Source organism: Peribacillus cavernae, assembly GCF_003989135.1.
GTDB classification, from domain to species: Bacteria; Bacillota; Bacilli; order Bacillales; family DSM-1321; genus Peribacillus; species Peribacillus cavernae.
This window is the reverse complement of the sequence record NZ_RYZZ01000016.1, coordinates 1-57,293: the sequence shown is the minus strand read 5'-3', so window position 1 is coordinate 57,293 and position 57,293 is coordinate 1. Positions and strand designations below refer to the sequence as shown.

Here is a 57,293-nt window from a genome sequence, read left to right as displayed (position 1 = left end):
TTCCTCTTGATGCGATTACATACACGAGATACCAGGGAACGAAACCGAAGGATATGCTTAAGACAGCTGAGAAATTGGCAGAGCTGATTGATAAAAAGCCCGATAAGATTGCCGAACGCGATCGGAAGGATTTTTGGATTTTAAAAAACCCTAAGCGGGCCGAAGCGAAAATTACCAAAAAAGATAAAAAACTGGTTGAAGAAGAAAAGAAGCCTGAGAAATATTTATACGAGGTCCAGCTAAAGCGGATAACTGATGAAGAAATCAATGAATTTACAAAGGACGAGCTTGAAGTACTGGCAATTTTCCGTGAGTTCAACAGCGGCATGGAGCTGGTTCCGCAAATCATCAAAAACAAAGATGTGACAAAAGAGGAATTTGCACGGGTAAGCGAAAATCTTGCTTCCCTTCCCGGTGTCGATGTTACGACAGACTGGGATCGTTTCTATACGTATAATAGTACCTTGAAATCAGTTCTTGGCAAAGTTTCATCTTCTGAAGAAGGGCTGCCGAAAGAAAGTCTTGATTATTTTCTGGCCAGGGATTACAGCAGGAATGACCGGGTGGGGAAAAGCTATATTGAAGCTGAATACGAAGATATCCTACATGGTCAAAAGGCAAAAGCGAAGACGTACAAAGATAAAGCAGGCAATATCACAAAAACCGTCGAAGTTGCTAAAGGCGAGCGGGGCAAAGACCTTGTCCTGACCATCGATATGGAGCTACAGCTCGCGGCCGAAAAGATCATTGAAAAGGAACTTGAGAAAACAAAGGCAAGAGGCAATACGGGACTGCTTGACCGCGCCTTCATTGTCATGATGAACCCCAAGACCGGAGAGATTCTGGCAATGGCCGGCAAACAGCTTAAGTGGGATGAGAAAACGGGTCAGCGGACGACTGAAGACTTCGCACTTGGCAATATTACGACTTCCTATACGATGGGGTCATCGGTTAAGGGAGCGACTGTGCTGACAGGATACGAAACAGGGGTCATTTCTCCCGGAACCGTGCTTAATGATCAAACGTTACGAATTAAAGGTACACCGGACTTTAACTCTGTCCGGGATTATGGATTGCTCAATGATATCAATGCGCTGAAGAAATCATCAAACGTATACATGGGCAGGATTGCGATTAAGATCGGGGGGGGCAATTATATAGCTAACAAACCACTGGATATTGATCCGAAAGCCTTCAACACGATGCGTGATAGTTATGCTCAATTCGGGCTTGGGGTCCGTACCGGCATAGATCTTCCGAATGAAATGGCAGGATTTAAAGGTTCAGAAACATCTCCTGGTAAACTTCTTTACCTTTCAATCGGGCAATATGATACGTATACACCGATGCAGCTGGTACAATATGTATCGACCATCGCCAATGGCGGTAACCGCATGGAGCCGCATATTGTCAAGGAAATCCGCCAGCCGCTTGATAATAACGAAACAATTGGCCCTGTCATGCAGCAAATTGAGCCTACCGTATTAAATAGACTGCCTATGTCGGAAAATGAAATTGGCCAGGTACAGGAAGGTTTTAGACGCGTTATGCAGGAGAATGGCGGTACAGCTTTTAGCTCCTTTGGAGGCAAGAGTTATAAACCGGCCGGAAAGACAGGTACCGCGGAGGCATTTTATGATGGCCCGAACCGTAAGAAATACAGTGAACCGGAACCTACAATCAACCAATCACTTGTCGGATATGCACCGTACAATGACCCGGAAGTTGCTTTTGCGACCGTTGTTCCATGGGCTTACCAAGGGCAGCCAGCACATTCAATGAATAAAGAAATTGCCGAACAGGTTATGGATACCTATTTTGAGTTGAAAAAAGAACGGGCAAAGAAAAAGCCTTCCGAGCAAGCTGCCTCTGAACAAATCGATAACAGCTAGGAAGTACAGAAGGAACAATCTGAAGTAAGAGAAAGCCAGAATGGCTAAATAATAAGTATCCGATATGGTAATATTAAAAACGCCTCTATATTTTAGAGGCGTTTTATTAATATTACCAGGAGTTAATCCCTTTCCTATTTTAAAAAAGAACATTAGCGCTTCCGCTTTTCCAGTTTACATTTTCTAAACGTTATTTACGTAATATTTACAAACCGTTAAAACCCGGTTAATAGTAAAGCTTTATTCTTGGTATGTAGGACAAAACAACTAAATCTCGTAGGAGGAATTCGGGAATGAAAAGTTTTAAGTTTATGGCATTGACAGCTATGATGAGCGGGGTAATTGCTGTAACTGCTGCTTGCGGTTCAGGTGATGCAGGCAATGGCGATGGCAATGGATCTGCAGCATCGGACAAGCAACTTAAAGGTGATGTTTTAATCGACGGATCTTCTACAGTATATCCAATTATGGAAGCAGTTGCTGAAGAATATATGGCTGAGCAGCCGGAAGTGAAAGTTTCAGTTGGTTTCGCAGGAACTGGCGGCGGCTTTGAGAAACTAATTGCCGGTGAAACTGATATGAGTAATGCTTCACGTCCTATCAAAGATGAAGAAAAAGCTAAGCTAGAGGAAAAAGGAATTGACTATACAGAATTCAAAGTGGCATTCGATGGTTTAACAGTTGTAGTCAATAAAGATAATGAATTCATTGATTCCTTGACTGTTGAAGATTTGAGAAAATTATGGGTCGATACAGGCAAAGCAAAAAAATGGTCAGATATCCGTCCTGAATGGCCAAAAGAAGAAATTAAATTTTACTCTCCTGGAACTGATTCAGGAACATATGATTACTTTAACGAAGTAATCCTTGAAGAAAAGCCGCTTGTATCTAACGCGACTCTTTCTGAAGATGATAACGTGCTGGTACAAGGTGTGAGTGGTGACAAAAACGCCATCGGTTTCTTTGGATATGCTTATTATGAAGAAAACAAAGATAAATTAAAGGTTGTAAAAATCGACAATGGAAACGGGCCGGTGGAACCAACCAAAGAGACGATCGAAAGCGGAGAATATGCGCCTTTATCCCGTCCACTGTTTACGTATGTAGCTAATAAAGCAATTGAAGAAAAAGAGCAGGTTGCCGATTACACTGAATTCGTACTGGAGAATGCAGCGGAATTATCCGAAGAAGTCGGTTATGTAAAGCTTCCTGAAGAAGAATACAAAAAAGGTCAGGATCAACTGGCTGAATTAACAAAATAGGGGTTCGCTCAGAAAATATGGCTGAAAGAGAAGCGGATTCGCTTCTCTTTCAGCCATGCCTTGGATGGAAAGGGGTTTTCGTTTTGGCACTTGGCAACACAGAAAAGTATTCTGTTCAACAAATGATAATGGATAAGAAAAGCAAAAAGAGCAATCGACTGAATGTTGAGAAAATCATTCCTGGACTGCTGCTATTGACCGCGATAATCTCGGTTTTAACTACACTTGGAATTGTATTTACATTAATTTTCGAGACGTTTACTTTTTTTGACAGAGTTTCACTAAAAGAATTTTTTACAGCACAAAAATGGTATCCGTTCTCTGAAACTTCTGCTTCATACGGCATTATGCCGTTAATATCCGGTACGCTTAAAGTGACAGGAATTGCCGCGCTGGTCGCCGTTCCTATCGGACTTGCAACTGCCATTTATTTGAGTGAATATGCATCAGAAAAAACCAGAAGGATCATCAAACCGATTTTAGAAGTATTGGCTGGAATCCCGACAATTGTTTATGGTTTCTTTGCATTGACATTTGTTACGCCTATCTTAAGAAGTTTCATTCCTTCGCTTGAAATCTTTAATGCGCTGAGTCCTGGAATCGTAGTTGGAATTATGATTACGCCAATGATTGCTTCTTTATCAGAGGATGCCATGTCCTCTGTACCGAATTCGATTAAGGAGGGTGCTTTTGCACTGGGGGCAACCAAATTGGAAACGGCTATAAAAGTCATCCTGCCTGCTGCAATTTCTGGGATTATGGCATCGATTGTGCTGGCATTATCCAGGGCGATTGGTGAAACAATGATTGTATCCGTTGCCGGTGGTTCTACACCAAATCTCAGCACGGACGTAACTTCATCGATCCAAACAATGACAGCCTATATCGTACAGGTCAGCACGGGTGACGCCGGATATGGCACTACGATTTATTACAGTATCTATGCTGTTGGAATGATGCTGTTCCTATTTACCCTGGCAATGAATCTATTTGCACAATTTATCTCTCGTAAGTTTAGGGAGGAATACTGATGAAACTGATAAATAAAGAATCCGTTGGAAGAAGGATGCCTGTACGCATATTAATCAATACCATCTTTAAAGGACTATTCTTCCTGGCAACTCTGTTCGGATTGTTTGTGCTGGCCATATTGCTTTATCGGATATTCACTCAAGGAATTGGTTATTTGAATATTGACTTTTTACAAAACTTCGCATCAAGAAGGCCGGAAGAAGCCGGTGTGAAAGCTGCCCTGATTGGATCAATCTGGCTGATGGCTACAGTCGCACCGATTTCATTATTATTGGGGGTTGGCACTGCGATCTACATGGAAGAGTACGCAGTTAAAAACCGTTTTACAAACTTCATCCAGGTCAATATTTCAAACCTGGCAGGGGTACCTTCCATTGTATTTGGATTGCTTGGATTAACGATTTTTGTCAGGGCCCTTGCTCTGGGAAGCTCTGTTCTGGCAGCAGGCCTGACGATGAGTTTACTCGTCCTGCCGGTAATCATTGTCGCGTCCCAGGAAGCGGTTCGCGCGGTACCAAAGGAATTGCGCGAGGCTTCATATGGAATGGGGGCGACAAAGTGGCAGACGATTATTAAAGTGGTTCTTCCGGCTGCCATTCCTGGAATCCTGACAGGGGGAATACTGGCATTATCACGTGCCATTGGTGAAACAGCGCCGCTTATTGTAGTAGGGATCCCGGTGTTTATCGCTTTTCTGCCGAGAACGGTATTCGATACGTTTTCCGTTCTGCCGATGCAGATTTATAACTGGACTTCCAGGCCGCAGGAAGAATTTCAAAGTGTAGCGGCGGCAGGGATTATTGTGCTGCTTGTGCTGCTGATTTTTATGAATTCTATCGCGGTGTTAATTCGAAATAAATTTCAAAAAAGATATTGAGTTTGAACAGGGGTTAAATGATGGGGCCGGCCAACAATGCGGACTTTTTAAAAGAAGAGCAAGTATAACTTTTGAACTTAGAAACGTGCCTAGCACCGATGTAAAGGATGCCGCAGGTTTTAGTAGACGTTCCTTTTTACAAGGCGCTTTCGCTTTTCTAAGAGGATGAAGGAGGAATTTCAAGATGACTGCCATACAATCAATCACTGAGAAAATTAAAAAGGATAGTAAGCTGATGAATAAACCAATTGCTGAACAAAAAGAACATGTATATGAGACTTCCGATCTGAACTTGTGGTATGGAGAGAATCATGCTTTAATAAATATTAATTTGGATATCACCGAAAATGAAGTGACTGCGATTATCGGGCCATCCGGATGCGGAAAATCAACCTATATTAAAACATTGAACAGGATGATCGAACTTGTCCCAGGTGTAAAAACCTCCGGAGAAATCAGATATCGCGGGCGCAACATTCTCGATAAATCTTATAAAGCAGAAGATTTACGGACGCGCGTGGGGATGGTTTTCCAAAAGCCAAATCCCTTTCCAAAGTCGATTTTTGAAAATGTAGCATATGGACCGAAAATTCATGGGATAAAAAACAAAAAACTCCTTGATGAAATCGTGGAGAAAAGCCTTCGCGGCGCAGCTATTTGGGATGAAGTGAAGGACCGCCTAAACCAGAATGCTTACGGGCTCTCAGGCGGACAGCAGCAGCGTTTGTGCATTGCCAGATGTCTTGCAATAGAACCGGATGTCATCCTGATGGATGAACCAACTTCTGCACTTGACCCTATTTCAACGTTAAAGGTCGAGGAGCTTGTCCAAGAGCTGAAGAAGGAATTCAGCATTATCATCGTTACCCATAATATGCAGCAGGCGGCCCGGATTTCTGACAAAACTGCATTCTTCCTGAACGGGGAAGTCATTGAGTACAAAGATACAAATACGATCTTTTCAAATCCGACGGATAAAAGGACTGAGGACTACATTACTGGACGATTTGGATAATAAAAGACAGGGGTTGAATCGACGAATGGCAGTTCGTGAAAAGTTTGAACAGGAGTTGGCGCACTTAAAGGTGAAAATTATTGAACTTGCAAATCTCGCTTCCGAGTCGATTTCCAAGTCATTTACTGCACTTGAGAACCAGGATCTCGATATGGCCCTGGAAATAATTGAAGACGATACAAAAGCTGACTTGCTTGAAGAAGAAATTAATGACTATGCCATCTTGCTTATCGCCAAACAACAGCCAGTGGCGATTGATCTGCGGAGAATCATTGCTGCGATCAAAATTGCCTCGGATATTGAGCGAATGGCTGACTTTGGCGTCAATATTGCTAAGTCCACGATCAGGATCGGCCAACAGCCATTTATTAACTCGCTCTCTCATTTAAGGGATATGAAGGATGTTACAATCGAAATGATCCAGCTCTCGATACAGGCATTTGAAGATGAGGATATAGCGATGGCAAGAAAAATAGCGGACATGGATGATGAGGTTGACCGCTTATACGGGGAAAACCTCAAAAGCCTGCTCACGCAATCCCATGAAAACTTGCAGCAGGTCACACAACTGACCTTTATTGCCAGATTTCTTGAACGGACCGCTGACCATACGACCAATATCGCGGAAAGTATCTATTATCTCGTCAAAGGACGACATTTTGATTTGAACGACTAATAAGTAGAAAGCCATGGCCAAAACAGCCATGGCTGTTTCTATTTCGTGATAGTTTTTGCAGCCTGTTGGATTGTCATATTGTCTGTGAGGACGTATTCACCGATTTGAATACGCTTGCTCAGTTCATTTTGTTCCAGATAATGCTCAAAAGCGGAAGCGTCCTTTAAAATTCCTTCATTAGCCAGTAGTACGGCAATATCACCGGTTGTCATTCCTGATCGAATCGACAGCGTATAGGCGGCTGTTGCTTCACTTTTCTTAGTTTGTGAAGCGTGATTACCTTCCTTTTCTCCGATATCCTGCTTTGGAATAGGTTTGCGACTCTTTTCAGCCAGCTGTTTTTCCGTTGATTCTGGCTCTTTACTCTTAGCTGTTTCTCGAGTCTCTTCTTCTTTTAAAGAGGGAGTAACCTCATATCCCTCTTGCTTCAGCAGCCTTTTTGCTTCCTGCAGGCTAATGGCTTGATCATCGTTTGGTTGGAACCAGTGTCCATATCCTGCAATCACCCCTGTCGAGAGAATGATTCCTGCAGCAAATGCCTGGATTGTTCCTTTATTCATTGTGCAGTCCTATCGATCTACTTTTCTCAATGATGTTTCGTACGGTTTCCACTGCTAATGTAGATTGCTTCGCGATCTGTTCTAAGGAAAGGCCTTGCTGATATAATGATAATACTTGAACTTTAAGTATTTCATTTATTTGTGGCTGATTTTTAACGACTGACCTTACAGACTGGGGAGGTACTAGGGTTTGTCCGGAACTTTCCCCGATTAATAACTCTTCTTCAAGAACTTTGACTTTTCTTTTTAATTGGTAGATGTCTTGCATATGGCTAAGCGTGAGTTCTTCTAATTCTTCCTCAAGCTTTTTTACATTGTCTTTCTTAAAGAAAGAAAAAATAAGCAGCAAAATTGCCACTGTTAATAAAGATATGAAGACTATATCCATGTTTCCACCTCTGAAGCTTAAATTCTCAAGCACAAAATCAATGATACACAATTTTGAAGTTTCTGTGGCTATTTTCCATCGGATAATTTTAAAAGTAGAGAATTTTTTGTCAGATAAATAGCTGCAAGTTTGTCGAAACAGGTTCGCTTTATTTGATTTATGGCTTATATAAAAAATTTTTTACTGGTTTTGTTCCTGTAAAATAAAGGGGGGTAAAACTCGACAAAATGCGTTCATTGTACCTCTACTGGTTCAGTGCTACGATAAAGGTATAGAATTTTTTGAAAACATTGAAAATTTTTCTATATGTAGGCGCTATATTGAATTAGTAAAAACAAATGCAACGGGAATGAAAATCCACAGTTAACTGCTAAGGTTTCTCTTACTACATTATTCTGAAGGGGGAAAAGCAAGCATGATCAGTCTGTCAGCATATCAACCGAAATTGAAACAAGAAACTTCCCGGAAAAGCCTAAAGGCGGGAATCTGGCTGGATGGGACCTTTGACTGGGTAACGGATGAATCGGCAAGTTATGCAAACGGTGAAGTCAGAACCTTGATTCAGTCCTTTACAAAGAGGCAGGTTACCTTTTTTAAGTTCACAATAAAAAATTCTTCAAAAGAAAAGCTGATCCCGAAAATTATGTTTCATTACGAAAATTTATTAGAACGCCAGACTGTGGCATTTTACAGTCCGGGTGAGAAAGCAATTATGCATATTGGACAAACCTCGGTTGCGTTAATCGGCGGCCTCATGAATGGGAAAGGTATTTCTCAATATTGTATCCAGGGAAAAAAGCATCTTTACCAAAATGGCTGTTTTAAATCCCTTAAAGAAGGCATTCTCGCCTTTTCCCCGCTTGCAAAGGGTGAGGTAAGCAGTATGTTTTCCTTTGAAACCGCTATTCTGCCGCAGGATTCCGCCGAAGCCATCGCCTGGGTGATATCTTCGGCGACGCAGGAAGAAGCAAAATTCATTAATGACAGCTTGCTTGCTGCAGGCCCAAACTTGAACATATGACAACATGCGCAAAATTCGTTGTTTTCCCCAAAAAACAGGCTAGCATTTCATAGTGAATAATGCTATTATAGAAAAGTCCTATGTGAACAAGTCATTAATGTTTGGAGGGAAATACACATGCGCGTGAATATTACGTTGGCTTGCACGGAATGTGGAGACCGTAACTATATTTCTAAAAAAAATAAACGTAACAATCCAGATCGTCTTGAGCTTAAAAAGTTCTGCCCAAGAGAAAACCGCAGTACAGCTCACCGTGAAACAAAGTAAGCAACAGGAATCCTTTCCTGTTGTTTTTTTATATTCAGGGCTGCTGACTATTATACATATTACAACATTTATCAGGGAGGCTTTAATGCAATGACGGAAGCAAAAAAAAACCTTCGCAAGCAGCTGAAAGCGGCCTTGCAGAAGCTTACTGAATCGGATTACCGCAGCCTTTCCGAGAAAATCGCACTTCGGCTGTATTCACTTGAAGAGTGGGAGAAAGCAAGGGTGATTGGGATCACGATCTCCAATCACCCTGAAGTGGATACAAGGGACATCATAAAGCAGGCATGGGAGCAGGGGAAGGAAATAGCGGTACCAAAATGCCTTCCGGGGAATAAATCCATCCAATTCAGGAAAATCGTCTCTTTTGATCAGCTTGAAAAGGTTTATTTTGGCCTTTGGGAACCGATCCCGTCTATAACGGAAAAGGTATCCAAAGATGAAATAGATTTACTGGTCGTACCGGGTCTTGGTTTTACCAGGTCCGGTTATCGTCTCGGCTTTGGAGGCGGCTATTATGATCGCTTTCTTCCTTCTTATACAGGACCTGTCCTTTCTCTCGCATTCGATGTACAGCTAATGCCAACATTGCCGGTTGAAACACATGATATACCCGTATCAAAGCTTATCACTCCTGAAAAGGTATATGCCTGTAATGTTGGGTAATTATCTTTATCTCGGTTTTATCCTGATCACTGCAATAGTTGGTTACCTTGTAAAGTCACTTTCTAAATCAGGTGCCGCTGCAACCGTTCTTGTCGGCGTTTCGGTGTTGCTTGGCTTTGAACTCGCTGGCCTATTGCTGTTAGGGGTCTTTTTTGCAAGTTCAAGCTTCTGGTCCAAATTTAAGGCGTCGAAAAAGAAACATGTAGAAGAAAAGCTGCAAAAAGGGGACGCCAGAGATTGGCAGCAGGTACTGGCCAATGGGGGGATAGCGGCGATTGCGTCATGTATTCACTTTTTTACCCCTTCTGAGTTATCGCTTTTCGTATTTATCGTGTCGATTGCGGCAGCCAATTCTGATACGTGGGCTTCGGAAATCGGTGTATTAAGCAAGCAGAGGCCTTTCTATATTTTACATCTAAGATCGGTTGAAAGAGGGACTTCGGGGGCTGTCTCGCTTTTAGGCAGCACAGCTGCAGTCTTGGGCGCGGGGCTGATTGCTGTTTTTGCCGTGGTTCTCTTTGGATTGCCGTGGCATCCGTGGCTCCTGTTGGCGGTTCTTTTTGGATTTCTCGGCAATCTTTTCGATACTCTGCTCGGCGCCTTGATCCAGGCCAGGTTCCGCTGCAGGAAATGCGGATTGGAAACGGAAAAAACGGTTCATTGCGGGGAAAGCACGGGGCTGATAAAAGGATGCAGATGGTTTAATAATGATGTAATCAATGCGTCTGCGATTGCGCTTGCTTCGATTTGTGCGCTTCTATCATTCAAAATGTTTAACTCATAAAAATTCCTCTGCTTTGGCAAACTACAAGCAGGAGGGATAGCTATGCTTCGATTACTTTTGAGATTCACGATGCTTGGAGGAGCGGTTTATTTCGGCTTTCGTTACCGTTATTTGCTGTTGAATACTGTACTGTCAACCGGTTTTTTGAGAAAGTTTCTCGTAACCAGCACATTGAATATGCCAGGAGTCCGCAATAAAATGATTCAGGGGGTGTTTAAATCTGAATGAAGGCCATATTTTCAACGTAGTAAGGTCCTAAAAGTAAAGACTAACAACTTAATGTGGAAGGAAGCAGACCAATTATGAACGAAACCTGGTCTGTTTTTTTTACATTTTCAAAAATTTTGTCTATAGTTTAGTGTGAGCAGATTAGGAAATATAAATAAAAAAGACCCTTTAATCGGAAAGTAGGGACGGCATTGGGATTACAAGAGGATTATCTATATTGGTCGATGGTTAAAGAGCTTTCTACCCGCTACGATTACCGGATCATCACAATTTCTGAAAGCCAAAAGGAAATCTGGCTTGAAACGGACAACAGTCATGCATACCCGGTTATCAGGCTGATGCGTTATGATCTCGATTGGGCCAATTGGCTAAAACGCGATATGGAAAGAACTGCACTGAACGGGGAACAAATCAGAAAGCAATTGCACAAAAAGCCGCTCCAGGTATTCAATATTTATATCACAGCTTTTTCACCTGTAGACGACTATGAATATCTGATTGATTCACCAGCAGTAAATAGGAAGGCAACCATTCATAGCTTCATCATGGACGTTTCTAAATATGATGAAAAGTCCCAACAGCTTGAACAACTGTTGCACATGCCACTTTCATTTAAAGCTCCTGATCATGAGGATATCGATGACGGGCAAGTCGCCTATTTAAAACAAACTGCCCTTTCAGCTTCGGTGCAAAAGGCAAAAGAGGAGCGGCAGCTTTTCACTGCGGGCAAACCGTTTTTCACCTATGTTTTTATCATTTTGCAAGTTGCTGTTTTTCTTCTTATGGAGGCAAGGGGCGGAAGCGCGAATTCATCAACGTTGATCGAATTTGGGGCTAAATATAACCCATTGATCCTGCAGGGGGAGTGGTGGAGATTTTTCACGCCTATCGTCATCCATATTGGGTTTCTCCATTTGTTAATGAACACAATTTCATTGTATTTTATTGGCCCTGAGGTAGAAAGAATTTATGGACGTCTGCGGTTTTTGTTCATTTATCTGTTTGCCGGCTTTGCAGGCGTGCTTGGAAGTTTTTTGCAGAATTCGAATATATCAGCTGGAGCGAGCGGTGCCATTTTTGGCTGCTTTGGTGCCCTGCTTTATTTCGGGATTGCCCACCCGCGGCTTTTCTTCAGGACCATGGGAACGAATGTGATCATTTTGATCCTGTTCAACCTCGGTTACGGTTTTTCCGTGGACGGTGTCGATAATGCGGGCCATGTTGGCGGCTTAGTGGGCGGTTTCCTCGCAGCGGGAATGGTCCATCTTCCGAAAAGCAAACAACTCATCAGACAGATTATTTTCACCGGTGCCACTGTATGCTTGACATATTGGCTGCTTCAATGGGGATATAGTTCTCAGGGTTTTGCCAACAATGAAATGGTTGCCGCAGCGACAGCCCAGGATTTTATGGATAAAGGCGAGGACGATCAGGCATATGAGATATTAAAAAAGTATACAGAAAAAAACCGGGACGCACCCAGTTCTTTTTTCTTCACCCTTGGAAACTTTGAATATCAAAAAGAAAATTTGGCGTCCGCGGAAAATTTTTTTGTGAAGGCCATTGAGCAGGATCCTGAATACGATCCGGCCCACTACAATCTGGCGCTGCTTTACCTTCGAACAAACCGGGAAAATGAAGCTGAGTCCCACGCGCAAAAAGCGGCAAAGCTAAAGCCTGATGACAAAGAGTACCAAAAGTTGTTGGACCGGATCCATCAGTGAAGCGACGGCAGTTTCTGACGCAAAATGACGGGGGAGCCATCTGAGACGTTAAAAACGGTAAGCAGTTCTTTATTATCGTTTGAAACAAGCAAAAGGGGAATGGTGCTGCCCTCTGGACTGATTCCACTGCCATCCTCTTTTTTAATTCCCATTACATAATTTCGATACAAGCCTTCCCAAAGCTTGCCGATAATCTCTTTTTGCTTTGCTTCCGTGAAGCCGGAAAGAAGTTCATCCTGCTTTGTATTCAACTCTGTCAGTGAAGCAACCTCGTATCGGTCTTTGTCGAGTTGAAAGGCCTCACTCGCTTTATTCAAACTATCGGCCATAACTGCTTTTGCCGTTCGATCCAGTACCTGCTTCCATTCTTTTTGTTCGGCGGAAATGGGCCTTTTGAAAGACTGGAATTTTGAGAACGGGGATAAAATCACATAAAGCTCATCATCTGTTAAAGCTTGGGCGCTCACGATATCCGACTCTGATGGATGGACCTCAGCATAATGGAAGGTAAGGCCTTGAAATAGACCGCTTTCACTTTCGGTAATATCTTCCTTCTGTTGGATCGATTGTGTATTTTGCCTCCAATCCTTAAGGATTCCGGCCAGCCTGCCGTTTTTATATAGCAAGGAAATGTCCTGCCGCAAATAGGCATCCGTGTTTAAAACGGATTGTTCCGACCAGTTTATCGAATAGTTATCGTCACTCTTTTCTGCGGCTAAATGGGTTGAAGCGCTGTCAAAGCTGAGTGAAGGGTCAATTGGAAAAAAGATGATTGTTTCCTCGACAGGCTTCAAATATAGAAAATAAATCAACGCCGAAACCAAGATGAAGACAGCGAGTAACCCATACTTAGCTTGTATCCTCATAGTAGCTTTCCTCCTAAGTCACATTACTCCACTATATTCAAGTTAATGGACAAGTATGAGGTAATTTTTACGTTGATGATACGATTTCAACACTTGTAGGATAAAACTCGTTCCTATATACTTTTTATAGATAAAAAAAACACATGAGGGAAAGCATGAGAACAATATATGATATCCAGCAATTCTTAAAACGATTCGGCACGATCATTTATATAGGCGACAGAATCGCCGAACTGGAATTAATGGAAATGGAGATAAAGGAGCTTTACCGTTCACAATTAATCGAAACGCAGGACCTTCAGACGGCACTCCTGATCTTACGGCATCAAATTCAGATCGAAAAAGATAAACGTGAAAATAATTACTAAAAAGGTGAAGACTATGGAAAAGTGGATTATGGGTGTGGATTTAGGCGGTACAACAACAAAGCTTGCGATTGTGAGCATATATGGAGAGATCCTGCATAAATGGGAAATCCCCACGGATATTTCGGAGAATGGAAAGAACATTACCGTCGACATTGCGAAAGCGATCGATGCCAAGCTGGAGGAGCTTGGAGAGCCAAAAAGCAAGCTCCTCGGAATTGGTATGGGAGCACCGGGGCCGGTGAATGATGTAAATGGTTCCATATATGAAGCTGTTAATCTTGGTTGGATAGATTATCCGCTCCGGGATTTACTTGAAATGGAAACATCCGTGCCTGCTTTTATTGATAACGATGCCAATATTGCCGCCCTGGGCGAAATGTGGAAGGGTGCTGGTAATGGAGCAAAGGATCTGGTGTGTGTGACGCTTGGAACCGGGGTCGGAGGCGGAATCATTGCAAATGGCGCATTGGTCCATGGAGTCAGCGGAGCAGCCGGCGAGATCGGCCATATTACCGTGGTAACCGAAAATGGCTCAAGCTGTAACTGTGGGAATGCCGGCTGCCTCGAAACGGTGGCTTCTGCGACAGGGATTGTCCGCTTGGCAATGGAAGCACTTGAACAGTTTACAGGAACAAGTACGCTTCATGACAAACTAACTGCTAATGGAAAATTGTCGTCAAAGGATATTTTTGATTGTGCTCAGGCGGGTGATCCGTTATCCGGCGAAATCCTTCAGAAAGTGAGCAGCTATTTAGGATTGGCGCTTGCCAATATCGCCAATGTGCTTAACCCTGAAAAGATCATTCTTGGCGGAGGGGTTTCCAGAGCAGGCGACCTATTATTGAACCCTGTCAAAGAGTGGTTTAGCCGGTATGCCTTCAAGAGGGTACGCGAGTCAACCGAAATCGATATAGCCACCCTGGGAAATGACGCTGGCGTAATCGGGGCAGCCTGGCTTGTCAAAGAACATCTGGCTGAATAATGAGGGAACTAATAATTGGTGTAAACTCTTGAAATAATGGCTGTGTGACAATTTTCTATTATTGAGAGATAGACTGAATAACAAAAAAGGTGAACAGCCCGTAGAAATAAGCGCTGTTCACCTTTTTTTGCCATCATTTCTTAGAAACCGATAACATATCGATTTCCGACTGTTCTATTCTCCTTGCCGTTGTTAAAACGATTTTCTGCTACCTAAAAATTCGGCAGTTACACGTGTTTCTCCTTCAAACCTTCAAAAATTTAAAAATGCTCCCGCTTCATTTTTCCGATGTTTTCTCATAAAGATAAACTAAATGGTGAGGAGGAAATTGATTTGAAACTAATCGGTAGAGATGGAGATACATTAGATTATTACAGCATGGTTTTTCAGCTTCCGATTGAACTGCTGCGGGATTCAAATCCTCATATTGCTGATAATCAGCAATTAAACGGATTAGATGTATGCATTCCCGGATTCAAGCTAAACAAAATTCTGAAAGCGCATGATGTCCGCCTCATGGAGATTGCCGAACATTATCATATCTCCCTCGATGGACTTTTGCTCATGAATGAAGGCTTAACCACCGAAACAGAAACGATAGCGGTACCTGTCAGGGTGATCAAACCGATCATCAAAACAAAGAAGTTTTATGATTATGCTTCTTTAGTCGAAGATTTAGAAAAGTTAAAGGAAGTATATCCTTTTATTGAAATAGAATCGATCGGCAAAAGTGTGCTTGGCAAGGAGTTATTTGAAGTGAGGCTCGGGCAAGGTGATGGAATTGTCCATTATAATGGGTCTTTTCATGCAAATGAATGGATTACAACTGCCATCCTCATGAAGTGGCTGAATGAACTTCTTCTCTGCCTTACGAATGCTTTGTCTTTATCCAGAGTTGAACCGCTTCCGCTCTACACGGGGAAAAAAATTTCAATGGTGCCGATGGTAAATCCTGATGGGGTGGAGCTTGTTCTGAAGGGAGAGGAAGCAGCGGAAGGGAAAATCGATGTACTTTCGATCAATGACGGCTATGAACACTTCTATGAATGGAAAGCCAATATCCGCGGTGTCGATTTAAATAACCAGTATCCAGCAAACTGGGAAATCGAAAAAGAGCGGAAGATACCGCAGATTCCTGCGCCACGGGACTTTCCGGGAGAAGATTATTTGACCGAGCCAGAAGCGCTGGCAATGAAGGAACTTGCCTACAACCGCAGCTTTGAAAAAGTGATTGCCCTCCACACGCAAGGAAAGGAATTTTACTGGGGGTACGATGGCAAGGAGCCGCTGTATGCTTCTTGCATTGCTGAGGAATTTGAAAAAAAGAGCGACTACAAATCAGTCCGTAATATTGACAGTCATGCAGGATATAAAGACTGGTTTATTCAAGAGTTCCAGCGGCCCGGTTTTACAGTGGAGCTGGGAGAAGGCATCAATCCGCTGCCTTTGTCACAAATGAAAACCATTTACAGGGACACCGTGGGAATCCTGATGGCCGGCATATATATGTAGGGAAATAGATGTCGATATGTAAGAAATGTGTAAAATAAAGAAACGAGGCTGATGTTCAGCCTCGTTTCATGGCATTGCTTAAGCTATGCCATGCCACATTTACTATCGCTTTGAAGAATGCGCTTTCGATTTAGTGCGCAACTGGAAATCCGTTATGAATGATCGTCATGACGGTGAACCAGCCGAAAACAGCTGTGCTTCCTGCAGCGAAAAACAATCCTAAGAAATTCTTGTTTCTAAATGAGCTGATCACAGCGAATAGTGCCAGGATTGTAACAAGACCGAAGATAATCATTAATCCCATTTCTTTGCCCCCTTACTTTCATATGAGTACCAAATTCCAGCTAAGCATTAGAATGCCCAGAGACTGCAAATCTACGATCAGTATGTAGAAAAGATTGCATTTGATATTATTCTAATGTTTTTTTTATTATTTGTCGAGATGTAAAAATACCGCTTCCACTCCATATGCTTTTGCGATCCCGCACACCAAGTCCTTCTGAAAAAAGTCAATGAAAAAAAAGTTCTCACTATCTACAACCAAAGAAGCAATCAAAACTTCCTCCATTTCCAGAAGTGGCATTTTTCTTTCTGTTTTCCCGCCTGAAGCAAATTGAAAACAGGCAAGACCTTGTTTGAAAAGATAAGCCGCAGCCTCCGTTTTGAAACCGTAGTCGCTAAAAAGCTCAAGCGGTTTAGTATCGGCATGTTGTAACAGGCAGTGAATCTCCACAAATGCATCCGCCGCAGCCGCTACCTCTTGACAAAAATCCGCTTCCTTTTTTGAACCGGTAATCAGAAACGAGCCAAAATGGTCGATAATGCCAACCTGGCTCTCCAGCAGCATATAGAGATCCGGAAATTCGTCGGGGCCATACCTCAGTTCGGTTGCAAATACCCTCTTCATAGTGCCCTCCTCTTCTTCTTTTCTTAAAAATATAACTCATATAGTGTAAAATAGAAATATATCGTAACGAGAAAATTTAGTCCGCTGGCAAAGTACAAAAAGTAAATAATTGGAGATGACAAATATGAAATGGTATCAGCTTCCTTTAGGACCTTTACAAACCAATTGCTATATACTTTCTAATGATGCACAGGAATGTATCATCTTTGATCCGGGTGAAGAAGCAGCCAAAATTATTCAATATATTCAGACGAAGAAGCTAAATCCGCTTGCGGTGCTGCTGACTCACGCCCATTTTGACCACATTGGCGCGCTGGATGAAGTCCGCGATTTTTTTGAAATCCCGGCCTATATCCATGAAAAAGAAGCCAAGTGGCTGCTTGATCCTGCCTTGAATGGCTCTCAGCTGTTTATGGCCGGAGAGTTGGTCCGTCTCAAACCGGCAGAAAAAATTCTTGCCAATGAACAGGAATTGAAGATTGGCAGTTTTTCGTTTAAGCTGTTTGAAACCCCGGGACATTCACCGGGAAGCGTTTCTTATTATCTCGAGGAAAAAGGGCTGATTTTCTCCGGTGATGTTTTATTTAAGGAGAGCATCGGACGTACCGATTTACCGGGCGGAAACCATGACCAGCTCATGAAAAGCATCCATAAACAGCTGCTGACCCTTCCAGAGGATACCATCGTATTGTCCGGTCACGGGCCTGTTACCACGATTATCGATGAAATGGAAAGCAATCCATTCCTCAACGGATTTTGAGTGTTTCTTTAAATTTAGAAGCCCTTCTCAAGCGAGAAGGGCTTCTATAGGATGAGGCTGAAAATGGAAAATAACACTATTGAATTAATCAGGCAAAAGCCTGATCGAAAAATAACGTACAGCGAATATATAAATAGCTTACTTTATACAGCGGATACTGGTTATTATATGAACAATAAAGAGAAAATCGGCAAACAGGGGGATTTTTATACGACAAGTAATCTCTCGGATGCATTTGGCTGCACGCTGGCGCGATGGCTTCTGCATGTCATTCATGAATACTCGATCCCGCCGGTTCTCTGTGAAATCGGCGGGGGGACCGGCAGACTCGCCCAATCCATTCTCACCTATATAAAGAATAATGATCCCGCCATTTACAACATCCTGCAATATTCCATCGTGGATATCAGCCCTTTTCAACGGCAGAAACAAATAGCAGCATTGTCAGGTTTTGATAACGTACTATTTATAGAGACGTTAGCCAGTCTGCCGGTAATGAGGGGAATTATCTTTTCCAATGAACTTTTCGACGCATTGCCGGTCCATGTAATTGAAGAGAAACAGGGGATGCTATTTGAAGTAATGATCACAGAAAAAGAGGGAAAGCTTGCAGAAGTTTTCGAGCCGCTTGAGAATCTTGAAATACTTCGCTTTTTACAGCAACAAAACATTTCATTGAATGAGGGACAGCGTTTTGAGGTGCCGCTTGAAATGGTGTCTTATCTGGAATCGATTGCCGGACATTTGCAGGAAGGCTTTCTCGTTACGATCGATTACGGCTATACAAATAATCAGTGGATGGAGGCCGCCCATAAAAAAGGAAGCCTGAGGGGCTATTTTAACCATCAGATGATAGAAAATGTATTATTATATCCAGCCCAGATGGATATCACCTCGCATATCCATTTTGATGCTCTGACCCATTATGGCGCGGAGTTCGGCCTGAAAAGTGAAGAGTTGCTTGGTCAGCAGGAATTTCTGCTCCAGGCTGGGATACTGGAAGAGTTGAGGGATCATTCTGGAGCGGACCCTTTTTCCGAAACGGCCAAACGGAACAGGGCAATCAGGGACCTGGTCGTTCCCGGGGGAATCAGCTCATATTTTCGCGTATTGCTGCAATCAAGAGGGATATCGGAAATTGATTCTTTATTTCCGAAAAAATAAACAGGAAAGGGAAAACCCATGAAATTGCTTTCATGGGTTTTATGTACTCCGTATTAATGTCCTGTAGCACCCGGAACCATCATAAATGTAGTCCAGTAAGTAAATCCGGCAAAGAAAACGGTTAAATAGGCGCCGAATACATAGATATACATACGTTCAGAAAGTCTTAAATAACTTAAAAGAATAAAGAATACGGTTTGTCCAAAGAAAAGTAAAGTCGTCGTATACATATCGCCAAGGTAAAACATGACCGCCATGATACCTGTCCAGAAACCCATTACTCTGTACATGCGCTCCATCTATATCCCTCCTTTTGTCCCCATCATGTTCATACTAAATAATTATAAAGTAGATGGCAAGAAGATGTAAAGCACTGTTTGTTTCTACTTTGTGACGATTGCCCGGCACGAGCAGGAATCACATACATATAGAAGCGAAATATGTAAGCTTACCTAATAGTATGGCCGAATTGCGCCTTGCGTATGTCAGCCGATTTTTTTAATAGTAATTAAAAAATAAAATTTTTCCTAAATTGCAATATTAAATGCAACACATGATGAAAACCCTGTAAACCGATGTCTAACATGAAAAATAAGATGATAGGACTTACTCCGCGCAACTTTATATGGAGTGGCAGGCATGATAGCCTTGGCCGGCGTAGCCAGCTTTTGTCAAAGCTTGCCCTTGAGAATCTAAAAAAATCCTATCCAAATCTTTTCGAAAAATTGCTGGAAGTGGTGAATCTAACACGTGCCTTGCAATTCAAGTATCAATACATGGGTTGTTTAATCATGAATGAAGATCCAAGCTATTATGCACCGAATTTTGTACAGGGCTCCGTGCTGCGTTTGTATAAAAAAGAAGTTCAGAAATTAAAGGAAGACCTTGACTGCGATGTGCTGAAACAAACTTTCATTGATTTTAGAGAAACAGGATATGCAAAAATCAGTCTGTTGGTACTTGGAATGACTCCAGAATCCTTGACCGGCGCTTCAATTATTCAGTAGTTATTTTTAGGAATTATAATCACATCATGGTTTGGGGTCAGGCCCCCGGTGCTGTACCGCGTTAAAGCACCGGGGGCCTGACCCCAACATTTCACTTTGTAATGAATTGGCGTTCAGACTCAGCCACTTTTTTTACACGTTCCAAAAACTCAGTCACTACCTTTTCATTGGAAAACCATAAAAAAACATGGACGAACCATTTCAAAGCGCGATTAGTGGCTGTATACCTAAAAAAAGTCTTATTGTCATCCACTTTTGTCATTTCATACAAGGCAGTGATCTCAAACATATTTGCCAGTGTAAAACTGACCTTCAGCTTTTTATGGTCCCGGGTATTTTCGTATTCTAACGTTTCTACATCATATTCTTCAATCCGTTTTCCTTCTTTATATTTTTGACGATAAACACTTCCGACTCCTTCTTCCGTAACTTTAACTGGTTTGTTTTCAATGACCTGCGGCATGATTTTTTGCATATTTTCAGTCGGGCCGTCCAAAAGGTTCCACACTTGCTCAATTGGCGCGTTTATTTCAATTTCCCTCGACCATAGTTTCATTTAAATCCTCCTTGGTAACATCATTCAGAACAATATTTATCTTTAACACCTTCTATATGTAAGAGAAAAAACCTGCAAATAAAGAAGAGAAACATCCTTTTTGCACATATATGAAATCCACACCGGCATATACTTTTTACATTCCACCAAATTCGGGTGAGGATGTTTTTACCATCTATAATATCGGGCTTGGAGATTCCAGGGCTGAGGTAGAAAAACTAGCAGGGGCCTCCAAACGTTCAACCATAAACGAATATGGAGTCAAGTGGGATACCTACCATAAAAACTATCAGCACTTTTTCATGGCTGCCTATGATAAAAATAATAAAGTTGCAGGATTATATACAAACCAGGATTTAATTGCATCAACAAAAGGGATAAAACGCGGAGCCCCCAAGGAATCCGTTCTTGCACAGCTAGGGGTGCCCTTAACAAAATTCGCAAAGGCATGGCCTATTATCAATTTGAGGAGAACAGGGACTACGATGTGTTTCGAATCGATGGCAGCTATACCACCGTTTTTTATGATAAACACCAAAATAATACGGTAACTTCGATTCAAATCATGAGTGAAGGCCTTGAGAAAATCAAGAAGAATTTTTATTCACAGGGCAGCCCAGGGCTAAAGGAAGGCTTTGAATACCAATTATTCGACATCACCAATGCGACCAGGGTCAACCATAACCTAAGTTGTAAAAAACTTGTCATGAATAGCAAAAAAAATTGTCTACTTTACAGGAATTTTTGTCCCTTTTGGTAAATAGTAGAGTAAGAACATTACAAATAAATTGAAAGAAGGTGTGAGATTGCCAATTACGAAATTTGTAATGCCGGAAGTGATTTTCGGGAAAGATTCGCTTGAGCAGGCAGGGGAAGCGTGTGTCCGAATTGGTGCAAAAAAAGCATTGATTGTAAGCGATTCTGGTGTGGCAGGTTCCGGCTGGCTTGAGAAAGTGATTCAGTCCTGCCGGGAAGCGCAGCTGTCATTTTCAGCCTTTATTGATGTAACGACTAATCCAAAGGATTCAGAAGTAGAAGCTGGCTGCCGCACTTTTATCGATCAGGAGTGCGACGCCATCATAGGTGTAGGCGGGGGCAGCGCGTTGGATGTAGCAAAAGGGATCGCCATTCTTGCTACGAACGGCGGTAGGATCAGGGATTATGAAGGTGTGGATAAAATCCATTCTCCGCTCCCTCCAATGGTGATGGTCATGACAACGGCTGGATCGGGATCCGAAGTTTCCCAATTTTCTGTTATCGTCGATTCCGAGCGGGAGAAGAAAATGACAATTATTTCGAAAACACTGGTCCCCGATATAGCGATTATCGATCCCCAGACACTGATGACAAAAGAAGCTGACCTGACCGCTATGACTGGCATGGATGTGCTGACCCATGCGATTGAAGCCTATGTCAGCATTGCAGCCACTCCGCTTACCGATGTTCAGGCAAAAAACGCCCTAACGTTAGTGTCACGCTATTTGCGCCCGTCCGTTGCTTCCAGGACCAATCAAGAAGCTAAAGAAGCAATGGCCATGGCAAGCCTTCAGGCAGGACTTGCTTTTTCTAATGCCATATTAGGTGCAGCCCACGCTATATCCCATGCCATTGGCGGAAAGCATCTTCTGCCCCACGGAGAAATAAATGCGATTTTACTTCCATATGTCATGGAATACAATTTGATCGCAGCTCCCCGTCGCTTTGCTGAAATGGCAGAATTAATGGGGGTTGATACAAGAGGCCGTACACAGAGAGAGGGCGGAAACGCAGCGATTCAATTCGTAAGGGAGTTGTCTGCCGATATCGGCACACCTCGCAGGCTGGGCGATGTCGGAATTACCCGTGAGATGATCCGCTGGATTGCATCGACCGCCCTCGAGGACGCCTGTATGATCACAAACCCGCGGGATATGTCTATGGCACAAATTACACAATTATTGGAAAACTCTTTGTAGGTGATATGAATGCAAACTGAGAAAGACAACCTGATTGAAATGCTGACCGGCATCAAATCTTCAAAAAAGAATTACTATACTGAACTAAAAAAGACAGTTGAACAGTTGGAAAAGAAAAATATGCAGCTGGAAATCATGAATGACATAACAAAAACCATTAAAATCGATATGAACCTCGAAGAAATCGTAACATATGTCATGGAAAAGCTGCGGCTTTTGATGGCATTTGACGATTGCCGCCTGTACCTGCTTCAAAAGGGCGATCCAGTTTTGGTACAGGTTTATCCAACCTCCACTGCGAATACGGAGTATAGAATCAAAAATGCGGATTCCTCTCTATTCTGGTCTGCATTAACGGAGAAAAAAGTCATGCAAGAGCAGATAAGCACCGAAACAACCATGTTTGCTGAAGAGGATTGGCTGATTTCTCAAGAACTCCTATCTATTTTGGTTATGCCCCTCTACAGCATAAATGAGGGAATCGGTGTGTTAACCTTCGGCCGGAAGGAACAATCGGGATGGACCACCGAGGAATTGGAGTTCTTAGAGCAGCTGACGAACCATGTAGCCATCATTCTGGAAAACTCACAATTGTATAATGCCGTTTTACAAGGGAAACAGGAATGGGAGGATACCTTCAAGGCGGTGGATGACATGATTATGGTATTTGACAAGAATCTGGAGGTATTTAAATTCAACGATTCAGCCAGGGAGTTTTTGGACATCTATCACTCCTCATCATTTTATTCTTCTTTAGGCCAAACATGTAAAGCGATTGTCCAGGAAACATTCAACTCTAACACCGCCGGATTCCAGGAAATTCATTCTAAGAACCATGTAATTTATGAAATGCATACGTATCCTGTCCTGGATAATGATCAGCAGGTGTATGGTGTGATCGCCTACTTTAAGGATGTTACGAAAAAACGGCAGATGGAGGTTCAACTGCTGCATTCAGGCAAGCTTGCGGCGATCGGGGAAATGGCAGCGGGAATCGCGCATGAATTGAATAGCCCGTTAACCGCTATTCTCGGAAACTCACAACTTCTCATAAGAAATACCCCGGAAACGGACCGGGATTATATTTTGCTTAACGACATTAAAAATTGCGGCAACCGCTGCAAACAAATCATTAAAAGCCTGCTCACCTTTTCGAGGCAGGATGAATACCTGTTTACTTCATATTCCGTCAATGAATGCGTTCGCCAGGTTCTGAACCTGCTTACCTTTCAGCTAGAAAAAAACCGGATTTCCATATCCTTATCTCTTCAACAGGACTTGCCCTTACTAGACGGCAGCCAGCCCCAAATCGAGCAGGTCATCATAAATTTATTGCTTAACGCAAAGGATGCCGTTGAAATGGCGAAAACCAGCCATAAATGCATTAGCATCCAAACGTCTTTAGAGGAAGATTGTATTCATGTAGCGGTTGAGGATAATGGAATAGGGATTGAAGAAGCCCGCCTCCCGCTCGTCTTCCACCCGTTCCATACTACAAAGGATATGGAAAAAGGAACAGGCTTAGGACTGTCCGTAAGTCTTGGAATCGCAAAGGCCCATGGAGGGACGATTAAGGTAATCAGCTCGCAAGGAAAAGGAAGTACCTTCATTTTAAAGCTCCCCCTTCCCGACTCAGGCAAAAATGAGGTGACACGATGATTAATCTGCTGGTAATTGATGATGAAAAAGAAGTAGGAACTTTTTTATCACATCTATTCTCCATGAAAGGATATAAGGTAGAGGTTGTAAACAGCTCAAGCGAATTTTTTCAGTTGGACCTATCGCGGCAAAGCTTTCAGATTGCCATGATCGATTTAAGGCTCCCTGATTGTGACGGCCTTTCCCTGCTTCAGCATTTAAAAAAACATCAGCCCCATTGTAAGGCTCTCATCATGACCGGCTACAGTACGGTAAAAACAGCGGTGGAAGCGATTAAGCTTGGAGCGAGTGATTATATTGAAAAACCATTTGACGATATTAACCTGTTAGAGACACAAGTCGAACAATTGCTGAGCACGAGTGTCCCGTCAAGCCAAGCATTTATACAGAGCCTTGCAAATGAAGCGGGACTTGTTGTCGGGAAAAACCATGCCATGAATAAGCTTATCGACGCCACATTCAAGGTTTCCCAAAAGAATGTCAATGTCCTAATCGAAGGCGAAACGGGAACCGGCAAAGAGGTCCTCTCCCGTTTTATCCATTTGGCAAGCCCGCGCAGCCATGAATCGTTTATTGGCGTCAACTGCGGCGCCATTTCAGAATCACTTCTTGAGAGTGAATTATTCGGTCATGAAAAGGGGGCTTTCACGGGAGCGACACAGCAAAGAAAGGGGCTATTTGAAATTGCGAGCAACGGCACCCTGTTTCTTGATGAGATAGCAGATGCTTCCCAGGCAATTCAGGTAAAGCTTCTGAGGGTGTTAGAAACAAGGGAGTTTATGAGGGTTGGCAGTGTTCAGACATTGAGAACAAATGCCCGCGTCGTGGCTGCCTCTAACGAAAATCTGCAGCAGGCTGTCCTGCAAAAGAAATTCCGGGAAGACTTATTTTACCGACTAAATGTCGTTCACCTGGAAATTCCGCCGCTCAGGGATCGAAAAGAGGACATTCCCTTACTTGTGAATCACTTGATACAGCGAAACGGCTATACTAGTGTCAATTTCACTGATGGTGCTTATGAAAAACTGCAAAACTATGATTGGCCCGGCAACATCCGCGAGCTGGCCAATGTGGTGACCCGTACACTCACCCTGACTGATGATGAGAATACAGAAATAACCGCTGATGAAATTATTTTATCTGCCGTGGCTGCCCCCTTAAAGGGCAAAAGCAGTTCTGAACAAACAATATCGATTCCTAAAGACCCCCTTGAACAATGGAGGGAGACGCTAGTTAAGGAATTTGAGCAAAGTGACAAGATCAATCTTGATGATATTCTTCTTCAGGTAAAACAACTTGAATCACTTATTGGAAGGGAGTTAGTTCTGCAAGCCTTGCAAAAAACGTACGGAAACAGAACGGAAGCTGCCAGGTGCCTGCAAATTTCGATGAGGAAATTACGTTATATTTTAAATGAGAAAACGAACACTACACACACATAATCGAAAGGCTGCTCCCAATGGAAGCAGCCTTTCGATTTTACCCGAGCAGATATTACTCCATCGTCAATACAACACGGCCATTAATCTGTCCTTTTTCCAAACGATGAAGCACTTCATTAATATTGTCAAGCGGCTGAGTTTCAATATTCGTACGCACCTTACCCTGTGCGGCAAACTCAACAGCCTCCTGCAAATCCTTTCTTGTGCCGACAATCGAGCCTTTCACTGTTACCCCGTTCAATACCGTATTGAAAATCGGGATTGGCAGATCAGCATTTGGAAGGCCGACAACAACAAGTGTACCGCCCCTTTTCACTGAGCTGTAAGCTTGTTCAAACGCTTTTTGCGTAACCGCTACGCTTATCGCAGCCTGCACGCCTCCCACTTTATCGAAAATATCCTGGGCTGGATCGTTCTTAAGACCGTTTACGGTAATGTCCGCTCCCAATTCCTTGGCAAGCTCGAGCTTATCATCCTGGATATCGACAGCAATCACATTAAAGCCCATCGCCTTAGCATATTGAAGCGCGACGTGCCCAAGACCCCCAATCCCATAAATCGCAACCCAGTCACCTGGCTTCGCTTCAGAAACTTTAAGCGCTTTATACGTCGTGACACCCGCACAAAAGATTGGCGACACTTCTGCAAAATCAAGGCCTTCCGGAACCTTTACGACATAGTTTGCCGGAGCCTTGCAATATTCCGCATATCCGCCATCGATCGAATACCCTGCATTCAATTGATCCGGGCATAATGTTTCACGCCCGGTCAAGCAATATTCACATTCACCGCAAGCAGAATACAACCATGGAATCCCCACCCGGTCACCGACTTTAAGGGATGTTACCCCTTCCGCTACCTTTTCAATAATCCCGACCCCTTCATGTCCCGGAATCAACGGAAGCTTTGGCTTTACCGGCCAGTCTCCATTTGCGGCATGAAGGTCTGTATGGCAAACACCGCATGCCTTGATTTTCACTAAAATTTCACCGTATGCAAGTTCAGGTATTGGCACTTCTTTAATTTCCAGCTCTTGGTTAAATCCATTGACAACGGCAGCTTTCATCGTTTTTACCTCTTTGACTGCTCCAGCCTCAAGCGTACTTGCCCCTTGTTTTGTACTCAAATTCATCTACTCCTCCCTTTTTCCCGCTTAGCTATGGCTCATCCATACCTCTCAAAAACGCCCGACCAAGAAAGCGGCTTCACTATAAATAGATGCAAGTACCGTGCCAATTATAAAGCGCTTTCAAATCGCGGTCTTCAATTGGAAAACTGCCGAAAAGTCGGCCGGACTTCCCGAATTTACGGCAGGGTTTGGACGAGATTCGATATTTTTGAACGGCAAAAGATAGGTTAACTAGCCAATAAAATTTTTTTGCAGAAACAAGAAGGAAAATGCAAAACAAAGTCGAATTTACTAAGCAAACCCATATGGAGGTGAGAAATGGTTGGAATCGATTGAAAAAACAGCAGAAAGAATTCTTACGCATGCAGTCCGTCTGGCTGCATCAGACATCCACATCCTTCCGAGAAAAGAAGGACCTCTCGTACAGTTCCGCATCGATAACAAGCTATATCCGCAAGACATGATCACCCAGGACGAATCGGAAAGGATTATCTCCCATCTAAAGTTTCTCGCATCGATGGATATCGGTGAAAAGAGGCGCCCGCAAAGCGGTTCGATTACGATGGTAATTGATAATAAAACAATTGGCCTCCGTTTATCCACACTGCCCGCATCTTTTTCCGAAAGCCTGGTGATCCGCTTAATCCCGCAGCAGAATATCCTTCCTTTGGAGCAACTCTCCCTGTTCAGCAATACCGCGAATAAATTGATGGCACTCCTGAAGCATTCCCACGGGATGATTATCTTTACAGGACCGACAGGAAGCGGGAAAACGACTACTCTTTATTCTTTGCTTCATCATGCTAAAGAAATGATTAACCGCAATGTAATAACGTTGGAAGACCCAATTGAAAATGAGTCAGAGCAGGTTCTCCAGGTACAGATCAATGAAAAGGCGGGCGTTACTTATTCTGTCGGCTTGAAAGCTGCACTAAGGCATGATCCGGATATCATCATGGTAGGGGAGATTCGCGACGCGGAAACGGCAAAGATAGCCGTGCGCGCTGCGTTAACTGGTCATTTGATCTTGACCACTATGCATACACGTGATGCACAGGGAGCGGTTTACCGCCTGCTTGAATTCGGGGTAAGCTGGATTGAAATTGAACAGACGTTAATTGCCGTGACCGCTCAAAGACTTCTGGAATTACAATGTCCATATTGCCGGGACGCCTGTACCTCCGCGTGTCTTGTAAATAAGAAGAATAAGCGGGCAAGCGTCTACGAATTATTGTATGGAAAAGGTCTAGCTCAAGTATTGCAAATTGCTAAAGGAAATCATACCCGGCCGCCAAATTACCGCCAGCTGAAGGATGAAATTTCTAAAGCAGTTGCCATGGGTTACGTAAAATCGGAAGAATTTGACCGATGGGTATATGAGCATGAAACGAAGTAAATGGAAAAGGAATGAACAGGCCCTTTTTTTACTTAAGCTTGGTGAACTGCTTGAAAACGGCTATCCACTTTCACATGCTATCCAGTTTCTTAAGCTGCAGGAATCCAAAAAAAAGGCAGCTGAATTAACAGAGACGCTTTTAAGATTAAGAGAAGGAAATCCGCTATACTCTTCCCTGGTTTATATGAAATTTCATCCGCAACTCATCAGCTATATCTATTACGCAGAAAGTCATGGCAATTTAGTGCAAGCGCTGAAAGAAGGAGGCAGTTTCTGGCTTAAAAGAACGGAAGACCTGGAAAGAATCAATAAACTGCTCGTTTATCCGATTTTTCTTTTGGTATTTGTCGCCAATATCTTTTATATTCTCCAACGGGTATTGCTGCCTAAGTTTCAGGTGCTCTTTCAATCCATGGATGCAGAGCCAAATATATTTTTAACCATCGTGCTCGCCGTTTCCCGATTTCTTCCGGCGCTGCCTGTTATTCTTTTGGTCTTGCTGGTTATCACACTTGGTCTCAGGAAGTATTGGTTTTTAAGGTTAAATCCGTTGAAACGACGAAAGATCCTTCAAAGAATCCCTTTTTTAGGCAGGTTCCTCAAATTATATGACACCCACTTTTTTTCAAGTCAACTAAGCGGTTTGCTTTCTGGTGGCTTATCGATTAATGAAAGCATTCGTCTCTTTTCCGAAAACAACAGTCAGCCATTCTATCAAAAATTATGCCTTTTCATTAAAAAGGAATTAACAGAAGGCAAGTCTCTTGAAGATATTTTTCAAACTGTCCCTTTTTTCGAGGAACATTTAAGCATTATCATTGCCAACGGACAAAAATACGGGACCTTAGACCAGGAGCTGTTTCATTACAGCAGGTATGTCCTTACTAAAATCGAAGAAAAAACAAGCGCAGCTACCCGGATTATTCAGCCAGTGCTATTTTCGGTTATCGGATTATTGATCGTTTCTATTTATCTGGCTATTTTAATGCCGATGTTTTCCTTGCTGGGCAGCTTATAAGGAGGAAATAAACAGTGAACGAAAAAGGCTTTACTTTAATTGAAATGCTGGTGGTCCTGCTGGTCATCTCGATCCTGCTGATTATCACCGTGCCTAATATAACCAAGAACCAGTCCACCATCCAATCCAAAGGCTGTGAGGCATTTGTCAAGATGGTTCAGTCTCAGGTGCAAGCCTATGAAATGGATAAACAAAAGCTTCCGGAAAACATAACAGAGCTTGAAACGGGAGGTTATTTAAAGCAAACATCATGCCCGAATGGGGATGGTGTAAAAATAGACGAAAAAGGAGATGTCTCGGTAGTTGCGAAAACAACATAGCATTACTGCTGTAAGTGAAAGCAACCGAGGCTTTACCTTAACAGAAACACTTGTGGTACTCACAATCTTTCTCTTGTTATTTTCCCTTGCATCAGGGCTTTTTCCGCATTTTTTGAAAAGCCAGGAGATTGACCAATTTTTACGTCAATTCAGTGATGATGTGTATTTTGCGCAAAGCTATGCAATCAGCCACCAGCAATATATCGAAGTTGTAATTGACCAATATCCAGGAAGATCGGGTGAGAAATATCATGTTGCCAATGTGATGAAAGGAAAGCTTCTTGAGCGCAACATACCTAAAGACGTTACTTTTACCAGGGGATCGATGAACCTGAGGATTCTATTTGCGCCTAATGGCAACATATCCACTGCAGGAGTCTGGAATGTAAAAACCTCCAGCAGTTCCTATAAAATGACCTTTAATATAGGAAAGGGCAGGTTCCGGATTGAAAAACTCTAGAGGCTATATTTATGTTGAGATGCTGGCGGCCTTTTTTATATGCTGCTTCGTCGCACTGTCGATTCTGCCTATCCTTGAGACGGTTATGATCGAACGGCATAACGCCATACAGCGGATGGGTGCCTATCACTTATTATATGAGAAGCTACAGGCATATATGGAGGGAGAAAGTGAACCAGTGGATGAAACGTTTATGGTTAATGATCAGACCTATCGGCTGACCTGGAAACCAGAGGAAGGTTTTTCTGGGATGACAAGGGGTTGTATTGAATATAAAAATTACGGACAAAGAGATGAAATCATTTGTGATGCTGCGAAAAAGTGATGGATTCACGTTGGTGGAAATGCTTGTTTCCCTGGTTATTTTTATGGTGATTTCCTCTTTTGTGCTCAATCTATTCACTCTTATGAAAACAAACGCCACTGAAAAAAGCAGCTTAAACCAAAGGGAACGGGAGGTATTTATCAATCAATTGAAGCAGGATGTCTGGCAATCTAACAGCCAGCAGGCATCAGATAATAAACTATATCTCACTGTCGGAAATAATATTGTATTAATTGAGCAGTATCAGGATAAAGTCCGGAGACGTTTGAATGGTACCGGACATGAATTGATGCTGCAAAATGTCGGAAGCTTCGGGGTAAATAGTGATGGAAAAGTGGTTACAATCACTATAAGTGATAAACAAGGGAAACAGTTTAATTACAGACTGCGGCCCTTCATTTCGGATGATGAGAGATGAGAGATGAGAAATGAAAAAGGTGTAATTTATCCGATCGTGATGATTATTGCAGCCGTTTTTTTATCCTTTACTTTATATACAATCGAAAGGTACAACTCTGATCAATCCTTTTATAAAGAAACGGAAGAAAAGTTGATTCTTGAACAACTGATTCGCTTGGCCGCAAAGGATTTAACAGCTGAGCTTAGGTCATATGAAAATGTAGTGGAAAAGGATGGAATCCTTTTTTATCCGGGAGGGGATGTATATTATCAGTTCAGCAAATCCGATGAGCAGGTGATCGGGGTGTTGTTGTACGGCAGTACGAAAGAGGAAAGGAAGGCCCAATCGCTGTTTCTTTATGACATTTCACAAAAAAAAGTGATAAAATGGATAGAAAAATAGTCCGGAGTGAGAGGCATGAAGAGCATTTATTTGACAGGCTTTATGGGAGCGGGAAAGACAACCGCCGGAGAGGCCCTCGGCAAAACCATGGATTTGCCTGTATTTGATACAGATCAGGAAATCGAGCGGCAGCAGCGGCAAACCATTACGGCTATATTTGCCGATAAAGGGGAACATGCTTTCAGGGAAATGGAAAGCAATATGCTGCAGGATCTGCCTCGTGAAGACTGCATCATAACCACGGGCGGCGGAATTGTAATAAAGGGAGAAAACCGGCAATGGCTGGCTGCACATGGTTACTGGGTGTATTTGCACTGTAATCCCGAGGAAATCGCCATAAGACTTGAGCATGATCAATCCCGGCCTCTCTTAAGCGGCGAGCGGAAAAAAGACCTGTATCGGCTGTTTAGCGAACGCCTGCCGCTGTATTTACAGGCAGCGATTGTTGTGGACACGACAGGAAGGACTATGGATGAGGTTGTAAAAGAAATTCGAAAACGAATAAATGAGACAGAAATGGAACATACTATGTAATGGGTGGTATGTATGTCTACAAATGATTATATAAAGTTTCTTACCCAGCAATTTGTCAAATATATGGATGTACCCAAAAACGAAAGGAAGCTGCGGCGGGAAAACAGGAAGAAGCTGAAAAAACCGTTCGTGAGCAACTGGTTCGGGGTCCTTCCGTTTGCGATCATGATGCTGTTTAAAAGAAGATAACATGAACAAAAGCGCAAGCGCCTTGAAAAAGGAACATCGACTAAGATCCGCCACGTCCTGTGGCGAACGTCGACGTCAGCGCATCCATGCGCAAGTCCGACAAGCATAAGACAAGCAGCTGGATGGGGAGCGGTTTTCTCCCCATCAGATGATTGGCTTATGACCTCGAGGCCGACTAAAATTGCCACGTCCTTATGTCTTCGTCGGCACTAGCACGCCCTGTGCGTCGGGGCTAGGCGCTGGCCGACTAAAACCGCCACGTCCTGTGGCGACGTCGGCACTAGTACATCCTTGTACGTCGGAGCTGGATGCAGATAACCAAATTTAAGTTATCACATAAAATTCAATCTATAGTTTCCTATACATCGAGAAAAGGCCCTATCTTTCGGACAGGGCCTTTTTGTCATTTTCACCTGGGGATATTGCAATCATCACACCTTCTGTTTATACCGCTTTATCAGTGAGATAAAAAAGTCCGCCGTTCACAACAGAGATATCGATTTTCGGTTCATATTGCGCACGCAGCGCTTTCTTTTCCGTATAGTAGCTCTCGCTTTTTTCTTCCATATCTTCATAAAAATGTTCGAGCAGCTCCAAGTCATTATCCCATCTTTTTACCGCTTCTTCAGCCCAGGAATGATCATCGCCTTCGAATGTCCGGCGGATAAAGGTATCCAGCCGTGACAAACCGCTTTTTGGCATGATCAATGGCGACAATGTAAACGAAAAGTCGGGGATCTTTGGTGTTACTTCCAAAGCAAGAACCCTGTGGTGGAAATCCTCAAGAATCTCACCGGATATCAGATTCAGCCCGGCGGAAATAAAGACATCTTTTTTGCGGTCGCATTGATATGACACCTTCACATTCAGGCATAGCCATGGATATAGCGGATACTGACCTGTCGAATATGATTTTGTATCTTCGTACAGTCTGATAAAGCCAGCCAGTTTCTTTGTAGATTGAAATATTTGATGCAGTCTTGGAGATCCGAAATGGATGTTTTCGCCTTTCAGATCTTCTGGTGCTTTTAACGGATCTGTAATGAGTGTCAAGCTCATTGGGTTAGGAATCCCGCCCGTTTTTTCAAGGTAATGCCAGTAAAACGGACGGTTCATCAATTCCTTATCCATTTGGACAGTGAGCTGGACAGCGAGATAACCGGGTTGGTTTTCAACGACTTCACAGTTATTAGATTGAAAATATGTGATCAAAAAGTTATGAATTTCCTGTTGCTGCACGGCTCTCTTCCTCCTTCATGTCCTCGGCAAACTGGATCAGCGATGATAAGCTATCCATCTTAATTTTCATTTCTCCTTCACTTCTCGATGCACCAACCACATCGATCAAATACTCCTCGATATTTCCAATATCGAGCTTGGTTAAAATATCATCCAACTCACCGATTACTTTTTCAAACAGGTTGATCTTTTCGTATAATAACTTCAATATATGCTCTTCCACCGTATTTTTCGTTGCGAAATTATAGATTTTGACGTCTTCCTCCTGGCCCAAACGATGGACACGTCCAATCCGCTGTTCAAGCCTCATCGGATTCCATGGTAAATCAAAATTTATTAAATGATGGCAAAATTGCAGGTTAATCCCTTCACCGCCAGCTTCTGTAGCAATCAGGACCTGGGTATGCTTCTGGAATAGTTCTTTCATCCAATCCTTCTTCCCGCGTTTGAAGCCGCCGCGGAACGGTACCGAAGTGATCCCGTGCTGTTTTAAATACCATTGTAAATACAGTTGGGTGGCGCGGTATTCCGTAAAGATGATCACCTTATCATCGATTTTCTTGATCAGCTCCAATGCCTTTTCGGCTTTCGAATTTCGCTCCACCTCATTCACCTTTACCGACAAATGATCAAGCACGTCCAAAAATGGCTGTGCAGGGTTTTCATTTTTTTCCCTCATGTTTTTAAGCGTATAATAAACGGCTTCCCGGCTGCTGCAAGCTTCCCTTTGCAAAGTAAGTGCCGAAAAAGAGCTACCTACGCCGTCAGCAGAAGCAGGTTTGAACTGTGATATGGCATCATAAAGCGCTTGTTCGGTTGGCGAAAATTCAATAATAATCGTTTCGACAATTCTCTTCGTCCATTCAATCCCAGTATCCCCTCTTCTGTTCCGAATCATCACCGTATTAACGAGCTCTTTTAAATGCTGGTCATCATTAATGCCCCTGCCTTTTCCCTTGAATTTTTCCGAAAATAATGCCGCGTTACCGAGATGTCCCGGCTTCAGCAGGGAAACGAGGTGGAAAATTTCCTCGGCTTTGTTTTGGATAGGTGTAGCCGTAAGGAGCAAACAGAATTTCTTTTTTAAACTTTGGGCAAATTGATAGTTTTTTGTCTTATTGTTTTTCAGTTTATGAGCTTCGTCAATGATGATCAAATCGTATTCCTGATTGAAAATAATCTCCCGGTGGGGATCTCTTTTCGCTGTATCGATTGATGAAACGATGCAGTCGCAGGAATCCCAAACATAGCTCTTTCGCTGCACGACAGCGGGAATATGAAACTTTGTGTTAAGCTCAAAGGCCCATTGTGTGACCAGTGATGCAGGAACCAGAATCAACACCTTTTTTACAAGGCCGCGAATCATATATTCTTTAAGAATCAAGCCCGCTTCAATCGTTTTGCCAAGTCCCACTTCATCGGCAAGAATTGCTTTCCCATTCATGTTTTCAACAACCTGTTTTGCGGTTTCTAACTGATGGGGAAGAGGCTTTAGCTGAGGGAGATGTTTCGGGGCCTGCAAACCTTCAAAATCAGGGATGACCAGATATTCGTCTATTTGTACGGCAAGCTTAAATAACTCCCAGTTTGCCCACGGCCCATCTTCTTCGGCTCTATGTAAGAATTCTTCTTCCCATGCTGTATCAAACGTTATATTAATCTTCATGATGCCACCTCCATGGTTTAAAGGAAAAAACGGAGTAAAATCAGATAAAAAAGGTCTTTATCCCCTTAAAAGACGAACGTTAATTAATAGTTTTCTGTATAACTATCAGTTTTTTCTCGTTTTCTTATAAAAAGGATTGCAGAAAAATAAACCTTAATGTAGGATGAGAGTAGATTTGGTTGCATTTGATCACAGGCGCTTGCGCTTTTCTTAGTATGACCAATATATTGGTAATTATCCCGCTTTAACGTACAGTAAGAACCCATTTCTAGGCTAAGAGAAATCAAAGAAGCAAGGCTTGAGGTGACTAACTGCACCTAAAGCCCTTAAGCAAGGAACACACACACTAATATACCGCCGCATCGTGTGGCAACGTCTGTGTAACCCACATCCTGTGGGCCACAACTAACACTCTTATAAGCGGATGAAGGCAAGGGGAGAGACTACAAATGTAGCGCCGAAGGAGCAAGCTGGAAAGTGAATCTCTCAGGCAAAAGAACCCTTGCTCGACGCGACTCTGGAGAGCGTCCGGACACAGGTTGTGAACGGGACCACCAAAGGGGAAAACCTAACACAGGTAAACTCTCAGGTACCAGGACAGAGAATAGCTCTTTTTTTAAGGAGCTTCTCTGTCCTTTTTTTTATGTTTTTATTGTAAAAAGGCTTGAGTCCAGTGAAAAAGAATCGTTAGGGAGGGAAAATGAATTGTCTGAATTAAAAAGAACGCCGTTGCATGGAGTATACAGAGAAGCTGGTGGCAAAACCATTGATTTTGGGGGCTGGGAGCTGCCTGTGCAGTTTTCAGGCATCAAAGATGAACATGAAACAGTACGGACAAAAGTTGGTTTGTTTGATGTCTCGCACATGGGTGAAATAGAAGTGAAAGGCCCGGAAAGTATTGCTTTCCTGCAAAGAATGCTGACAAACGATGTGTTGAAACTTAAGGCGGGCGGTGCACAGTATACCGCAATGTGCTATGAAAATGGCGGCACTGTGGATGATTTAATTGTATATAAAAAAAGCGAGGGAGACTATCTTCTCGTCGTTAATGCCGCCAATATAGAAAAAGATTATAATTGGCTCCAAACAAACGTGGTCGAGGACGTCGAGCTGAATAATATTTCATCTGAGATTGCCCAGCTGGCGCTTCAAGGACCGGCAGCAGAAAAAGTGCTGCAAAAATTGTCTAAAAATACTGATTTGAGTGAAATCAAATTCTTCACATTTAAAGAAAACGTAGACTTGAATGGAAAAGATGCATTGGTATCCCGAACCGGCTACACCGGGGAAGACGGGTTCGAGATATACTGTAAAGCTGAGGATGGCCCCGTGCTGTGGAGAGAACTGCTCGAAGCAGGAAAGGAAGAAGGTATACAGCCAATTGGCCTTGGAGCCCGCGACACGCTTCGTTTTGAAGCGAATCTGGCTCTTTACGGGCAAGAGTTGAGTCCTGATATTACACCGATAGAAGCTGGTATTGGCTTTGCAGTCAAGACCGATAAAGAGGCTGATTTTTTCGGGAAAGCGGTACTTTCTGAGCAAAAAGAAAAAGGCGCACCCCGTAAAATCGTCGGCATCGAAATGATCGACCGCGGCATCCCGCGTCACGGATATCCGGTTTATGCGGACGGAGAATTGATCGGTGAGGTGACGACCGGGACCCAATCACCTACGTTAAAGAAAAATGTCGGGCTCGCTATTCTGAAAAAAGAGTATACAGAAATTGGCGCGGAGGTAGAAGTAGAAATCCGCTCCAAACGAATAAAAGCGAAAGTTGCTGCCACACCATTTTACAAAAGGGCCAAAAAATAGAGGGGAAGGGTAATCCAAATGAAACATCGCTACTTACCGATGACAGAACAAGACAAAAAAGAGATGCTTTCTGATATCGGTGTCTCAACCGTTGATGAACTTTTCCATGATATACCTGAAAGTGTCAGGTTTAAGGGAGAATACAAGATTAAACCTGCAAAATCAGAATCTTCCTTATTAAAGGAACTTACACGATTAGCAGCAAAAAATGCCGATCTAAAAAGCTATGCCTCTTTCCTTGGCGCCGGTGTTTATGACCATTACACACCGATTATCGTCGACCATGTCATTTCCCGTTCTGAATTTTATACGGCTTACACCCCGTATCAGCCTGAAATTTCCCAGGGAGAGCTTCAAGCAATCTTTGAATTTCAGACGATGATCTGTGAATTGACCGGCATGGATGTTGCCAATTCATCGATGTACGATGGCGGGACGGCGCTCGCAGAAGCTGCGATGCTTAGCACGGGCCAGACACGCAGAAAAAAGATCTTGCTTTCAAGCGCAGTCCATCCGGAAAGCCGAGACGTAATCAACACATATGCAAAGGGACATTATGTAGACGTTATTGAGGTTCCTTATAAGGATGGAATTACAGATACTGCTGCGCTAAAGGAATTAATCAGTGAGGATATTGCCGGTGTTGTCGTGCAGTATCCAAACTTTTTTGGCCGGGTTGAGCCATTGAAAGAAATTGAGGAAATTGTTCACGCCCACAAAGCGATGTTCATTGTTTCAAGCAATCCGCTGGCACTCGGAGCGCTAACCCCTCCAGGAAAACTCGGAGCTGATATCGTGGCCGGGGATGCTCAAGTCTTTGGGATTCCTGCAGCTTTTGGCGGACCGCACTGCGGATATTTTGCGGTCACCAACAAATTAGTGAGGAAAGTGCCGGGAAGGCTGGTAGGACAGACGGTCGATGACAACGGTAAGCGCGGCTTTGTTCTGACATTGCAGGCCCGCGAACAGCATATCCGCCGTGATAAAGCGACTTCCAATATTTGCTCGAATCAGGCATTGAATGCCCTCGCAGCCTCCGTCGCGATGACAGCCCTTGGGAAAACAGGTGTCAAGGAGATGGCAATCCGCAATATTCAAAAAGCACATTATGCAAAGAAGTCATTACAGGAAAAAGGAATAGAAGCTGTCTTTGACGGACCGACATTTAATGAATTTGTAATAAAGCTTCCCGCTGCCTATAAAACTGTCAATGACAGGCTGTTCCAAAAAGATATCATTGGGGGCTTCGATTTAGGCCGTGTTTATCCAGAGCTTGAGGACCATATGCTTGTAGCGGTTACCGAACTGCGGACGAAAGACGAAATTGATGCATTTGTGCAGGAATTGGGGGATAGCCATGAATAACCAAGATCAATCACTAATTTTCGAAATCAGCACACCGGGTCGGATTGGCTTCAGCCTGCCTGAAATGGATGTAGAAGCTGTTTCCATTGAAGACATTCTTCCGGCTGAATATATCCGTGAGGAAGCTGCCGAGCTTCCTGAAGTATCGGAGTTGGATATTATGCGCCATTATACGGCTCTTTCTCACCGTAACCATGGTGTTGATTCCGGTTTTTATCCCCTTGGTTCCTGTACGATGAAATATAATCCGAAAATCAATGAAAATGTGGCCCGCATAAATGGTTTTGCCCATATTCACCCATACCAGGATGAAGCTGTTGTCCAGGGAGCCCTAGAGCTAATGTATGACCTTCAGGAGCATTTAATTGAAATTACCGGCATGGACCAGGTGACATTGCAGCCTGCAGCAGGCGCGCATGGCGAATGGACGGGGCTGATGATGATCCGTGCCTTCCATGAAGCAAATGGTGACTCTGCCCGTACCAAGGTCATTGTCCCTGATTCTGCCCACGGTACGAATCCGGCATCGGCAACGGTGGCTGGTTTTGAGACAGTTACGGTTAAATCAAATGAATACGGCCTTGTTGACCTTGAGGATCTAAAGCGGGTAGTCGGACCTGACACGGCAGCCCTGATGCTGACAAATCCAAATACACTAGGTTTATTTGAAGAAAACATATTGGAAATGGCTGAGATTATCCACAGTGCAGGCGGGAAGCTCTATTATGACGGCGCCAACCTGAACGCTGTACTATCCAAAGCCCGCCCAGGGGACATGGGCTTTGACGTGGTCCATTTAAACCTTCATAAAACATTTACCGGTCCGCATGGCGGCGGCGGTCCAGGATCTGGGCCAGTAGGTGTGAAAAGCGAATTGATTCGTTTCCTTCCAAAACCATTGGTGGCTGAGAAGGACGGCACGTTTTTCCTTGATTATGACAGGCCGGAGTCTATCGGCCGCGTGAAGCCGTATTACGGCAACTTTGGCATCAACGTGCGCGCTTATACGTACATCCGATCCATGGGTCCGGACGGTTTGAAGGCGGTAACGGAAAATGCCGTTATTAATGCTAATTATATGATGAGGAGATTGGCGCCTTTCTACGATCTTCCATTTGACAGACATTGCAAGCACGAATTCGTCTTAAGCGGCAAGCGACAAAAGAAACTTGGTGTTCGTACGCTCGATATTGCCAAAAGGCTGCTCGATTTCGGCTATCATCCGCCTACCATCTATTTCCCGCTGAATGTCGAGGAATGCATGATGATTGAGCCGACAGAAACGGAATCAAAGGAAACATTGGATGCCTTCATTGAGGCGATGATCCAGATTGCCAAAGAAGCAGAAGAAACTCCGGAAATCGTCCAGGAGGCACCGCATACAACAGTGATCAAACGCCTGGATGAAACGCTTGCAGCGAGGAAGCCTGTGCTTCGTTATCAGGCATAGAAAGACTATCAATAATCAAAAATCCCTGCCAATTGATGAAAATTGGCAGGGATTTTTTTAGGCGCTCTAGCGATTCAATGAACTTAGTTTTAGTCAGCAGAATGGATATATGAAGAAAAAAGGAATCCATAAAGCATGGATTCTTTAGCTCTTCGTTTTAATTTTACCGCTCCACTGTTTAAAGCCGCCCTTTAGGTGATACAGTTCCTTATACCCTTTTCGGTGCAGCATTTGCGCGGCTCTACCGCTTCTCAGTCCGCTCTGGCAGTATAGATAGACAGGCTTGTCCTGACGAAGCTCCTTCAGGCGGGTTTTTAGCTGGGATAAAGGAATATTCCTCGCGCCTAAAATGTGGCCCGCGTCAAATTCGTTCGGTTCCCGTACATCTATCAGCTGTGCTTTGCGATACCCTGCCACAAATTCTTCCTGGCTTAACGTCTTTGCTATTCTGCGCTGGCTAACCCAGTTAAATATGGAATAAGCAATGATTGCAGCCAAGATGACCAATAAAATATATAATGTCAAAGCTCAGGACCCCTTTCTTTGCTAAAGGCAATACAGACATTCCTTATTATATTATTGAACGCTCTATTAATCAAAAAGTTTTTTACCGAAAACGAAAGTAACGTCAGAAGAGCTTGTTTGCTTTTTATTAGCAGATAAGTTTGATACACTACTAGGGTAATGATGATAGTAAAGAGGGTTTGATATGAAAAAAGAAGTCTGGGCATACATTGATTCGGGAAATTGCTCCCCGTCTTTTAATATGGCTATGGATGAAGCGCTGTTGAATTGGCACAGCAATGGCAGGATTCCGCCGATCATCCGTTTTTACGGCTGGGACCCGGCGACCCTTTCCATAGGCTATTTCCAGAAAGCCGAAAAAGAAATCAATCTCGAAGAAGTTAAAAAGCAAGGCGCGGGTTTCGTCAGACGGCCCACTGGCGGCCGAGCTGTTTTGCATGAGCATGAACTTACATACAGTGTAATTGTTAATGAGGAATACCCTAATATGCCGAAGAATGTCACGGAAGCATACCGTGTTATTTCCGAAGGGATTTTGAGGGGATTCAAAAATCTTGGCCTGGATGCTTACTTTGCCGTGCCGAAGACGGATAATGAAAAGGCCGCTTTACGGGAGCCGAGATCGTCGGTTTGCTTCGATGCACCAAGCTGGTATGAGCTGGTGGTCGAAGGCAGAAAGGTAGCCGGCAGCGCGCAGACCAGGCAAAAAGGGGTCATCCTGCAACACGGGTCTATCTTGCTTGATTTAGATGAGGATAAATTGTTCAGCATGTTCAATTTTCCAAATGACAGGGTTAAAGAAAGAATGATGAGAAGCTTTAGAGCTAAGGCTGTTGCGATTCATGATCTAACAAGCCGCAAAATAGATATCCCCCAAGCAACAGAAGCGTTCAAAAAAGGCTTTGCGGAGGGCCTTGATATCGAATTGCAGCTATATACCCTGAGCGACAAGCAACTCGTTGAAATCAATCACCTTGCTAAATCAAAGTATGAAAGCGATGAGTGGAACTTTATGAGATAGCTTAAAACGACTGGCAAGGATGATCGTTGGTTAGCGGATTGCCTGCCAGAAATTTTTTTATAAAAACTGTGATGAGTAGCATGTAATAAAAGCGGCTTCGGCCGTTTTTTGTTTTCGGAAAAACATTTTGCATTTATCAAGGATTCGGCGGTTTTTCAGCAGCCATAAGCACTCAAAAAGAAGCAAAAGAATGCAACGGCGAAAATAGTCGAAATTCGCTTAAAAACTGGCTTAAATCGATAATTTTCTATAATATGCTTTAGTAGAGTGAGTTTTTTTCGGATTGACAAAGATGAAGGGAATTGACCTAAGACACAATATATAGTGTTGGCTGAAATAAATCATACACTATATATTGATTTTGGGGTTTTGGTGTGATAGATTAAGGGTACCTTGTTACCTGAAACAGATTTTATAATATCTACATATAGATATCGCATCTAGGAAGGGAATTGTAACAAAAGGAGAGGTAGCCATGTCTGTTGTTTATAAACAACCCATAAAAATTAATGTAGAAAGATTGAATAAGGACATTTCCTTATTTCCACAAGTGCACAAGATCACACCTGACATGTTCCGAACGCATAAGGGCGTTTCAAGACTGGTGATGATTGACCGTTATTCGTTCAAGGATACCGAGAAAGTGACATTGACGAATGGTGATTTCGTTGTCTTGACGATCAAAGAGGATCCAAAGTTTCCGGCAAGGGGATTGGGATTCATCCAGAGCATTGATTGGGAGAACAAGAAAGCAGAAGTGTTGGTTGATGAGGAGTATCGCGGCGCGCTGGACAAGCCTGAAGAAATCGAAACAGGCATTATCCTCCGCTCCCTTGATGTAATCGAAAAGCCGTTGGAAATCTATTACGAACAAGTCGCGAAAAGAAATGCAACTGGACTTGCTTCCGTGGAAACGACAGAAGAAAAGCGCAAGGAATGGTTCGAGAAGTTCTATCAAGAGCTTGCCGATTTACATTTCGTACCAGCAGGACGTGTTCTATACGGAGCGGGATCCGATACCGAGGTAACGTTCTTCAATTGCTATGTCATGCCTTTTGTCCAGGATTCACGCGAAGGAATTTCTGAGCACCGCAAGCAGGTCATGGAGATCATGAGCCGCGGCGGCGGTGTCGGTACAAACGGCTCGACGCTTCGTCCAAGGAACACGCTCGCAAAAGGTGTCAATGGAAAATCATCAGGGTCGGTTTCCTGGCTGGATGATATTGCGAAACTGACGCATTTGGTTGAGCAGGGCGGGTCAAGACGCGGAGCTCAGATGATCATGCTTACGGACTGGCATCCAGATATCATTGAATTCATTATTTCAAAAATGCAAAACCCAAGGATTCTCCGCTACTTAATCGAAAATACAAGTGACGAAACAATTAAGAAATACGCAAATGAAAAATTGAAATTCACTCCGCATACTGAGCAAGAGGAAGGGATGTACCAGGGAATTATTAATTATAAAAACATTCCTGGCCAGGGCGGCTTTAACGATAAAATTATTAGAGATGCAGAAAACAAGTTGGCCGCAGGGGGAACCTACAGTGTCCACAATCCGGAATTCCTGACAGGTGCAAACATCTCTGTCTGCCTTACAAAGGAATTTATGGATGCTGTTGAAAACGATGGAGTATATGAGCTTCGCTTTCCCGATGTCGAAGGCTATGACGCTGATAAAATGAAGTTATACAACGAAGAATGGCATAACGTCGGGGATGTGCGCGAGTGGGAAAAACAGGGACATAAAGTCCGTGTCTACCGCAGAATTAAGGCTAAAGAGCTTTGGAATCTGATTAATATCTGTGCAACCTATTCAGCTGAGCCAGGCATTTTCTTTATTGACAATGCGAATGACATGACCAATGCTAAAGCGTACGGGCAGCAGGTTGTGGCGACGAACCCGTGTGGTAGAGCAGCTTAGTTTGCCTCACGTTAAAAATTGCGGAATAAAGCGGGAAGGCTGAGATGCTAATCCGAACCGAAGGCTGGGAGTAAATTTCCAGCCAGGGGCAACGCATAGGATGATGAACCTGCGAAAGCAGAATATAATTCTCCCACGAGGCCGCAACATTACGCATTTAATGAATCAAGTGTAATGAAAAGATATGCTGAACTTACACAAATAAGAAGTGTAAGAAGTAGAGGATAAAAAGCCTTTACGATAACAAACTGGAACAACCGCTTGCTCCATTCTCGGTCTGCAATCTTGCAGCAGTGAATCTCGCTGAAATGGCAGATAAAGAAACTAAATCGGTAAACTTTGAAAAATTGAAAAAAACCGTAGAAATCGGTGTCAGAATGCAGGATAACGTCATTGACGCCACTCCTTATTTCCTTGAAGAAAATAAAAAACAGGCACTTGGCGAACGCCGTGTCGGGCTAGGAGTCATGGGGCTTCATGATTTATTGATTTATTGTGAAACAGAGTATGGTTCCGAAGAAGGCAACGTCTTGATTGATAAGGTTTTTGAAACGATTGCCACTACTGCCTACCGTGCATCCGTGGAGCTCGCAAAAGAAAAAGGAAGCTTTCCATTCCTTGAAGGAAAATCACATGAAGAAACAAATCGTTTAAGACATGCATTTATCGAAACCGGCTTTATGAAGAAAATGCCTGAAGACGTGCGGAAATCAATTCTAGAAAACGGAATTCGTAATTCACACTTATTAACTGTTGCTCCAACTGGATCTACTGGGACGATGGTCGGAGTCTCCACAGGTCTCGAACCTTACTTCTCCTTCACCTACTATAGAAGCGGCCGGCTCGGGAAATTCATCGAGGTAAAGGCGGATATCGTGCGGGAGTATTTGGACAGAAATCCGGATGCCGATCCTGATAACCTTCCGAAATGGTTTATTTCCTCGATGGAGCTTGCACCGGAAGCACATGCTGATGTGCAATGCATCATCCAGCGCTGGATTGACAGTTCCATCAGCAAAACGGTCAACGCACCGAAAGGCTATACGGTCGAGCAGGTCGAAAATGTATATGAGCGCCTGTACAAAGGCGGAGCAAAGGGCGGAACGGTTTATGTCGACGGCAGCCGTGACAGCCAGGTGCTTACTTTGAAGGCAGAAGAAAACAATCTGGATGAGTTCGATCTGGAATATCCAGAAGAAAAGAAAAAAGTAGTCCTGGTTGATACCATCAATGAATTGCGGTCCACTAATGTAACAATCGGATCTGAAGTAGGAAATACTTGTCCCGTCTGCCGTAAAGGTGAAGTAAACGAAATAGGCGGCTGCAACACATGTACCAACTGCGGCGCCCAATTGAAATGCGGCCTGTAAACCTATAACGCACACAAACCTGTGTGGCTTTAAAATAAAGTCGCGATGTTTGTAAAAAAGATGCGATGTTTAAAACAAAGTCACGATGTTTATAAAAAAGTTGCGAAGTTTTACCCCTTTGGATGTAATTTGTCTAAAGGGGTTTCTTATGGTAAAAGTAATTTAAGGTTATACCGCAATCGGGCCATTTAATGGAATAACTGCTTGCAAAATAACATGGGTTGATATTAGGTTAAAGTGCACGCCTGTTGAACAAATAGAAACCCAATTTCCCATTTTGACACTGAGAAATTGGGTTTCTATTGCGTCTTACATTAACTCCACATTTCTTAAAGCTATTTTGTACATTTCTAATCAGTGCCAGAAGTTTGTAACTGATGTTTCTCAGAATAATACTCTGCTTTCGAGGGTTGTGTATTAAAGATAAATAATATAATCGTTACTGCAAACATAATTAGGCTTCCTAATACAACGACGAAGCGAATAAATATCAATTCGGCCATAATTCCAAAAATTATAGTCCCAATAATGATGAAAAAAGCTTCGATGAAACCATAAACACTACCAACCCGACCCATTACGCTGACAGGAACATTATTTTGATAAAATGTGTAAAATCCTGTGTTCATAAAAGCCATCGAAAATGATAAGATAAAAAAACCAATTGCTGCGGTTAAAAAATTACCTGAAAAGGCATAAATTATATAACCGATTGAAATCATTAAGGAGCCAAGACCAATCAGCCAGGAGGTAGCTATCTTTTTAACAATTATTATGTTTACTAAGGAGCCGACAATTATTCCAACACCCGCAATACTCACCAGGAGTCCATAATCTCTCTCTGATAAAGAGAGCACTTCTGTAGAGAATGCTGCTTCCAGTGAATCTATAGCAGTTGCCAAAACCATCACCGCACTGAATAGTAAGTAAATGACCATAATGTACACGTGTTTACGACTAAAATCAACAACTAATTGCCAATCAAGTTTCAATACCTTCAAGCTTATTTTTTCATCTTTAGTTTCAATAAAATCATCTTTTTCAATATTGGGCATGAATAATGTGATTAGTGCTGATATAAATAGAACTATTGCATTAGTGTATATCGCAAAATTGGGGGTGCCAATCATAAACATCATTCCTGCAATAGCAGGCCCAATAACAAATGCTCCAGAATCAATTAAGCTTCTGAGAGAATTAAATTGTTTTCTTTGATCACGGGGAATTAACTTCGTGATATAAGTCATTGACGTAGGCCCGTACATGGAACTAGCTATACTTATTAAGAAGACAATACCGTATATTGCCCAAAGAGACGTTAGTGAAGGAAGTAAGGCAATAAACACTGCTTGGAATATAGCAAGCCACACCATAAGATGCTTTTTATTTAATCGGTCAATTAGACTACCTGACCAAAAGTTAGTAAACAACGCAGATAAAGCTCGAAGTATATATAGACCCGAGACAGCAATTACGCCCATCATATCAAGAACGATTAAATTTAATGCTATAAAATACACCCATTCCCCTATACTCGAAATACCAATACTGGACAATAAAATGGAAGGGTATTTCCACGACCTTATAAACTTTTTTATACGCATTTTTATTTCCACTCCTTTTGTGAATTTAAACTTGGACAATAAAAAAACTCACCCCCAAGACCTTTGTCTTGAGGACGAGTTGTTGCGTGCCGTGGTGCCACCCCAGTTTGATAATATGTCACCATATTACCCTTATTAGGTACGGTAGGAAGACCATACATATACCCTAGCTCTATAACAGGAGCTCCTGTCACACTATCACCTACATGGATCCAATGTGCTGCTCTGAGGCTTGCTTCCAACCATTAATTCTTACTCCTTTTCACCAACTGAAGCTCTCTTTAAAGAATTGCCGATTATACTCTTCTCTTCATAGCGTTTATTTGATTGTGGATAATCGTACCAAATCTTTAAGTGGAAAGTAAAGAAATTTTTTAATACTCCACACTAATAATTATAATTGTTATTTTGGCTCTATTATATTTGTTGGGGTCTAGATACAAAAGACACGCAAAGCCCTAATTTCTTTATACTTGAATTATCGAGAAACAAGTAAAGAGAATTGGGGTTCCGTGTAAATGAATAGTACCATGGATATTCCGGGATTGAAAGAAGCTATCGTCACTAAGGTAGATGAAGCAGAAGGAGTGATGCGTATTTTTGTGGAGATGGAACCGAGGACCCACCGTTGTCCCCAGTGCAACGCGAGAACCAATAAGATACATGATTACCGGATTCAAAAGATCCATCATATAAAATGGTTTGAACGAACCACTCAAATTTTTATAGACGTCGCCGTTATGTGTGTGACTGCGGGAAACGCTTTTCAGAGAAAACACCCATTGTTGAGCGCTACCAGAGAACGTCAGTAGAGTGGAATCAAGCCGTATCGATCCGGGCTATTAAAGGAAAGACGTTTAAAGAAACGGCCCAACATTATGGTACCTCTTCATCTACCATTGTACGCCGGTTTGACCGTCTGGCAAAAAGTGAAATTCGTGCGGTAAAGGAGCTTCCAGCAGTCATTGCCATTGATGAATATAAAGGGGACACCAGAGAAGGGAAATATCAGTTAATTATTGCCGACGGGATCACAAAGCAACCCCTGGATATTCTTCCTAGCCGCTATAAAAGTACAATCAAGCACTACCTGCAAAAGCATGGTGCCCAGGTTCAAGTAGTTATCATGAATATGAGCCAATACTTTAAAGCAGCCGTACAAATGGCCTTGAGCCGTCCAGTATTGTGGCAGACCGTTTCCACTTTTGCCGGTATATTTACTGGGCACTGGATGGAGTGAGAAGACGTGCCCAACAGGCGTTTCATGACTATGATCGTAAGAAGTGCAAACGGATGAAGCATGTGTTTCATAAAGCTCAAGACTGTCTCACAGAAACGAACGATGGCATCTGGATCGTTATTTGGATTTATCAGAGGAACTGAAACAGGCCTATGAACTGAAGGAAAGTTATCGAATTAGGTTTCTAACTTAGAACATCGACTTGACATTTGACTATGCAGTAATCGGGCGCAAGAATTGAACAACAATGGACTGTTTCAGCAGTCCATTTCTCTTGGTCTTTAATCAATTATAGAACCGTTTAGTGGAAGAAGGATAAGGCTTCATCATATAGAAATTAGCATAGAATTCTATTGTAGGTGAATGAGAGAGGAATAAAATGAACTAAAAAGTGATTATAAACATTCCAATATCTAATAATGAAGTGCTAGAATTAAGAGAACTTGTTGGTTGGAGTAGACGAGAAAAAGTTTACCCGACTTTGTTTGAGCGTTGTAATTTTTGGGCTGGGGTAAGAGATGAAAATAATAAACTGATTGCTTTTGGTTGTGGAATGGGCTTAAAACATGGTTATATGGAAGATATAATCGTTCATCCTGAGTATCAAGGACAAGGAATTGGAGTTGAGTTGATAAAGGAATTATTGAGAGAGTCTGAACGTTTTGGATTAGGGATTGTAACGGTAACATATGAGGAAAATAAGACTAACTTTTATAAAAAGTGTGGCTTTACAATTGGTTCAGGAGGAGTATGGCAATCATATAAGAAAAAAGCTAAAGGGCGCAATTCTGTAGCAAGAATTGTGCTTTTTCTTTATGTTAAGGACCAGATAATTGAATAACAACTAATAAGATAATTGGATATTTATGTAAAGTATAATAAAGATTGTGTAGTGGATGTACTTAAATTAACGGGTTAGTTGAACTGTTTTACGGTTTATAGAAAGTCATATTAGGGAGGAATATTTAGATGTCAAACCATGAAAACGAAGAAATGCTAACAGGAGGGAATGTCTCTAACGTTTATCGTTTGGAAGATACTGTGCGACGAGAATTAAAGCCAGATAGTCCCAAAATTCATAAGCTATTAAAGCATTTGGAGAACAAAGGTTTCAGTTATGCACCAAAGCTTTTAGGAATTGATGAGAAACAAAGAGAAATATTATCATTTATTGAGGGAGAAGCTGGTAATTATCCTTTAAAAGAATATATGTGGTCAAATAATGTTTTAAAAGAAATAGCAAAGATGCTCCGTCTTTATCATGATGCTGTGAGTGATTTTTCATTTGATGATAGCTGGCAATCGATAGATAACACCCCCCAACAATTTGAGGTACTATGCCATAATGATTTTGCAATATACAATATTATTTTTAATCATGAAAGACCAATAGGTATTATTGATTTTGATGTTGCTGGACCTGGTCCTAGACTTTGGGACATAGCTTATACTCTTTATACTTGCATCCCCCTAAGTAGATTTTATCTTTCTGAAACAGGTGAGAAAGTTTATTATAATTCATTACAGCATGCTAACAGTATAAAACAAAGAGTTAGATTGTTTTTTGATTCTTACGGTGAGGGAATAGAAGAAGATTATTTGGAAATGGTATTGCTACGATTAGAAGGGCTATGTAAAATAATTACAAGAAAAGCCAGTGAAGGTGACATTGCTTTTCAAAAGATGATAGATGAAGGGCATCTTGAACATTATCAAAACGATATTAAATTCATTGGTGAACATGGAAAAGAGTGGATTTAAAGGGAGGTTTTTGCTGAACCAATGGGTGCGAACCATCAACAAGAGGATTCGCATATTTCTTATAGCAGGTTGAGGTGATACAGTGTCGATAAAAGGGCTTAATCATTTTTTATTTTCAGTTTCTGATTTAGAAAAATCCATTGAGTTTTACAAAAATGTATTTGATGCTAAGTTGTTAGTAAAAGGTAGAAGCACTGCTTACTTTGATTTAGATGGAATATGGCTGGCTCTCAATGTAGAGAAAGATATACCACGTAATGAAATAAACCAATCATACACACACATAGCTTTTTCTATTGAAGAAGCCGAATTTGATAAAATATACGAAAAACTAAGAGAATTGAATGTAAACATTTTGAAAGGTCGTTCAAGAGCTAAAAAAGATAAAAAGTCCATATATTTTACTGACCCAGATGGTCATAAATTTGAATTTCATACAGGTACATTACAAGATAGATTGGATTACTACAAACAAGAGAAAACACATATGGAGTTTTTTGATTAAAAGGACTTCTTAATTAAACAAACGGGGGCTTTTGTTCAATAAGGTCTTGCAATGATTTTCAACAATCGGGCGCTTTTCTTGAGTAATGAAAGTGGCCTTTTTCTTGTATTTCAAGGGTTCTTATGGTTCGGTAAATTAATCTCTAAATTTTCTTGCGTTACTAACAGAGGCAATTATTTAAGTTGTAATAAGAATATGCTATGGTAAATATAAGAAACAAGACAAGGAGTGATAAACAATGAGATGGGAAGAAATTCGTAAAATATATCCAGATCAGTATGTGAAACTCAATATCCTTAGTTTTTATTTAGAAAATGATAAAAAGATTGTAACGGATGTTGCATTAATTAATCTTATTGGAGATTCTAAATTAGCTACAAAAGAGTTACTTAAATCAAAAGGTGATACCATTGTTTATCATACAGGTTCTGAAAAAATTGTTATTGAAATGAGAAACCCTACTGGTTTAAGAGGTATGAGATTATGAAGTTAGAATTGGTAAATCGTTTACTAGAAGTTAAAATGGCGATTTCTTATAAAGGAAAAACGAAAATAATAGATAAGCTTGTTATAGATACTGGTGCAGCTCATACACTAATCTCATCCGACATTGTTGATGATATAGGAATTTACTTTGAAAATGGAGATCCTCTGGTAAGTGCGTATGGAATTGGCGGTGAAGAGTATTCTTTCCGAAAACTAGTTGATTTTACTAAGTTAGGTACACACGAAATTTCAGAAATGAAGTTAGATTTTGGAGATCTAAATGATTGGGGTATCAACGGTCTGATAGGACTAGATATCCTAATGAATGGAAAGTTTATCATTGATTTAGAAAAATTAGAATTAGTTCAAAATCATTAATCAAAATATGAATTGATACGAAACAAAAGCAATAATTAGCGAAATTCGTTATTCAAGAATCGGGCGCAAAACTGGAGGAACTCTACACAATGGCTTATTTGAAGGGGGGACATTAATGAATCTTGGAAATGAATATTTGAAAGTTGTGCTGGAAAGATTTAAAAGCGTTAAAGGTCTTGGAGATAAGACAATAAGTCAGTTGTCAGAAGAAGATATTCACTGGAATTTGAATGAAGCCTCTAATAGTGTTGCAGTTATAGCAAAGCATCTAGGTGGAAATATGGTGTCCAGATGGTCTGACTTTTTAATCTCAGATGGAGAAAAATCTTACAGAAATCGTGATCAAGAATTTGAAGATGATATATCATCAAAACAAGAATTGATAACAGTATGGGAAAAGGGTTGGAATACACTTTTTGAAACATTAAATGGGTTAAAAGATCAGGATTTATTAAATAGTATATATATCCGTGGTGAAAATCACACGGTGCTGGAAGCGATTGAGAGGCAAATGGCTCATTATGCTTATCACGTAGGGCAAATCGTTTATATAGGTAAGCAATTAAAAGATGAGAATTGGGAAAGCCTTAGCATCCCCGTGGGGAAATCGGAGGAATATTTACAACAAACTCTGAAAAGAAACCAGAGTTGTAATAAGGAAACCAATAAATGATACCCTATAAAACACATTAGATTTGTTCAATAAAAAAGGGCGCCATTCTGGAATAAAATTGCGCCCATTTTTGCTTGAAAGGGCAGCATTCTTTAACAAGGATTTCTAGATTTAATATGGAAAAGAGTTCTAGAAAAAAGGTAAGCAAGTAGGGAGGTGTTACAAATGATGACAGGTAATGCAGTTTATTTAGGCGTTCCAACAAAAAAAACAAACCGAGAGTACATAAGCGGATCCTCGGAGATAGTATTGATCTGCGCCCGGACACCGTAGAGACCAGGGAAGAATTCGAACACTGGGAAATAGACACTGTCATCGGCCAAAAATCCAACGATGATGCGCTGCTCACTTTAGTTGAGCGAAAGACCCGAAAAGAGGTCATGGTACGCTTCAGCCAAGGATTCCGATTCCGTCACAAGTGCAGTCAGGGCCATTCTCCTGTCTTATGAGGATAAGATGCCACAGGTATTCAAAAGCATCACCGCGGACAACGGGTCTGAATTTAGTAACCTGGCAGAACTTGGAACAGACAAAGAAATCGCTGTCTATTTTTCACATCCTTACGCCTCCTATGAGCGTGGAACCAACGAGAGACACAACGGGCTCATTCGCCGATTCATCAAGAAAGGACAACCGATTCACACTTACTCCGATGAGAAGATTGAGCAAGTAGAATCCTGGCTCAATCAGCTGCCAAGGAAAATTCTAGACTATCAGACACCGGATGAGGCGTTCGCGCAATGTTTGGACAGTGTGGCTTAAGCCACACTGTCCAAACAATGCCACCTATCCCCTGATGGGATACGGTTTCACTAAGTGTTGCATTTGATTTTACAATTAACCATCAAACTTTATTCCAGGGCTACAACCTGACAGCGAACCATACTGTCAGGTTTTTGGATTTGGAATGAAAGTGAAGCTATCCAAACTGCGTTTCCTTTTTTTTGCTCGAAAGTATTTCCTCATAAAGGACACTATATTAATATAAATGGCTTGATGGGGTGGAAGGATGGAACAAAAGAAAGCTACAGAAGAGAATAAAGTCAGTGCATGGTGTATCATCAGCATGGCATCGATCCCACTCGTGATGACGCTGGGAAACTCGATGCTGATCCCTATTCTGCCAATCTTTGAGGAAAAGGTCGGGATCACATCACTTCAATCGAGTATGGTTATTACCAGTTATTCAATTGCTTCGATTTTTCTAATACCGGTCGCAGGCTACTTATCGGATACGCTTGGCCGAAAGAAAGTGATTCTGCCAGCTTTGGTCATTGCTCTGCTTGGCGGGCTTATCGCCGGGTTTGCCTCCTGGAAACTCGAACATCCCTTCACCTGGATCATTATTGGCCGGGTGTTACAGGGGATCGGGGCATCGGGCGCTTCCCCGATCATTTTGCCATTAGTCGGTGATCTGTATAAGGATGATGACGAGAAAACGAGCTCATGCCTTGGAATCATTGAAACGAGCAATACGTTCGGTAAAGTGCTCAGCCCGATTCTTGGCTCGCTTTTTGCCGCTTTTATATGGTATCTGCCGTTTTTCTCTATCTCCTTTTTTAGTCTGATTTCGATCATCCTTGTATTTTTCTTTATAAAAGTTCCCAAAGAGAAAGAGGAGCCGAAAAAATTTAAGGAATTTATCAATACAACCAAAAAAACGTTTAAGCAGGAAGGGAAATGGCTGTTCACCATCTTCCTGCTAGGTGCATTCGTCATGCTTATTTTATTCGGAATGCTGTTTTTCCTGTCCGACAGCCTGGAGGCAATCCATCAATTAAAAGGCGTGAAGAAAGGCTTTATTATTGCTATTCCTCTGTTTTTGCTTTGTATTTCATCCTTTATTACCGGGAGGACAATAAAGGGTAGCCTTCCTGCGATGAAAAAGCTGATTATTGCCTGTTTGATTCTCATGTCGATCAGTGTGGTGTTTGTCGGATACACGAAAGCCAGGTTGATACTGCTTTTAGTTGTCACCAGCCTTGTTGGAATCGCGATTGGTGCACTATTGCCAACACTGGATGCCATGATTACCGAAAATATTGAGAAGGAAGAAAGGGGAACGATTTCGGCGTTTTACAGTTCGGCCCGTTTTACCGGAGTAGCACTAGGACCCCCGCTCATGTCCATCCTAATGAAAAATTACTTAAATGTTAGTTATATTGCGTCCGGGGTTATTGGCATCCTCATTATGTTCATCGTGTTAAAGTTCATCAAAACTGAGAATGCCGAAAAGAAGGAAGCTCATGCATGACAAAATGAAAGGGAAAAAGACCGATTACAATACAATATGCAATCGGTCTTTTTTGCCGTCCACGCTGACATCGACGGTCGGGCATTAATCGATCATTCAGAACTAGCGCTTCCGTTTTTCTTATAAATTTTCGTTCTGCTGGCCTATTTCTTCTCCAGCAAGAATGATGTTTGCTGTTTTTAAATCTGTATATTCATCCACAGAATCACCGGGGATATTCTTCAGGTTTGGAAAAGTGTCACTTTCAATGGTAAACTGCTTTTCTTTTGAGGCATTGGTTAGAAATTGTTCTTCTCTTTTTTTCATGATCTATGTCTCCTCCTCCTTAAAAAAAATTTTGAAGTACAGGATTCAGAAAAACGATCCTTATGAATTAGGGTGTCAATTTTTCTGAACTTCATAACTAACAAACATACCCTGCTGTTAAAGGATGTGTATCAAACCGAAGATGACGCTGAGCTAGAAGCTACAATCAGGGGTTATATCGGCCGCTTTTTTTCCGGAAAGTGAAATCAAGTATTTTACCTGAACAGCGATAAAGAAGAAAAGAATTTAGTAACATACAACTTATCCCCTGACTACATTGTATAAAAGCCTAAGCAGGGGTGGGCACAATGATTATTGACGGTGTATTTTCTGGGGGAGGAATTAAAGGATTTGCCCTGGTCGGGGCTGTTCAGGTGCTGGAGGAAAAGGGCTTTAGATTCTGCAGGACAGCAGGGACAAGTGCCGGTTCGATTATTGCTGCGTTTATTACGGCCGGCTATACTAGCAATGAATTGATTACAATGTTAAACGAAATGGATGTAAGTGAGCTTTTGGATAAACGGAAAAGAAATTGCTTACCGATTCCGTTTTTAAAGTGGCTGATGGTTTATTGGAAATTGGGTTTGTATAAAGGCGATGCCCTTGAAAAGTGGATCAGCGAAAAACTTGCTGCAAAAGGGGTAGTCACTTTTGCGGATTTGCCGGATCAGAGCCTGAGGATCATCGTCTCCGATATTAGCGATGGAAGACTGGTCGTATTGCCTGACGATCTCAATAAGTATGGAATTGAACCAGACAGTTTTCCGGTTGCCAAAGCAGTCAGGATGAGCTGCAGCATTCCTTATTTCTTCGAACCAGTCAGGTTGAAGACAGGCAACAGAAAAGCAGATAATATTTTTGTTGATGGCGGTGTATTAAGCAACTTTCCGATGTGGCTTTTTGATTCAGACAACCGTAAGAAGGAACGGCCGGTAATTGGAATCAAATTAAACGGAGATGAAGATAGTAAAAAAAAGCCACATGAAATCGATAATGCGATCGAGATGTTCAGTGCCCTTTTCAAGACGATGAAAGATGCACACGATTCAAGGTATATTTCAAGAAAGCTTGTCAAAAATATCATTTTTATCCCGATGAAGGGGATATCAGCTACTGAATTTGAATTGACAGAAGAGAATAGGGGAGCGCTTATCAATCAGGGCAGGAAATCGACTGAAAAGTTCCTGAAGAAATGGACATATTAAACAGCATCTTGCGATAATCCAGAATATGTCTCCATGGATACCGAGAATCAATCTGACACGATTCCAAATGTTACACATAAACATGAACTTTTTTCGAAAACAAGAAGTTTTCGAGAGCGTGCCCTTTCTTATACAAAAAACCGGGCTTTTTTAAAACAAAGCCCGGTTTTTCTTTTTATTTTTTTTCCCTTCAATGACTGTTAAGTGAGCCTCGGATTTTTTTCTGGTGTTGAGTTTTTTAGACGACTTGGCTAAAGAAAAGCTGGCGATATTATCGCGTTTTCCTTTGAAAGCAGCTTTTTTTGTTTTATGTCTTTTTTTTGATTGGCGAGCTGCTTTGACAAATGCCCGTTGCTCTCTTTTATTAGGCTTCCCCTTTGTTAATCGTTTATAGATGAAATAAACAATTCCCGCCACTAAAGCCATTATCAGTATACTTCTAAATAAGCCCCATGGATTATGAAACAGTTGGCTGGCCAGTCCGAGGGCCGCCAATGCAATGATGCCATAAATCATGTATGGAATGGAACGATTCAACAAAGACACCTCCTTAAGAGCATTTTAAGCATTTTTGAAGGTTTTTAAACTTCTTTTTTTAAAAAAGTAGACAAAGCCTGATTCTTTTTTCTCTTACCTATTTTTTACACAATATTTTCTGTCTTTAAACCTGTATCTGTTTCTTTTTCTAATCTAAGAAGCTCGTTGAAGGAAGCGAGTGCCACTTCTACCTGGTCGTCTGAGGGCTCTTTAGTGGTCAAAAGCTGCAGCCACAGACCAGGATAGCCGAGATAGCGCAGGACGGGAACGTCTCGCAATCGATTTGTAAGCTGAAGCACCTCGAATGAAATGCCAAGGACCACAGGAATGAGCAAAATCCGATTGACGATTCTGAGCCAGAGCGGATCTGTGGGAAAAAACATATACACAAAAACCCCGACGAATACAGTGAAAAGGATAAAGCTGCTGCCACAGCGGTAATGGAGCCTGGATGAGTCTTGGATGTTTTTGACTGTCAGTTCCTTGCCGCTTTCAAAACAATTGATTACTTTGTGTTCTGCGCCATGATATTGGAAAACCCTTTTGATGATCGGCGTGAGCGACACAAAATAAATATAGGAAAACAACAGTACTAATTTGAAAAAGCCTTCGACAAGAATTTGAGCAGTTTTCCCCTGGAAGATAGGTTCCGTCAAATCAGCGAGAAAAACCGGGATCAGTGTAAAGAGTAATTTACCAAAGATGAAGGAAAGGACCCCGACAGCTGCCACCCCCAACCACATGGTCAGTTTGGAGGATGATGCTTCTTTTTTGAGCTTTTCATCATCAGCAGGATCTACCTCAAAGCGTTCGGATGAAAAGTTCAGATGCTTCGATCCGTTGGCGCTTGAATCTATGATTGCGACAATGCCTCTCAAAAATGGAATCCTTTTCAGTTTCTTTACTATAGGCTTACTTTCGCGAGGAATATGATAATACTCAATTGTCGAATCTTTGCGTCGGACTGCGGTAACTGTGTGGCGTTTACTGCCAAACATGACGCCTTCCACAACCGCCTGTCCTCCGTATACTGGTTTTTGGGTTTCGGCCAATTTCTACACCAACCTATGCTGTTATTTTTCTTCATGCATTTCATCTTACACTTTTGAAAGGCTTGCGATTCTTATTTAATAATACTAGAAAAGCCTGGTTTTTGTACAATAATCGTTATGCCTTAAACGAAAGAAATGTACTTTATGATTTTAGAAAAGAGAGCTGGGGAAAGAATAATTTCTCCGAAAAAAATATTCCATTTCCGTAGGGGCATGCTATTAAATGGAGGTGAAAGGCATGTCTGAACATAATCAAGAGCAAAATGAACCAGGCAATGAAGAAGATCATTCAATGTCGCTTGCGATCGATACAATCGTCATTGGATTTTTCGGCGGCCTTATTTGGAGTTTCATCGGACATATTGCCTATTATTTTAATATGATGGATTTCAGCCCGAAATTTATTCTGACTTCATGGATCACCTTGGCATGGGTCCATGGTTGGCTCGGAATCGTGATGTCCCTGTTGCTGTTCGGGGTTCTTTCGATATTGTCAGCGCTCATTTATTACCTTTTATTGAAAAAGGCGAAAAGCATTTTTGCAGGTATTTTATATGGAGCTGGCTTATGGCTGTTATTAGTTTTTATTTTAAAGCCAATGTTTCCTGATTTTCCTACCTTTGCAGAGATGACTGCCAATACAATAATCACCAGCTTCTGCATTTTTATATTATATGGCGTGTTCGTGGGCTATTCTATTTCCTATGAATACCAGGAGATAGATAAACAAAAACAAGCAAAGGCGAAGCAGGAAGCTGATATGAATTACTAAAGTGGTCAGCTTTCATTGTCCAGCTCCAGCGAATAGCCCCGACGCACAGGACGTGCTAGTGCCGACGAAGACATAAGGATGTGGCGATCTTGGTCGGCCTCGAGGTGATAAGCCAATCACAGCAAGAAGGGTGTTCGCCTTCTTGCTGTGATTGGCTTATGCTTGTCGGACTTGCACAGGACAAGAAACGCTTCGTCAGCATTACATCGCACGAAGGAAAGCGATAGCTTTTCGAGGATGTGCTGACGTTGATGTCGCCACAGGACGTGGCGGATCTTAGTCGACGTTCCTTCAAGGCGCATGCGCTTTTCTGGGTGTAAGCGAATTTGGAATTATGGTAGAATGTTCATGTAGAACATTCTTTTTTCTAGTGTGCCCCGCAGTCACACAATCTAGGTGGTT

General features: G+C 42.2%; 59 protein-coding genes, 4 pseudogenes, 2 riboswitches and 1 other annotated feature (1 of these 66 running past the window's edge). Of the genes and pseudogenes, 48 read left to right on the top strand and 15 right to left on the bottom strand.

Annotated elements, in window-relative coordinates; all coding sequences use genetic code 11:
- From ELQ35_RS12595 to phoU, 6 genes are all read left to right on the top strand, one after another.
- Positions 1–1,892 carry the 3' portion of a peptidoglycan D,D-transpeptidase FtsI family protein gene (locus ELQ35_RS12595; protein ID WP_126865179.1) on the top strand. Its footprint begins 229 nt before the window's first position, so the window shows 1,892 of its 2,121 coding nt (coding positions 230–2,121); its start codon lies beyond the left edge, outside the window; the stop codon is at positions 1,890–1,892.
- Positions 1,893–2,185: 293 nt separating this feature from the next.
- Complete coding sequence (locus tag ELQ35_RS12590; protein WP_126865178.1) at positions 2,186–3,154, top strand: PstS family phosphate ABC transporter substrate-binding protein; 969 nt, start codon at positions 2,186–2,188, stop codon at positions 3,152–3,154.
- A gap of 122 nt (positions 3,155–3,276) precedes the next feature.
- On the top strand, positions 3,277–4,185 hold the full coding sequence (gene pstC / locus ELQ35_RS12585) for a phosphate ABC transporter permease subunit PstC (RefSeq protein ID WP_246026065.1): 909 nt from the start codon (positions 3,277–3,279) through the stop codon (positions 4,183–4,185).
- The gene (pstA, locus tag ELQ35_RS12580) at positions 4,185–5,063 is read left to right on the top strand and encodes a phosphate ABC transporter permease PstA (protein WP_126865176.1); all 879 of its coding nucleotides are present in this window, start codon (positions 4,185–4,187) and stop codon (positions 5,061–5,063) included. The genes pstC and pstA overlap by 1 nt, the downstream gene beginning before the upstream one ends.
- A gap of 235 nt (positions 5,064–5,298) precedes the next feature.
- Positions 5,299–6,078, top strand: a complete 780-nt coding sequence (gene pstB, locus ELQ35_RS12575; RefSeq protein ID WP_221884967.1) for a phosphate ABC transporter ATP-binding protein PstB — start codon at positions 5,299–5,301, stop codon at positions 6,076–6,078.
- A gap of 25 nt (positions 6,079–6,103) precedes the next feature.
- Complete coding sequence (gene phoU / locus ELQ35_RS12570) at positions 6,104–6,754, top strand: phosphate signaling complex protein PhoU (protein ID WP_126865174.1); 651 nt, start codon at positions 6,104–6,106, stop codon at positions 6,752–6,754.
- A gap of 38 nt (positions 6,755–6,792) precedes the next feature.
- Here phoU and ELQ35_RS12565 read toward each other — a convergent pair whose 3' ends face one another.
- Together ELQ35_RS12565 and ELQ35_RS12560 are read right to left on the bottom strand one after the other, a co-directional pair.
- On the bottom strand, positions 6,793–7,314 hold the full coding sequence (locus tag ELQ35_RS12565) for an MltG/YceG/YrrL family protein (RefSeq protein WP_126865173.1): 522 nt from the start codon (positions 7,312–7,314) through the stop codon (positions 6,793–6,795).
- Complete coding sequence (locus tag ELQ35_RS12560; protein WP_126865172.1) at positions 7,307–7,702, bottom strand: hypothetical protein; 396 nt, start codon at positions 7,700–7,702, stop codon at positions 7,307–7,309. The genes ELQ35_RS12565 and ELQ35_RS12560 overlap by 8 nt, the downstream gene beginning before the upstream one ends.
- 415 nt (positions 7,703–8,117) lie before the next feature.
- Here ELQ35_RS12560 and ELQ35_RS12555 point away from each other — a divergent pair, with 415 nt between their 5' ends.
- From ELQ35_RS12555 to ELQ35_RS12530, 6 genes are all read left to right on the top strand, one after another.
- Positions 8,118–8,723: a hypothetical protein gene (locus ELQ35_RS12555; protein ID WP_126865171.1), complete on the top strand. Its 606-nt coding sequence runs from the start codon at positions 8,118–8,120 to the stop codon at positions 8,721–8,723.
- A 117-nt stretch (positions 8,724–8,840) separates the two neighbouring features.
- A complete protein-coding gene (rpmG, locus tag ELQ35_RS12550; RefSeq protein WP_126865170.1) occupies positions 8,841–8,990 on the top strand; it encodes a 50S ribosomal protein L33 in 150 nt (49 codons plus the stop codon).
- A 90-nt stretch (positions 8,991–9,080) separates the two neighbouring features.
- Positions 9,081–9,656 carry a 5-formyltetrahydrofolate cyclo-ligase gene (locus ELQ35_RS12545; protein WP_126865169.1) on the top strand — a complete coding sequence of 192 codons (576 nt, stop codon included), beginning with the start codon at positions 9,081–9,083 and terminating at the stop codon, positions 9,654–9,656.
- Complete coding sequence (locus ELQ35_RS12540; RefSeq protein ID WP_126865168.1) at positions 9,646–10,440, top strand: DUF92 domain-containing protein; 795 nt, start codon at positions 9,646–9,648, stop codon at positions 10,438–10,440. Before ELQ35_RS12545 ends, ELQ35_RS12540 begins: the two co-directional genes overlap by 11 nt.
- A 42-nt stretch (positions 10,441–10,482) precedes the next feature.
- On the top strand, positions 10,483–10,668 hold the full coding sequence (locus tag ELQ35_RS12535) for a hypothetical protein (protein WP_126865167.1): 186 nt from the start codon (positions 10,483–10,485) through the stop codon (positions 10,666–10,668).
- Between the two features lie 191 nt (positions 10,669–10,859).
- The gene (locus ELQ35_RS12530; protein WP_126865166.1) at positions 10,860–12,392 is read left to right on the top strand and encodes a rhomboid family intramembrane serine protease; all 1,533 of its coding nucleotides are present in this window, start codon (positions 10,860–10,862) and stop codon (positions 12,390–12,392) included.
- On the opposite strand, the gene ELQ35_RS12525 is transcribed toward ELQ35_RS12530, so the two are convergent.
- Positions 12,386–13,258, bottom strand: coding sequence for a hypothetical protein (locus ELQ35_RS12525; RefSeq protein WP_126865165.1), 873 nt, complete (start codon positions 13,256–13,258; stop codon positions 12,386–12,388). The two genes, ELQ35_RS12530 and ELQ35_RS12525, sit on opposite strands and share 7 nt — an antisense overlap.
- Before the next feature lie 155 nt (positions 13,259–13,413).
- Between ELQ35_RS12525 and ELQ35_RS12520 the strand changes: the two genes are divergently transcribed.
- The 3 genes from ELQ35_RS12520 to ELQ35_RS12510 all read left to right on the top strand — a co-directional run bounded on the left by ELQ35_RS12520 (position 13,414) and on the right by ELQ35_RS12510 (position 16,120).
- Complete coding sequence (locus tag ELQ35_RS12520) at positions 13,414–13,626, top strand: YqgQ family protein (RefSeq protein WP_126865164.1); 213 nt, start codon at positions 13,414–13,416, stop codon at positions 13,624–13,626.
- A gap of 13 nt (positions 13,627–13,639) precedes the next feature.
- Positions 13,640–14,608, top strand: a complete 969-nt coding sequence (locus ELQ35_RS12515; protein ID WP_126865163.1) for an ROK family glucokinase — start codon at positions 13,640–13,642, stop codon at positions 14,606–14,608.
- 333 nt (positions 14,609–14,941) lie between these two features.
- Positions 14,942–16,120, top strand: coding sequence for a M14 family metallopeptidase (locus tag ELQ35_RS12510; RefSeq protein WP_126865162.1), 1,179 nt, complete (start codon positions 14,942–14,944; stop codon positions 16,118–16,120).
- Between the two features lie 130 nt (positions 16,121–16,250).
- Here ELQ35_RS12510 and ELQ35_RS12505 read toward each other — a convergent pair whose 3' ends face one another.
- Positions 16,251–16,424 carry a DUF2759 domain-containing protein gene (locus tag ELQ35_RS12505; protein ID WP_126865161.1) on the bottom strand — a complete coding sequence of 58 codons (174 nt, stop codon included), beginning with the start codon at positions 16,422–16,424 and terminating at the stop codon, positions 16,251–16,253.
- A 126-nt stretch (positions 16,425–16,550) separates the two neighbouring features.
- Positions 16,551–17,027: a hypothetical protein gene (locus ELQ35_RS12500; protein WP_126865160.1), complete on the bottom strand. Its 477-nt coding sequence runs from the start codon at positions 17,025–17,027 to the stop codon at positions 16,551–16,553.
- 124 nt (positions 17,028–17,151) lie between these two features.
- Between ELQ35_RS12500 and ELQ35_RS12495 the strand changes: the two genes are divergently transcribed.
- Positions 17,152–17,787: an MBL fold metallo-hydrolase gene (locus tag ELQ35_RS12495; protein WP_126865159.1), complete on the top strand. Its 636-nt coding sequence runs from the start codon at positions 17,152–17,154 to the stop codon at positions 17,785–17,787.
- Positions 17,788–17,850: 63 nt separating this feature from the next.
- Positions 17,851–18,951 carry a class I SAM-dependent methyltransferase gene (locus ELQ35_RS12490; protein WP_185861754.1) on the top strand — a complete coding sequence of 367 codons (1,101 nt, stop codon included), beginning with the start codon at positions 17,851–17,853 and terminating at the stop codon, positions 18,949–18,951.
- Between the two features lie 53 nt (positions 18,952–19,004).
- Here the strand turns inward: ELQ35_RS12490 and ELQ35_RS12485 are convergent, their stop codons facing one another.
- The gene (locus ELQ35_RS12485) at positions 19,005–19,250 is read right to left on the bottom strand and encodes a DUF2626 domain-containing protein (RefSeq protein ID WP_126865157.1); all 246 of its coding nucleotides are present in this window, start codon (positions 19,248–19,250) and stop codon (positions 19,005–19,007) included.
- Between the two features lie 285 nt (positions 19,251–19,535).
- Here ELQ35_RS12485 and ELQ35_RS12480 point away from each other — a divergent pair, with 285 nt between their 5' ends.
- Positions 19,536–19,958, top strand: a complete 423-nt coding sequence (locus ELQ35_RS12480) for a hypothetical protein (protein ID WP_246026060.1) — start codon at positions 19,536–19,538, stop codon at positions 19,956–19,958.
- Between the two features lie 91 nt (positions 19,959–20,049).
- On the opposite strand, the gene ELQ35_RS12475 is transcribed toward ELQ35_RS12480, so the two are convergent.
- Positions 20,050–20,514 (bottom strand): SRPBCC family protein, encoded by a 465-nt coding sequence (locus ELQ35_RS12475; RefSeq protein WP_126865156.1) that lies wholly within the window; start codon positions 20,512–20,514, stop codon positions 20,050–20,052.
- Between the two features lie 110 nt (positions 20,515–20,624).
- On the opposite strand from ELQ35_RS12475, the pseudogene ELQ35_RS12470 reads away from it, so the two are divergent.
- From ELQ35_RS12470 to ELQ35_RS12455, 4 genes and pseudogenes are all read left to right on the top strand, one after another.
- Positions 20,625–21,274: pseudogene (locus tag ELQ35_RS12470) on the top strand (CAP-associated domain-containing protein).
- 46 nt (positions 21,275–21,320) lie between these two features.
- The gene (locus ELQ35_RS12465) at positions 21,321–22,469 is read left to right on the top strand and encodes an iron-containing alcohol dehydrogenase (RefSeq protein ID WP_126865155.1); all 1,149 of its coding nucleotides are present in this window, start codon (positions 21,321–21,323) and stop codon (positions 22,467–22,469) included.
- 9 nt (positions 22,470–22,478) lie between these two features.
- Positions 22,479–24,128: a GAF domain-containing sensor histidine kinase gene (locus ELQ35_RS12460; protein ID WP_126865154.1), complete on the top strand. Its 1,650-nt coding sequence runs from the start codon at positions 22,479–22,481 to the stop codon at positions 24,126–24,128.
- Positions 24,125–25,570 (top strand): sigma-54-dependent transcriptional regulator, encoded by a 1,446-nt coding sequence (locus ELQ35_RS12455; protein ID WP_126865153.1) that lies wholly within the window; start codon positions 24,125–24,127, stop codon positions 25,568–25,570. Before ELQ35_RS12460 ends, ELQ35_RS12455 begins: the two co-directional genes overlap by 4 nt.
- A gap of 52 nt (positions 25,571–25,622) precedes the next feature.
- Here the strand turns inward: ELQ35_RS12455 and adhP are convergent, their stop codons facing one another.
- Positions 25,623–26,636, bottom strand: a complete 1,014-nt coding sequence (gene adhP / locus ELQ35_RS12450; protein ID WP_126865232.1) for an alcohol dehydrogenase AdhP — start codon at positions 26,634–26,636, stop codon at positions 25,623–25,625.
- A gap of 385 nt (positions 26,637–27,021) precedes the next feature.
- Between adhP and comGA the strand changes: the two genes are divergently transcribed.
- From comGA to ELQ35_RS12405, 9 genes are read left to right on the top strand one after another with little or no spacing between them, the layout of a single operon-like run.
- Entirely contained in the window at positions 27,022–28,095 is a 1,074-nt protein-coding gene (gene comGA, locus ELQ35_RS12445; RefSeq protein ID WP_126865152.1) for a competence type IV pilus ATPase ComGA, read from the top strand.
- Positions 28,082–29,113 carry a competence type IV pilus assembly protein ComGB gene (gene comGB / locus ELQ35_RS12440; protein WP_185861753.1) on the top strand — a complete coding sequence of 344 codons (1,032 nt, stop codon included), beginning with the start codon at positions 28,082–28,084 and terminating at the stop codon, positions 29,111–29,113. Before comGA ends, comGB begins: the two co-directional genes overlap by 14 nt.
- A gap of 14 nt (positions 29,114–29,127) precedes the next feature.
- Positions 29,128–29,433, top strand: coding sequence for a competence type IV pilus major pilin ComGC (gene comGC, locus ELQ35_RS12435; protein ID WP_126865150.1), 306 nt, complete (start codon positions 29,128–29,130; stop codon positions 29,431–29,433).
- Positions 29,417–29,893, top strand: coding sequence for a competence type IV pilus minor pilin ComGD (gene comGD, locus ELQ35_RS12430; RefSeq protein WP_126865149.1), 477 nt, complete (start codon positions 29,417–29,419; stop codon positions 29,891–29,893). Before comGC ends, comGD begins: the two co-directional genes overlap by 17 nt.
- Positions 29,880–30,218 carry a competence type IV pilus minor pilin ComGE gene (gene comGE / locus ELQ35_RS12425; protein ID WP_126865148.1) on the top strand — a complete coding sequence of 113 codons (339 nt, stop codon included), beginning with the start codon at positions 29,880–29,882 and terminating at the stop codon, positions 30,216–30,218. Before comGD ends, comGE begins: the two co-directional genes overlap by 14 nt.
- Positions 30,160–30,636: a competence type IV pilus minor pilin ComGF gene (gene comGF, locus ELQ35_RS12420; protein WP_185861752.1), complete on the top strand. Its 477-nt coding sequence runs from the start codon at positions 30,160–30,162 to the stop codon at positions 30,634–30,636. Before comGE ends, comGF begins: the two co-directional genes overlap by 59 nt.
- Positions 30,637–30,639: 3 nt before the next feature.
- Positions 30,640–31,020 carry a competence type IV pilus minor pilin ComGG gene (comGG, locus tag ELQ35_RS12415; RefSeq protein ID WP_126865146.1) on the top strand — a complete coding sequence of 127 codons (381 nt, stop codon included), beginning with the start codon at positions 30,640–30,642 and terminating at the stop codon, positions 31,018–31,020.
- 15 nt (positions 31,021–31,035) lie between these two features.
- Positions 31,036–31,554: a shikimate kinase gene (locus tag ELQ35_RS12410; RefSeq protein ID WP_126865145.1), complete on the top strand. Its 519-nt coding sequence runs from the start codon at positions 31,036–31,038 to the stop codon at positions 31,552–31,554.
- Between the two features lie 12 nt (positions 31,555–31,566).
- Positions 31,567–31,743, top strand: a complete 177-nt coding sequence (locus tag ELQ35_RS12405) for a YqzE family protein (RefSeq protein ID WP_126865144.1) — start codon at positions 31,567–31,569, stop codon at positions 31,741–31,743.
- A gap of 444 nt (positions 31,744–32,187) precedes the next feature.
- Here ELQ35_RS12405 and ELQ35_RS12400 read toward each other — a convergent pair whose 3' ends face one another.
- On the bottom strand, positions 32,188–32,982 hold the full coding sequence (locus tag ELQ35_RS12400; RefSeq protein ID WP_126865143.1) for a YqhG family protein: 795 nt from the start codon (positions 32,980–32,982) through the stop codon (positions 32,188–32,190).
- On the bottom strand, positions 32,960–34,648 hold the full coding sequence (locus tag ELQ35_RS12395) for a DEAD/DEAH box helicase (RefSeq protein ID WP_126865142.1): 1,689 nt from the start codon (positions 34,646–34,648) through the stop codon (positions 32,960–32,962). The genes ELQ35_RS12400 and ELQ35_RS12395 overlap by 23 nt, the downstream gene beginning before the upstream one ends.
- Before the next feature lie 424 nt (positions 34,649–35,072).
- Positions 35,073–35,160: riboswitch (glycine riboswitch) on the top strand.
- 3 nt (positions 35,161–35,163) lie between these two features.
- Positions 35,164–35,251, top strand: a riboswitch (glycine riboswitch).
- A 102-nt stretch (positions 35,252–35,353) separates the two neighbouring features.
- Between ELQ35_RS12395 and gcvT the strand changes: the two genes are divergently transcribed.
- Genes gcvT through gcvPB form a run of 3 tightly spaced genes read left to right on the top strand, consistent with a single transcriptional unit; the run spans position 35,354 to position 39,275 of the window.
- Positions 35,354–36,460: a glycine cleavage system aminomethyltransferase GcvT gene (gcvT, locus tag ELQ35_RS12390; RefSeq protein WP_126865141.1), complete on the top strand. Its 1,107-nt coding sequence runs from the start codon at positions 35,354–35,356 to the stop codon at positions 36,458–36,460.
- 18 nt (positions 36,461–36,478) lie between these two features.
- Complete coding sequence (gene gcvPA, locus ELQ35_RS12385) at positions 36,479–37,825, top strand: aminomethyl-transferring glycine dehydrogenase subunit GcvPA (RefSeq protein WP_126865140.1); 1,347 nt, start codon at positions 36,479–36,481, stop codon at positions 37,823–37,825.
- On the top strand, positions 37,818–39,275 hold the full coding sequence (gene gcvPB / locus ELQ35_RS12380; RefSeq protein ID WP_126865139.1) for an aminomethyl-transferring glycine dehydrogenase subunit GcvPB: 1,458 nt from the start codon (positions 37,818–37,820) through the stop codon (positions 39,273–39,275). The genes gcvPA and gcvPB overlap by 8 nt, the downstream gene beginning before the upstream one ends.
- 144 nt (positions 39,276–39,419) lie before the next feature.
- Here the strand turns inward: gcvPB and ELQ35_RS12375 are convergent, their stop codons facing one another.
- The gene (locus tag ELQ35_RS12375) at positions 39,420–39,800 is read right to left on the bottom strand and encodes a rhodanese-like domain-containing protein (RefSeq protein ID WP_126865138.1); all 381 of its coding nucleotides are present in this window, start codon (positions 39,798–39,800) and stop codon (positions 39,420–39,422) included.
- A 184-nt stretch (positions 39,801–39,984) separates the two neighbouring features.
- On the opposite strand from ELQ35_RS12375, the gene ELQ35_RS12370 reads away from it, so the two are divergent.
- The 3 genes and pseudogenes from ELQ35_RS12370 to ELQ35_RS12360 all read left to right on the top strand — a co-directional run.
- Positions 39,985–40,821, top strand: a complete 837-nt coding sequence (locus ELQ35_RS12370; protein WP_126865137.1) for a lipoate--protein ligase family protein — start codon at positions 39,985–39,987, stop codon at positions 40,819–40,821.
- A 475-nt stretch (positions 40,822–41,296) separates the two neighbouring features.
- Positions 41,297–42,733: pseudogene (locus tag ELQ35_RS12365) on the top strand (vitamin B12-dependent ribonucleotide reductase); the annotation flags it as partial.
- A 266-nt stretch (positions 42,734–42,999) separates the two neighbouring features.
- A pseudogene (locus ELQ35_RS12360) lies at positions 43,000–44,118 on the top strand (vitamin B12-dependent ribonucleotide reductase); the annotation flags it as partial.
- A gap of 350 nt (positions 44,119–44,468) precedes the next feature.
- On the opposite strand, the gene ELQ35_RS12355 reads toward ELQ35_RS12360, so the two are convergent.
- Positions 44,469–45,722, bottom strand: a complete 1,254-nt coding sequence (locus tag ELQ35_RS12355; protein ID WP_126865134.1) for an MFS transporter — start codon at positions 45,720–45,722, stop codon at positions 44,469–44,471.
- Positions 45,723–45,789: 67 nt separating this feature from the next.
- Positions 45,790–46,045 (bottom strand) — a binding site (T-box leader).
- A gap of 195 nt (positions 46,046–46,240) precedes the next feature.
- On the opposite strand from ELQ35_RS12355, the pseudogene ELQ35_RS12345 reads away from it, so the two are divergent.
- The 9 genes and pseudogenes from ELQ35_RS12345 to ELQ35_RS12305 form a co-directional block, all read left to right on the top strand.
- Positions 46,241–47,137, top strand: a pseudogene (locus ELQ35_RS12345) (ISL3 family transposase); the annotation flags it as partial.
- A gap of 216 nt (positions 47,138–47,353) precedes the next feature.
- Positions 47,354–47,803, top strand: coding sequence for a GNAT family N-acetyltransferase (locus tag ELQ35_RS12340; RefSeq protein ID WP_246026059.1), 450 nt, complete (start codon positions 47,354–47,356; stop codon positions 47,801–47,803).
- 128 nt (positions 47,804–47,931) lie between these two features.
- Positions 47,932–48,723: an aminoglycoside phosphotransferase family protein gene (locus tag ELQ35_RS12335; protein WP_126865132.1), complete on the top strand. Its 792-nt coding sequence runs from the start codon at positions 47,932–47,934 to the stop codon at positions 48,721–48,723.
- 82 nt (positions 48,724–48,805) lie between these two features.
- The gene (gene fosM / locus ELQ35_RS12330; protein ID WP_126865131.1) at positions 48,806–49,228 is read left to right on the top strand and encodes a FosM family fosfomycin resistance protein; all 423 of its coding nucleotides are present in this window, start codon (positions 48,806–48,808) and stop codon (positions 49,226–49,228) included.
- Between the two features lie 238 nt (positions 49,229–49,466).
- Positions 49,467–49,715, top strand: coding sequence for a hypothetical protein (locus ELQ35_RS12325; protein ID WP_126865130.1), 249 nt, complete (start codon positions 49,467–49,469; stop codon positions 49,713–49,715).
- Positions 49,712–50,092, top strand: a complete 381-nt coding sequence (locus tag ELQ35_RS12320) for a retropepsin-like aspartic protease (RefSeq protein ID WP_126865129.1) — start codon at positions 49,712–49,714, stop codon at positions 50,090–50,092. Before ELQ35_RS12325 ends, ELQ35_RS12320 begins: the two co-directional genes overlap by 4 nt.
- A 115-nt stretch (positions 50,093–50,207) precedes the next feature.
- Positions 50,208–50,765: a DUF1572 domain-containing protein gene (locus ELQ35_RS12315; protein ID WP_126865128.1), complete on the top strand. Its 558-nt coding sequence runs from the start codon at positions 50,208–50,210 to the stop codon at positions 50,763–50,765.
- A 354-nt stretch (positions 50,766–51,119) separates the two neighbouring features.
- Positions 51,120–51,527 carry an IS30 family transposase gene (locus ELQ35_RS12310; RefSeq protein ID WP_126865127.1) on the top strand — a complete coding sequence of 136 codons (408 nt, stop codon included), beginning with the start codon at positions 51,120–51,122 and terminating at the stop codon, positions 51,525–51,527.
- Positions 51,528–51,774: 247 nt separating this feature from the next.
- Positions 51,775–53,019 carry an MFS transporter gene (locus tag ELQ35_RS12305; RefSeq protein WP_126865126.1) on the top strand — a complete coding sequence of 415 codons (1,245 nt, stop codon included), beginning with the start codon at positions 51,775–51,777 and terminating at the stop codon, positions 53,017–53,019.
- A gap of 120 nt (positions 53,020–53,139) precedes the next feature.
- Here ELQ35_RS12305 and ELQ35_RS12300 read toward each other — a convergent pair whose 3' ends face one another.
- Entirely contained in the window at positions 53,140–53,325 is a 186-nt protein-coding gene (locus ELQ35_RS12300; protein WP_126865125.1) for a hypothetical protein, read from the bottom strand.
- 308 nt (positions 53,326–53,633) lie between these two features.
- On the opposite strand from ELQ35_RS12300, the gene ELQ35_RS12295 reads away from it, so the two are divergent.
- Positions 53,634–54,530, top strand: a complete 897-nt coding sequence (locus ELQ35_RS12295; protein WP_126865124.1) for a patatin-like phospholipase family protein — start codon at positions 53,634–53,636, stop codon at positions 54,528–54,530.
- Between the two features lie 150 nt (positions 54,531–54,680).
- On the opposite strand, the gene ELQ35_RS12290 is transcribed toward ELQ35_RS12295, so the two are convergent.
- Both ELQ35_RS12290 and ELQ35_RS12285 read right to left on the bottom strand, forming a co-directional pair.
- Positions 54,681–55,067: an SA1362 family protein gene (locus tag ELQ35_RS12290; protein WP_246026058.1), complete on the bottom strand. Its 387-nt coding sequence runs from the start codon at positions 55,065–55,067 to the stop codon at positions 54,681–54,683.
- Between the two features lie 104 nt (positions 55,068–55,171).
- Positions 55,172–56,119 carry a DUF1385 domain-containing protein gene (locus ELQ35_RS12285; protein ID WP_126865123.1) on the bottom strand — a complete coding sequence of 316 codons (948 nt, stop codon included), beginning with the start codon at positions 56,117–56,119 and terminating at the stop codon, positions 55,172–55,174.
- 238 nt (positions 56,120–56,357) lie between these two features.
- Here ELQ35_RS12285 and ELQ35_RS12280 point away from each other — a divergent pair, with 238 nt between their 5' ends.
- The gene (locus ELQ35_RS12280) at positions 56,358–56,891 is read left to right on the top strand and encodes a YqhR family membrane protein (protein WP_185861751.1); all 534 of its coding nucleotides are present in this window, start codon (positions 56,358–56,360) and stop codon (positions 56,889–56,891) included.
- Positions 56,892–57,293 lie beyond the last annotated feature (402 nt).

Excerpts from the sequence above, each read along its gene's own strand:
- ELQ35_RS12305 (WP_126865126.1), top strand. The coding sequence starts at position 51,775 with ATGGAACAAAAGAAAGCTACAGAAGAGAATAAAGTCAGTGCATGGTGT.
- ELQ35_RS12295 (WP_126865124.1), top strand. The coding sequence starts at position 53,634 with ATGATTATTGACGGTGTATTTTCTGGGGGAGGAATTAAAGGATTTGCC.
- gcvPA (WP_126865140.1), top strand. The coding sequence starts at position 36,479 with ATGAAACATCGCTACTTACCGATGACAGAACAAGACAAAAAAGAGATG.
- ELQ35_RS12505 (WP_126865161.1), bottom strand. The coding sequence starts at position 16,424 with ATGGGATTAATGATTATCTTCGGTCTTGTTACAATCCTGGCACTATTC.
- ELQ35_RS12460 (WP_126865154.1), top strand. The coding sequence starts at position 22,479 with ATGCAAACTGAGAAAGACAACCTGATTGAAATGCTGACCGGCATCAAA.
- comGB (WP_185861753.1), top strand. The coding sequence starts at position 28,082 with ATGAAACGAAGTAAATGGAAAAGGAATGAACAGGCCCTTTTTTTACTT.
- ELQ35_RS12565 (WP_126865173.1), bottom strand. The coding sequence starts at position 7,314 with ATGAATAAAGGAACAATCCAGGCATTTGCTGCAGGAATCATTCTCTCG.
- ELQ35_RS12455 (WP_126865153.1), top strand. The coding sequence starts at position 24,125 with ATGATTAATCTGCTGGTAATTGATGATGAAAAAGAAGTAGGAACTTTT.
- ELQ35_RS12355 (WP_126865134.1), bottom strand. The coding sequence starts at position 45,722 with ATGCGTATAAAAAAGTTTATAAGGTCGTGGAAATACCCTTCCATTTTA.
- ELQ35_RS12515 (WP_126865163.1), top strand. The coding sequence starts at position 13,640 with ATGGAAAAGTGGATTATGGGTGTGGATTTAGGCGGTACAACAACAAAG.
- rpmG (WP_126865170.1), top strand. The coding sequence starts at position 8,841 with ATGCGCGTGAATATTACGTTGGCTTGCACGGAATGTGGAGACCGTAAC.
- adhP (WP_126865232.1), bottom strand. The coding sequence starts at position 26,636 with ATGAAAGCTGCCGTTGTCAATGGATTTAACCAAGAGCTGGAAATTAAA.
- pstA (WP_126865176.1), top strand. The coding sequence starts at position 4,185 with ATGAAACTGATAAATAAAGAATCCGTTGGAAGAAGGATGCCTGTACGC.
- ELQ35_RS12520 (WP_126865164.1), top strand. The coding sequence starts at position 13,414 with ATGAGAACAATATATGATATCCAGCAATTCTTAAAACGATTCGGCACG.
- ELQ35_RS12320 (WP_126865129.1), top strand. The coding sequence starts at position 49,712 with ATGAAGTTAGAATTGGTAAATCGTTTACTAGAAGTTAAAATGGCGATT.
- ELQ35_RS12405 (WP_126865144.1), top strand. The coding sequence starts at position 31,567 with ATGTCTACAAATGATTATATAAAGTTTCTTACCCAGCAATTTGTCAAA.
- ELQ35_RS12410 (WP_126865145.1), top strand. The coding sequence starts at position 31,036 with ATGAAGAGCATTTATTTGACAGGCTTTATGGGAGCGGGAAAGACAACC.
- comGG (WP_126865146.1), top strand. The coding sequence starts at position 30,640 with ATGAGAAATGAAAAAGGTGTAATTTATCCGATCGTGATGATTATTGCA.
- ELQ35_RS12315 (WP_126865128.1), top strand. The coding sequence starts at position 50,208 with ATGAATCTTGGAAATGAATATTTGAAAGTTGTGCTGGAAAGATTTAAA.
- ELQ35_RS12545 (WP_126865169.1), top strand. The coding sequence starts at position 9,081 with ATGACGGAAGCAAAAAAAAACCTTCGCAAGCAGCTGAAAGCGGCCTTG.
- ELQ35_RS12370 (WP_126865137.1), top strand. The coding sequence starts at position 39,985 with ATGAAAAAAGAAGTCTGGGCATACATTGATTCGGGAAATTGCTCCCCG.
- ELQ35_RS12485 (WP_126865157.1), bottom strand. The coding sequence starts at position 19,250 with ATGGAGCGCATGTACAGAGTAATGGGTTTCTGGACAGGTATCATGGCG.
- ELQ35_RS12280 (WP_185861751.1), top strand. The coding sequence starts at position 56,358 with ATGTCTGAACATAATCAAGAGCAAAATGAACCAGGCAATGAAGAAGAT.
- gcvPB (WP_126865139.1), top strand. The coding sequence starts at position 37,818 with ATGAATAACCAAGATCAATCACTAATTTTCGAAATCAGCACACCGGGT.
- ELQ35_RS12555 (WP_126865171.1), top strand. The coding sequence starts at position 8,118 with ATGATCAGTCTGTCAGCATATCAACCGAAATTGAAACAAGAAACTTCC.
- ELQ35_RS12475 (WP_126865156.1), bottom strand. The coding sequence starts at position 20,514 with ATGAAACTATGGTCGAGGGAAATTGAAATAAACGCGCCAATTGAGCAA.
- ELQ35_RS12335 (WP_126865132.1), top strand. The coding sequence starts at position 47,932 with ATGTCAAACCATGAAAACGAAGAAATGCTAACAGGAGGGAATGTCTCT.
- ELQ35_RS12495 (WP_126865159.1), top strand. The coding sequence starts at position 17,152 with ATGAAATGGTATCAGCTTCCTTTAGGACCTTTACAAACCAATTGCTAT.
- ELQ35_RS12325 (WP_126865130.1), top strand. The coding sequence starts at position 49,467 with ATGAGATGGGAAGAAATTCGTAAAATATATCCAGATCAGTATGTGAAA.
- ELQ35_RS12525 (WP_126865165.1), bottom strand. The coding sequence starts at position 13,258 with ATGAGGATACAAGCTAAGTATGGGTTACTCGCTGTCTTCATCTTGGTT.
- ELQ35_RS12300 (WP_126865125.1), bottom strand. The coding sequence starts at position 53,325 with ATGAAAAAAAGAGAAGAACAATTTCTAACCAATGCCTCAAAAGAAAAG.
- phoU (WP_126865174.1), top strand. The coding sequence starts at position 6,104 with ATGGCAGTTCGTGAAAAGTTTGAACAGGAGTTGGCGCACTTAAAGGTG.
- ELQ35_RS12535 (WP_126865167.1), top strand. The coding sequence starts at position 10,483 with ATGCTTCGATTACTTTTGAGATTCACGATGCTTGGAGGAGCGGTTTAT.
- ELQ35_RS12395 (WP_126865142.1), bottom strand. The coding sequence starts at position 34,648 with ATGAAGATTAATATAACGTTTGATACAGCATGGGAAGAAGAATTCTTA.
- ELQ35_RS12500 (WP_126865160.1), bottom strand. The coding sequence starts at position 17,027 with ATGAAGAGGGTATTTGCAACCGAACTGAGGTATGGCCCCGACGAATTT.
- ELQ35_RS12590 (WP_126865178.1), top strand. The coding sequence starts at position 2,186 with ATGAAAAGTTTTAAGTTTATGGCATTGACAGCTATGATGAGCGGGGTA.
- ELQ35_RS12490 (WP_185861754.1), top strand. The coding sequence starts at position 17,851 with ATGGAAAATAACACTATTGAATTAATCAGGCAAAAGCCTGATCGAAAA.
- ELQ35_RS12560 (WP_126865172.1), bottom strand. The coding sequence starts at position 7,702 with ATGGATATAGTCTTCATATCTTTATTAACAGTGGCAATTTTGCTGCTT.
- ELQ35_RS12540 (WP_126865168.1), top strand. The coding sequence starts at position 9,646 with ATGTTGGGTAATTATCTTTATCTCGGTTTTATCCTGATCACTGCAATA.
- pstB (WP_221884967.1), top strand. The coding sequence starts at position 5,299 with ATGAATAAACCAATTGCTGAACAAAAAGAACATGTATATGAGACTTCC.
- ELQ35_RS12480 (WP_246026060.1), top strand. The coding sequence starts at position 19,536 with ATGAAAAATAAGATGATAGGACTTACTCCGCGCAACTTTATATGGAGT.
- pstC (WP_246026065.1), top strand. The coding sequence starts at position 3,277 with ATGATAATGGATAAGAAAAGCAAAAAGAGCAATCGACTGAATGTTGAG.